The 57671-nt window shown below is 52.9% G+C and carries 47 protein-coding genes (2 of these 47 running past the window's edge); 16 read left to right on the forward strand and 31 right to left on the reverse strand.

The window, feature by feature from the left end:
- Both Pan161_RS00660 and thiS read right to left on the reverse strand, forming a co-directional pair.
- A protein-coding gene (locus tag Pan161_RS00660; RefSeq protein WP_145223692.1) for a thiazole synthase crosses the window boundary here: on the reverse strand, positions 1-194 show its 5' end (the start). 637 nt of this gene lie to the left of the window's left edge; 194 of the gene's 831 nt are visible here — the first part of the coding sequence; the start codon lies at positions 192-194; the stop codon falls past the left edge of the window.
- Positions 195-199: 5 nt separating this feature from the next.
- A complete protein-coding gene (gene thiS / locus Pan161_RS00665; RefSeq protein WP_145223693.1) occupies positions 200-400 on the reverse strand; it encodes a sulfur carrier protein ThiS in 201 nt (66 codons plus the stop codon).
- Between the two features lie 406 nt (positions 401-806).
- Here thiS and Pan161_RS00670 point away from each other — a divergent pair, with 406 nt between their 5' ends.
- Both Pan161_RS00670 and Pan161_RS00675 read left to right on the forward strand, forming a co-directional pair.
- Positions 807-1583 (forward strand): glycerophosphodiester phosphodiesterase, encoded by a 777-nt coding sequence (locus tag Pan161_RS00670; RefSeq protein ID WP_145223694.1) that lies wholly within the window; start codon positions 807-809, stop codon positions 1581-1583.
- Between the two features lie 112 nt (positions 1584-1695).
- Positions 1696-2763 carry a PDZ domain-containing protein gene (locus Pan161_RS00675; RefSeq protein WP_197995621.1) on the forward strand — a complete coding sequence of 356 codons (1068 nt, stop codon included), beginning with the start codon at positions 1696-1698 and terminating at the stop codon, positions 2761-2763.
- 14 nt (positions 2764-2777) lie between these two features.
- Here Pan161_RS00675 and Pan161_RS00680 read toward each other — a convergent pair whose 3' ends face one another.
- From Pan161_RS00680 to acs, 5 genes are all read right to left on the reverse strand, one after another.
- The gene (locus Pan161_RS00680; RefSeq protein WP_197995622.1) at positions 2778-4214 is read right to left on the reverse strand and encodes a neutral/alkaline non-lysosomal ceramidase N-terminal domain-containing protein; all 1437 of its coding nucleotides are present in this window, start codon (positions 4212-4214) and stop codon (positions 2778-2780) included.
- Between the two features lie 121 nt (positions 4215-4335).
- Positions 4336-6195 carry a glycoside hydrolase family 88 protein gene (locus tag Pan161_RS00685; RefSeq protein ID WP_145223697.1) on the reverse strand — a complete coding sequence of 620 codons (1860 nt, stop codon included), beginning with the start codon at positions 6193-6195 and terminating at the stop codon, positions 4336-4338.
- A 101-nt stretch (positions 6196-6296) separates the two neighbouring features.
- Entirely contained in the window at positions 6297-7805 is a 1509-nt protein-coding gene (locus tag Pan161_RS00690) for a PKD domain-containing protein (protein ID WP_145223698.1), read from the reverse strand.
- A gap of 31 nt (positions 7806-7836) precedes the next feature.
- A complete protein-coding gene (gene larB, locus Pan161_RS00695) occupies positions 7837-8619 on the reverse strand; it encodes a nickel pincer cofactor biosynthesis protein LarB (protein ID WP_145223699.1) in 783 nt (260 codons plus the stop codon).
- Positions 8620-8746: 127 nt separating this feature from the next.
- Complete coding sequence (acs, locus tag Pan161_RS00700; protein ID WP_145223700.1) at positions 8747-10702, reverse strand: acetate--CoA ligase; 1956 nt, start codon at positions 10700-10702, stop codon at positions 8747-8749.
- Between the two features lie 51 nt (positions 10703-10753).
- On the opposite strand from acs, the gene Pan161_RS00705 reads away from it, so the two are divergent.
- Positions 10754-11068 carry a hypothetical protein gene (locus tag Pan161_RS00705; protein ID WP_145223701.1) on the forward strand — a complete coding sequence of 105 codons (315 nt, stop codon included), beginning with the start codon at positions 10754-10756 and terminating at the stop codon, positions 11066-11068.
- Positions 11069-11103: 35 nt separating this feature from the next.
- On the opposite strand, the gene Pan161_RS00710 is transcribed toward Pan161_RS00705, so the two are convergent.
- From Pan161_RS00710 to Pan161_RS00730, 5 genes are all read right to left on the reverse strand, one after another.
- A complete protein-coding gene (locus Pan161_RS00710; RefSeq protein WP_145223702.1) occupies positions 11104-11859 on the reverse strand; it encodes a phytanoyl-CoA dioxygenase family protein in 756 nt (251 codons plus the stop codon).
- Positions 11860-12160: 301 nt separating this feature from the next.
- Positions 12161-13138 (reverse strand): cell division protein FtsQ/DivIB, encoded by a 978-nt coding sequence (locus tag Pan161_RS00715; RefSeq protein ID WP_145223703.1) that lies wholly within the window; start codon positions 13136-13138, stop codon positions 12161-12163.
- A gap of 213 nt (positions 13139-13351) precedes the next feature.
- On the reverse strand, positions 13352-14314 hold the full coding sequence (locus Pan161_RS00720) for a D-alanine--D-alanine ligase family protein (protein WP_145223704.1): 963 nt from the start codon (positions 14312-14314) through the stop codon (positions 13352-13354).
- Between the two features lie 174 nt (positions 14315-14488).
- Entirely contained in the window at positions 14489-16702 is a 2214-nt protein-coding gene (locus tag Pan161_RS00725) for a site-2 protease family protein (RefSeq protein ID WP_145223705.1), read from the reverse strand.
- Positions 16703-16735: 33 nt separating this feature from the next.
- Positions 16736-17632 (reverse strand): efflux RND transporter periplasmic adaptor subunit, encoded by an 897-nt coding sequence (locus Pan161_RS00730; RefSeq protein ID WP_145223706.1) that lies wholly within the window; start codon positions 17630-17632, stop codon positions 16736-16738.
- 322 nt (positions 17633-17954) lie between these two features.
- Between Pan161_RS00730 and Pan161_RS00735 the strand changes: the two genes are divergently transcribed.
- Together Pan161_RS00735 and Pan161_RS00740 are read left to right on the forward strand one after the other, a co-directional pair.
- Positions 17955-19034, forward strand: a complete 1080-nt coding sequence (locus Pan161_RS00735) for an NHL repeat-containing protein (RefSeq protein WP_145223707.1) — start codon at positions 17955-17957, stop codon at positions 19032-19034.
- A gap of 61 nt (positions 19035-19095) precedes the next feature.
- Positions 19096-19629 (forward strand): hypothetical protein, encoded by a 534-nt coding sequence (locus tag Pan161_RS00740; RefSeq protein ID WP_145223708.1) that lies wholly within the window; start codon positions 19096-19098, stop codon positions 19627-19629.
- Between the two features lie 16 nt (positions 19630-19645).
- Here Pan161_RS00740 and Pan161_RS00745 read toward each other — a convergent pair whose 3' ends face one another.
- The 8 genes from Pan161_RS00745 to Pan161_RS00780 form a co-directional block, all read right to left on the reverse strand.
- Entirely contained in the window at positions 19646-21217 is a 1572-nt protein-coding gene (locus Pan161_RS00745; protein WP_145223709.1) for a DUF7133 domain-containing protein, read from the reverse strand.
- The gene (locus tag Pan161_RS00750; protein WP_145223710.1) at positions 21211-23628 is read right to left on the reverse strand and encodes a c-type cytochrome; all 2418 of its coding nucleotides are present in this window, start codon (positions 23626-23628) and stop codon (positions 21211-21213) included. Before Pan161_RS00750 ends, Pan161_RS00745 begins: the two co-directional genes overlap by 7 nt.
- A 199-nt stretch (positions 23629-23827) precedes the next feature.
- Entirely contained in the window at positions 23828-25339 is a 1512-nt protein-coding gene (locus Pan161_RS00755; protein WP_197995623.1) for an SGNH/GDSL hydrolase family protein, read from the reverse strand.
- A gap of 200 nt (positions 25340-25539) precedes the next feature.
- Entirely contained in the window at positions 25540-25956 is a 417-nt protein-coding gene (locus tag Pan161_RS00760) for a carboxypeptidase-like regulatory domain-containing protein (protein WP_145223712.1), read from the reverse strand.
- Between the two features lie 27 nt (positions 25957-25983).
- Positions 25984-26922, reverse strand: a complete 939-nt coding sequence (locus Pan161_RS00765) for a DUF1559 domain-containing protein (RefSeq protein ID WP_145223713.1) — start codon at positions 26920-26922, stop codon at positions 25984-25986.
- 360 nt (positions 26923-27282) lie between these two features.
- Complete coding sequence (locus Pan161_RS00770) at positions 27283-28914, reverse strand: DUF1570 domain-containing protein (RefSeq protein ID WP_145223714.1); 1632 nt, start codon at positions 28912-28914, stop codon at positions 27283-27285.
- Positions 28915-29038: 124 nt separating this feature from the next.
- Positions 29039-32185, reverse strand: coding sequence for a hypothetical protein (locus Pan161_RS00775; RefSeq protein WP_145223715.1), 3147 nt, complete (start codon positions 32183-32185; stop codon positions 29039-29041).
- A gap of 66 nt (positions 32186-32251) precedes the next feature.
- Entirely contained in the window at positions 32252-33295 is a 1044-nt protein-coding gene (locus Pan161_RS00780) for a KpsF/GutQ family sugar-phosphate isomerase (RefSeq protein ID WP_145223716.1), read from the reverse strand.
- Between the two features lie 273 nt (positions 33296-33568).
- On the opposite strand from Pan161_RS00780, the gene Pan161_RS00785 reads away from it, so the two are divergent.
- From Pan161_RS00785 to Pan161_RS00800, 4 genes are all read left to right on the forward strand, one after another.
- On the forward strand, positions 33569-33751 hold the full coding sequence (locus tag Pan161_RS00785) for a hypothetical protein (protein WP_145223717.1): 183 nt from the start codon (positions 33569-33571) through the stop codon (positions 33749-33751).
- An 88-nt stretch (positions 33752-33839) separates the two neighbouring features.
- Positions 33840-34841, forward strand: a complete 1002-nt coding sequence (gene obgE / locus Pan161_RS00790) for a GTPase ObgE (RefSeq protein ID WP_145223718.1) — start codon at positions 33840-33842, stop codon at positions 34839-34841.
- A 2-nt stretch (positions 34842-34843) separates the two neighbouring features.
- Positions 34844-35113, forward strand: a complete 270-nt coding sequence (locus tag Pan161_RS00795) for a hypothetical protein (RefSeq protein WP_145223719.1) — start codon at positions 34844-34846, stop codon at positions 35111-35113.
- A 430-nt stretch (positions 35114-35543) separates the two neighbouring features.
- Entirely contained in the window at positions 35544-36746 is a 1203-nt protein-coding gene (locus Pan161_RS00800) for a gluzincin family metallopeptidase (protein WP_145223720.1), read from the forward strand.
- A 62-nt stretch (positions 36747-36808) separates the two neighbouring features.
- Here Pan161_RS00800 and Pan161_RS00805 read toward each other — a convergent pair whose 3' ends face one another.
- From Pan161_RS00805 to Pan161_RS00830, 6 genes are all read right to left on the reverse strand, one after another.
- Positions 36809-37912, reverse strand: coding sequence for a zinc-binding dehydrogenase (locus tag Pan161_RS00805; RefSeq protein WP_145223721.1), 1104 nt, complete (start codon positions 37910-37912; stop codon positions 36809-36811).
- 165 nt (positions 37913-38077) lie between these two features.
- On the reverse strand, positions 38078-39208 hold the full coding sequence (gene phnW, locus Pan161_RS00810; protein WP_145223722.1) for a 2-aminoethylphosphonate--pyruvate transaminase: 1131 nt from the start codon (positions 39206-39208) through the stop codon (positions 38078-38080).
- A gap of 1 nt (position 39209) precedes the next feature.
- Complete coding sequence (gene phnX / locus Pan161_RS00815) at positions 39210-40004, reverse strand: phosphonoacetaldehyde hydrolase (protein WP_232103575.1); 795 nt, start codon at positions 40002-40004, stop codon at positions 39210-39212.
- Positions 40005-40012: 8 nt separating this feature from the next.
- A complete protein-coding gene (locus Pan161_RS00820; RefSeq protein WP_145223724.1) occupies positions 40013-40597 on the reverse strand; it encodes a phosphonate degradation HD-domain oxygenase in 585 nt (194 codons plus the stop codon).
- Positions 40584-41939 (reverse strand): MFS transporter, encoded by a 1356-nt coding sequence (locus Pan161_RS00825; protein WP_145223725.1) that lies wholly within the window; start codon positions 41937-41939, stop codon positions 40584-40586. The genes Pan161_RS00820 and Pan161_RS00825 overlap by 14 nt, the downstream gene beginning before the upstream one ends.
- Positions 41939-43111, reverse strand: coding sequence for a TIGR03364 family FAD-dependent oxidoreductase (locus tag Pan161_RS00830; protein ID WP_145223726.1), 1173 nt, complete (start codon positions 43109-43111; stop codon positions 41939-41941). The genes Pan161_RS00825 and Pan161_RS00830 overlap by 1 nt, the downstream gene beginning before the upstream one ends.
- 15 nt (positions 43112-43126) lie before the next feature.
- Between Pan161_RS00830 and Pan161_RS00835 the strand changes: the two genes are divergently transcribed.
- The 3 genes from Pan161_RS00835 to Pan161_RS00845 all read left to right on the forward strand — a co-directional run bounded on the left by Pan161_RS00835 (position 43127) and on the right by Pan161_RS00845 (position 46152).
- Entirely contained in the window at positions 43127-43348 is a 222-nt protein-coding gene (locus Pan161_RS00835) for a hypothetical protein (protein ID WP_145223727.1), read from the forward strand.
- Between the two features lie 76 nt (positions 43349-43424).
- Positions 43425-44591, forward strand: coding sequence for an AraC family transcriptional regulator (locus Pan161_RS00840; protein ID WP_145223728.1), 1167 nt, complete (start codon positions 43425-43427; stop codon positions 44589-44591).
- A 133-nt stretch (positions 44592-44724) separates the two neighbouring features.
- On the forward strand, positions 44725-46152 hold the full coding sequence (locus Pan161_RS00845) for a N,N-dimethylformamidase beta subunit family domain-containing protein (RefSeq protein WP_145223729.1): 1428 nt from the start codon (positions 44725-44727) through the stop codon (positions 46150-46152).
- Between the two features lie 3 nt (positions 46153-46155).
- On the opposite strand, the gene Pan161_RS00850 is transcribed toward Pan161_RS00845, so the two are convergent.
- Positions 46156-46728, reverse strand: coding sequence for a GNAT family N-acetyltransferase (locus tag Pan161_RS00850; RefSeq protein WP_145223730.1), 573 nt, complete (start codon positions 46726-46728; stop codon positions 46156-46158).
- Between the two features lie 312 nt (positions 46729-47040).
- On the opposite strand from Pan161_RS00850, the gene Pan161_RS00855 reads away from it, so the two are divergent.
- Complete coding sequence (locus tag Pan161_RS00855; protein WP_145223731.1) at positions 47041-50568, forward strand: PVC-type heme-binding CxxCH protein; 3528 nt, start codon at positions 47041-47043, stop codon at positions 50566-50568.
- Between the two features lie 29 nt (positions 50569-50597).
- Here the strand turns inward: Pan161_RS00855 and Pan161_RS00860 are convergent, their stop codons facing one another.
- A complete protein-coding gene (locus Pan161_RS00860; RefSeq protein ID WP_145223732.1) occupies positions 50598-52286 on the reverse strand; it encodes a GH3 auxin-responsive promoter family protein in 1689 nt (562 codons plus the stop codon).
- A gap of 103 nt (positions 52287-52389) precedes the next feature.
- The gene (locus Pan161_RS00865) at positions 52390-52593 is read right to left on the reverse strand and encodes a small basic protein (RefSeq protein ID WP_145223733.1); all 204 of its coding nucleotides are present in this window, start codon (positions 52591-52593) and stop codon (positions 52390-52392) included.
- A gap of 299 nt (positions 52594-52892) precedes the next feature.
- Between Pan161_RS00865 and Pan161_RS00870 the strand changes: the two genes are divergently transcribed.
- The 3 genes from Pan161_RS00870 (at position 52893) to nrdR (ending at position 55348) form a co-directional block, all read left to right on the forward strand.
- Entirely contained in the window at positions 52893-54431 is a 1539-nt protein-coding gene (locus tag Pan161_RS00870) for a sodium:solute symporter family protein (RefSeq protein WP_197995624.1), read from the forward strand.
- Positions 54432-54529: 98 nt separating this feature from the next.
- The gene (locus Pan161_RS00875; protein WP_145223735.1) at positions 54530-54712 is read left to right on the forward strand and encodes a hypothetical protein; all 183 of its coding nucleotides are present in this window, start codon (positions 54530-54532) and stop codon (positions 54710-54712) included.
- 180 nt (positions 54713-54892) lie between these two features.
- Positions 54893-55348 (forward strand): transcriptional regulator NrdR, encoded by a 456-nt coding sequence (nrdR, locus tag Pan161_RS00880; protein WP_002648999.1) that lies wholly within the window; start codon positions 54893-54895, stop codon positions 55346-55348.
- A 14-nt stretch (positions 55349-55362) separates the two neighbouring features.
- On the opposite strand, the gene Pan161_RS00885 is transcribed toward nrdR, so the two are convergent.
- Both Pan161_RS00885 and Pan161_RS00890 read right to left on the reverse strand, forming a co-directional pair.
- Positions 55363-56787: a DUF1501 domain-containing protein gene (locus Pan161_RS00885; RefSeq protein WP_145223736.1), complete on the reverse strand. Its 1425-nt coding sequence runs from the start codon at positions 56785-56787 to the stop codon at positions 55363-55365.
- A 2-nt stretch (positions 56788-56789) separates the two neighbouring features.
- Positions 56790-57671: the end of a DUF1553 domain-containing protein gene (locus tag Pan161_RS00890; RefSeq protein ID WP_197995625.1), read on the reverse strand. It continues 1632 nt past the right edge of the window; 882 of the gene's 2514 nt are visible here — the last part of the coding sequence; its start codon lies beyond the right edge, outside the window; its stop codon occupies positions 56790-56792.

The raw sequence follows: 57671 nt of genomic DNA on the forward strand, positions 1-57671 counted from the left end.
AGAATATTGCGCCCGTCTGAATCGATCAGGCGTTCGCGGCGGACGGCCACGGTAATCACATCGGCGCCACTGACTTCCAGGCTCTCCTGCATCAATTCGTAGGTTGAGTATTTACCCGTACCTACGATCAGACGGGAATTCAGATGATGTGTTCCCAGAATCAGAGACGATTCTGTACTGCCAATTGTTGCCATAATAATCACCCACCGCCTACCAGCGTTACAATTTCCAGACGATCGCCTTCCTGCAGTGCGCAGGCAGCATGTTCTTCGCGTGGAATTAAAATTAAATTTCGTTCTACGGCCAGATATTTTGGCTGCAGTGCCAGTTCCACCAGCAGATCGGCGACTGTGAATTCAGCCGGGACCTCGCGGGTTTCACCGTTCACCTGAATTTTCACCAACCAGGCTCCTTGGAAATGTGCATTAAGCGACCCTGCAAACATCAGAGTACACCGATTGAACTGCTGTCACAGGTGATCTGTGGGACTCTGTCATTTGCAAAAATCGAGTTTAGAAGTGATACTGCCAGTCGTCAAGCAATGGCCGGAAAGCGACGGGACTATTTCCAGCGGTGTTCTCAGATTGTATTCTGAACAGAAGTTGCTACAGGCTTCCCGTGACGCCGATTGACAAATTTCATCGATTCTTTACAAGTCTTTAATATCATTCGATATAACTGACGGATTGATCGATCGGGAAATCAGTGACTTGTCACAGAAAACAGATAGCATTTATCGAGGATGGAATAGAATGTGGGGCAGACGATTTTCGCAGTTTCTTTTTTTGGGGACAATTCTCCTGATCATGATAGCAACCTCTTCGCTTTCCGCCGTCGAAATCATCGGGCATCGCGGGGCCTCTTATGATGCTCCTGAAAATACGCTCGCTTCCGTCAATCTGGCCTGGGAGCGGAACGCGGATGCCGTCGAGATCGATATTTACCTGTCCAAAGACGGGAAAATTGTCGCCTTTCATGACAAAACCACCAAACGCATCGGCGGTCGGGATCAGGAAGTCAAAAACCAGACTTTTGACGAATTACAGACCCTGGATGTGGGTGCCTGGAAAAATGCGAAATTTAAAGCAGAACGCATCCCCACGTTGACCCAGATTCTGGAAACCATTCCAGATCAGAAACGATTGTTTATTGAAATCAAATGCGGCCCCGAAGTTCTGCCTCAACTGAAACAGGACCTGGCTGCCTCGGGAAAAACGGCTGCCCAGACTGCCATCATTGGCTTCGATTACGAGACAATGCAGCAGGCCAAGCAGCTAATGCCCGAACTGGAAGTCATCTGGGTGTTCAAAGTCAAGCAGAACAAAATTACCCGTAAATGGGAACACAAATCCGGTTACTATATTCAGAAAGCCAAAGAGGCCAACCTGGATGGTCTGGACCTGGGCTATAACGGTTTCGTCAACAAGACATTCGTCGAACAGGCAAAAGCAGCCGGGCTGCCCGTTTATGTCTGGACGGTCAACAAGGTGGGTGATGCAAAAAAACTGGCCGAAATGGGTGTCACGGGCATCACCACAGATCGGCCTGGGCTCTTAAATTCTGCATTAAAACAGGAAAAATAGCGTGCTTTCCTCCGTTCCCTGTGGTGTCTCGTATTGATTTACACCCGGGTTTGTTCGAAAATAGAACCATGTCGCTCTGATTCGACAGGATTTTATGAGAGGTACAAACCCGATGAGAACCCGCTTGATTTTGCTGACCGGTTTTGCGCTGTGCATGGCGTCCCTCTTCTGCATCACAGAGGTTAGTGCCAAGGACGAAGCGCAGCCGCTGCCTCAGCAGGCCATCGACTACATTCTGGACCTCGAAAGTGATGACTTCCAGGCCCGTCAGCAGGCCACAAAAAAACTACCCGAATATGGTGCGCAAATTATCGACCCCCTGCTGAAAGTAACCCAGGGAGACAGCCTGGAGGCGGCAGTCCGTGCGATTCTGGTGATCGAACAGGTTTATATTCAGGGGAAGGAGAAATCCGTAAGTCGGGCAGAAGACGCGCTGGAACAGTTGGCCAATGCCAAAAATCCATCGGTAGCCATCCGTGCGGAAGAGGCCATCGATCGCCACGCTGATATTCGCGAGAAACGTGCGGTGCGTGAAATTACAAAAATGGGCGGCAAAGTCACTTTCTGGACGGCTGAAGACATTGCCAGAACACCAGGTGCGAATACGCGGGAACCAGGTCAGGTCCGTTATATTGTGCTGGGTGAGAAGTGGTGGTCGGAGACTGAAAAAACAACAGGAATCACCGCAACAGGCGGAGATAAAAAAGCAGGTGGCGGGGATGAGCAAACAGGTGGAAAAGAAAAAGGAAGTGAAAAGGAAGGCGGAAGGGAACGCGGCCTGCGGTTTATTAAACGGATCAGAAATCTGGATACGCTCTACATGATCAAAGGAAATACGATCCCGGAAGTGGCCATGGATGATTTAATGAGAGCACTTCCCGCGACCCGCTTCCAGACGCGTGACAGTGATGCCATGCTGGGCATCTCTTCGCAGGCGGGAGGAAACGAAAACGGTGGATGTCTGGTCGGAGACGTCAGTGAAGGGCTGGCTGCCGCGAATGCGGGCATCCACTCTGGTGATCTGATCATCAAATTTGGCGAGGATAAAGTGGAAAACTTTAACAGCCTGGTGGATCTTATCGGTAAAAAAGAAGCGGGTAACAAAGTTGAGGTCCTGCTGATTCGAAACGGGAAACCGAAATCAGTCAAGGTCACACTCAGCAGCTGGCTGGATCGATAACAGTTCGAGCGTTCTCAATCATGTAGCTGGTTGAGCAGTTTCAATGCGGTCTGGCGAATGTGAGTTTCCGCATCGATTTCCAGGTAACTGCTGCGGGCCGGCCAGGTTTCATAGCCTCCCAATGCATGCTGCCGGGGAGTCGGCAAATAGCCGCTGGAGCCATTCGCCAGTTCCATGGAGAAGGTTGCCTGGAATGGGCTCTGATCTTTGATGGCCAGTCCGGTTTCCGTAAAGACTTCGCAAGGCAGCCCCACGATCCCCAGCTCACCAATGCGAATCGCCTGGATTTTAATCTTTTCTGTCGGTGGATACTTACTGAGTTCAACCGCTTCGGTTGCGTAAATCTTCGCCCAGCGATGAGCGGTTTTCTGCTGGGGATGCTCCAGAATCTCCCGGGCCCAGGCCAGCCGTGCAGGATCGGGACGACGAATTCCCAGCTCAAGTTCCTGTTCGAGCATTTCAATATTCAGGTCTGATTTGTAATTCAGCTGATTTATGACTTTCAGCGACTGTTCTGCAAACTGTTTGCCTGACTCTTCGATCCACTCAAACGCGGCGTACTTCTTTTTGTCCTGTTTCATCACCGCACCCACATTGCCACTTGTACCGTTAGAGAGCATGCCCACAAACGGGGGGTCGGATTTTTCCGTCGTCAGTTTTTTCGCGAGTTGTCGAGCGTAAGCGCCAAAATAGTCGGCACTGATCTGTCCTTTCTGATAACCGCCGCAATAGTGAATGCTCATGTTACCCAGGACCGCCAGAGGCGTCCCATCTCGATGCTGAACCGAGAGCAGGGAACACTGCGGGTCAATCGGAGCCGCGGGCTGAATGATCGATTTGCTCTGACCGGCGACCGACTTGATCTGTTCTCCCGCTACTCCGAATGGGTTTAAAGAGACACTCCCTTTCTCTGCCAGAAACCGGCGACAGGCTGCGTACTTGCCGGCATCGAAGGAGCCCCAGGCAATTTGCGCGGGAGCCAGGTTCTGTTCGGCCTGGATGATGGCGGCCGCCATCTGCTTGATCAGTTGTTCGTAATAGGCGTCGTCTTGATCACTCGCACGGCCATACGGCACACGTGGTGCGGCATGCGTGTGTGTGCTGGTCATCAGGATGCGATCCACGGGCAGGCCGGTTTTTTCAAAGACGATCTTCTTGGCCCGATCGAAGTAACTCCGCTCGACCATGCACAGATCATTCACGCAAATGGCAATCCGAGTCTTCCCGTCATCGAGCACCAGCGCCCGCGAAAAGATCCGATCATGCACCCCGGTGACCGGACCATTTTTAGAGATGACCCCATCCAGTGAAGTGCCCACAGCCGGTGTGATGTCGACAGCAGCGGCACCTGCCCGCAGTTTTGTGGTCTCCGCTTGTGTTTCGCTGGAAGTCACGGTTTGAAACAGAAAACAGGCAGGCAGGATCAGTGTCAATAATATGCGAGATGACATGCGGGACCTCTCAAAGAATTCAAACATGAAAAGAGCGTCGCTTCCAGCATAACCGATGTAGAAGCAGTTTTTCCAGAATCGAGTCCGGATTTGTTTCTGTCGGGCGGAATTTCAGAGTGGTTTAATCCAGCTTCTGCTGGGCGGCATTGTCACGTTCATTCTGCCACTGTGCCATTTCGTTGGAGACGAGAAACGCCATCGCACCGCCTCGGGTATCGGTACCCAGAATCGCCGTGCGATCCAGATAACCGCGGAGGTCTTTCTGCTTACCGGTTCCCGTACAGACATCAACGAGGGTGCCATCAAAGGCGACGCGGGTTTTGATGGCATACCAGGCGCGTTCGATGATCGGCGTATAGATCTTGGCGTCCAGCCAGCCTGCCCGCACGCCACGAATCATCGAAAATGTGATCATGCAGGTGGATGTCATTTCACGGTAACTTCCCGGATGATCAATCACCTGATGCCACATGCCGTTCGGATCCTGATGGCGACTGAGCGCTTCCAGATGTTTCCGATGTCCGGCAATGAACTGTTCCCGCAACGGAGAGTTCAAAGGGAGTTCTGACAGGACTAATGCCAGCCCCAAAGCCGGAAAGCCGTTACCGCGTCCCCAGGCCGCTATGCTGAGAGGTGAATTCTGGTAGATGCCGTCCGGCCGCTGGTCCATGTTCTGAATGAACCGCCAGTGCTTGAGCGCCATGTCGTAATACTTCGTTTCTCCCGTCAGTCGACCAACGGCTGCCAGGATGGGGCAGGACATGAATACCGCATCGCTCATCTCCACATGGTGCGGCATCGATTCACGCATGTTTCCCTGCTTATCAAATCCGAGGTCAGCCGCCTGTTTCGCCAACTGAAGGTACTCGGGGTTTCCAGTCGCTTTCGCCAGTTCGGAAAACAGCAGATGCCCGGCGATTAGACTGCCGCCGCCTCCCTTGGTAAGGGGCTCTGGATTTTTCTTGAGGTAGGCCTGCGTAATTTGTTCTATCGCTGCCAGACGACTCGGGTCAGCCGTCAGTTCGCCCAGTTTGATCTGACTGATCAGGGAGAGCACAGGAAGATACGAGAGCCGCCCCAGGTCGTTGCCGTATACTTTTGACAGTTGCGTCGCGACCTGTATTGGAGTTCGCTGCAGACGTCGCATTAATTCCAGCCGGGCAGGGGAAGGCCCTTGAAAGGAGATCTGTTCCATCGCGGTCAACAGCTCAGGTAGAAACGCGCGAGGGTTGCTCGCATCCAGTTCCACAGCCAAAGCCGGCACACGACCGACGCCCGACGGTGATTTGAAGGCGAGAGCCGAAACCAGTTCCCAACCGAAAACCGGTTTGATCTGTGGTTGTAATTCTTTCCCCAATGTTTTCGTTGTTGGCAGACTGTCGACGGGGACGACCCATTGAAACTGTTTTCCTTCGCGGATATCAAGTACCAGATCCGGGGCATGCATACCAATCCACCGCCACAGATATTCGGCTTCCGGTTTGGTCGGGCTGAGATACGCGTCTCCCATTGGCGGATAACCGTGCGTCGGATTTCCACCCGAAGCATTTTTCGGGCCCTGTTGCAGCACCCAGCCATCCGGGTTGGCGATGGGAACGGCGGAGAGTGAATATTTATCCCGCAGTGGTGCGGCCTCTTTCGCAGTGTAAAACCATTCGACCGCTTCAATCACCGCATTCACAGAGGCCTGTGAACCGTCCAGTCCGCCAATGAGCAGGATCCGGGTTTTCCCCGTGTTCAGATTCAGGTCCTCTTTGGAATACACACAGGGGATGGGTGTTTCTTTGCGGGTGACACCGATGGCGGAATGAATCAATGCAGGCTGTTTCTGCAGCGACTGTAACTTTTGTTTGACCGCCGACTTGAAATCAACGGTTGCTTCCGGTTTATCTGCATGGACGGGATCTGCAAACACGGAGACAGGTGGAGCAGACAGCAGAGTAACGAGGGTCAGGCAGAGCGTCAGCAGAGGAAATTTCATGGCAGGCAGAATCCAGGCAGTGTCATCAGGAAGAAAGTGAATGAAAACAGTGGTTCACAAATATTGTAAAACTGCCGCAGACCAAATGCCAGCAGTATCAGTTACGGTTCTACCCGCACATGCAGGTGTGTTACCGCTTTCACCCCATCTTCGCGGCTGCGTTCGACTTTCACCAGGTAATCGCCCGGATTCTGATAGGTGTGTTTTGTGATCGCGTAGCCAGCTTCATTCAGAGGTTTCACGTTGCCATCTGATTTGACGCTGACGGTTGGGCTGCCGTCACCGAAATCCCAGAGTTCTTCCCCTGTCGTATTTCCGAACGAGCGGACTTTGAATGTAATCGGTTCGCCGACTTTGTTATTAAGGGAAGGCCAGTAAGAAGCGTGAATGCGTGGCACATACTCTTCCATGTTTTGAGGATCGAGCACGTGGACTTCCGCGAAATCATAATCGACGTTGCCGGCTTTGTCGGTGACTTTCAGAATTTCGCTATAGACGCCGGGCTTGTCATAGGTCCGTTTGATTTCCGCTCCGGTTGCCGTCGTGCCATCGGTGAAAGTCCACTCATAGCTTTGGATGCTGTCGTTAACGCTATAGGATTGCGTTCCCTTCAGAGTGGTTGAATCGCCCGCCTTGATAAAGTGTTTGCGGCGGCTGTTGGCAACCAGTTTGGGTTGGTATTGATTCTTGTATGCTTCCCACAGAAACCCATAGCCAGCCTGCGTGCCCCATTTGCCTGACGGTTGTCGGCTTTTGATTTCGAAGTGCAGATGCGACCAGCCGCCGCTGGCCCCTTTTTTGCCGAGGATGCCAATTTCGTCGCCCTGTTTAATGATACGTCCAGGTTTGATGCGGTCATTGATTTCATGCAGGTGGCTATAGCGGTAATACCAGCCTCGGGAATCGAGGAGGTAGACGACATCATACCGTGGTGCGACCGGCGTATCTTTTTTGTGAGCATCGAGCACTTCATTGCCCGATGAAACCACAATCGCATCGGTAGCAGCGATGACGCGCGTCAGCTTCTCGGCACCGCCGATATCGAGACCGCTGTGATAGTAGATTTTCGGCAGGATTTTCGTACCACCATCGACGGGTTCGTTGTCGTACCATGTTCTTGTGGCAAACCAGCGCTGGTCGACGGGATAGATAAACGATCCTGGTTTGATCAGCGGCGAATCTTTGGGCCACAAACGCAGGCGGGCATCTTTATCGAGCCCCCAGAATGCAGGGGTTCCGTTGGAATTGTATCCGCCGGTAATTGAACAGTCGATCTGTACTTTTCCAATCGTCTGCGGCAGATTGTACATCCCTGATTCCAGCTTGATCCTTTCGCCATCCACTTCGACTGCGACGATGGCACTGCGCACAGCCTGTCGAATGGGATCGCGAGTTTCCTTCAGATCGAGTAATTTCACCTGGACCTGTTCGCCGTTACTGAGTGTCACGGTGGTCGATTCGTCCACATTCAGATCGACGACGCGGACAATCGGAGCGAATTCCGGATCGGTTTCTGATTCCGCAGCAGGGAGATTCGCGGCCAGTGTGTGAACACAGATGACGGTGAAGAGGATGAGACAGTACTTATGACGCAGGGAAGATGTCGGCATGGCAGGGCTCTCTAGGTTGAGTCGGGGCGCATCAGGGGGTTGTCTGTTTCTGGTCAGCAATCAGGCCGGCGATAAAACCGGCTTTGAAGCCTGCATTGATATTAACCACAGTCACATTCGCAGCACAACTGTTAAGCATACCCAGTAACGCTGCCATGCCTCCCAGGCTGGCACCATAGCCGACGCTGGTGGGAACGGCGATGACCGGGCAGGAGACCCAGCCTCCGACAACAGAAGGGAGTGCGCCTTCCATACCGGCGGCGACAACGATGGCCGAGACATTCTGAATCCGCGGCAGTTGCTCCTGCAGACGATGAGGGCCTGCGACACCCACATCGATAATGAAGTCCGGCTCGTAGCCCATCCAGATCAACGTTTCGATGGCTTCTTCTGCAACAGGACGATCACTGGTGCCCGCGGTTAAGACGGTGATTTTGCCTGAGATCAGTTCTTCATCGAAGGCGGCATCTTTTTCTGGAATGCGAATGGTGCGCGCTGTCTGATTGTAGATCGCCTGGGGAAACTGTTTGAGCACGGTTTCCGCCTGTTCTTCTGAGATGCGCGTTCCCAGGCAACGCTGATTTGCTTCCAGCAGCAGTGTGAAAATTTCCACCAGGGAGGCAGAGGTTTTTCCTTCGCAGAATACGACTTCGGGATAGCCACACCGCGTACTGCGATCCAGGTCGATGCTCGCGGAAGCAAGTGCGCCTGTTTTTTGAGGCGCCTGTTCCTGGAACTGTTCGACAGCCTGTTCCACAGACAGCGCCCCCTGACGGACCTGCTCAAACAGTTGAGAAAGCTGGTCATCGGACATCAAAAATACCTCAATTCGACTGCGGTAAACAAACAGCAGGATGGTCGAAAACCGGCCATCCTGCGAAATTTTATGATGAGTGAAAACAGATTACAGTTTCAAGTCGCTGTCTCAGCAACTCAGAAGATCAGTCGTCACTTTTACTCAAATTGGCGATGACGCTGAAATCTTCCAGTGTCGTGGTATCCCCGATACTTTCCCGGCCGGCAGCGATATCACGCAGCAGACGTCGCATGATTTTACCACTGCGGGTTTTAGGTAGTGCGGCGGCGAAGCGGATCTGATCGGGAGTCGCGACGACACCAATCTGGGTCCGCACGTGCTGTTTCAGTTCATCCTTCAATTCGTCCGGGCTGTCATCCGTTTTCAGTGAGACAAAGCAGCAGATGCCTTCCCCTTTGAGTTCATGCGGGTAACCCACGACGGCGGCTTCCGCTACTTTGGGATGCGAGACAAGAGCGCTTTCGACTTCCATCGTACTCAGTCGGTGACCGGAGACATTGATCACATCATCGATGCGGCCCATGATCCAGTAATAACCGTCTTCATCACGACGGGCACTGTCGCCAGCCAGATAACTTCCGGGAATGGTACTGAAGTAGACTTCTTTGAACCGTTCGTGGTCGCCATACAGGGTTCGCAGCATGTGAGGCCAGGGTTGACGCATTACCAGAAGTCCGCCCTGGTTATCGCCGAGGCTTTCTCCGTCTGCTGAGACAATATCCGGAACGACGCCAGGCAGGGGAGTCGTACAACTGCCGGGTTTGGTTGCGGTCACACCGGGCAGGGGACTCATCATGATCCCGCCGGTTTCGGTCTGCCACCACGTATCGACAATCGGGCAGCGCTCCTGACCGATCACGGTGTGATACCACATCCAGGCTTCCGGGTTGATCGGTTCCCCGACGGTTCCCAATAGACGCAGGCTGGACAGATCGTATTTGTTGGGCCATTCATCGCCCCATTTAATGAAGGCGCGAATTGCGGTGGGCGCGGTGTAGAAAATGTTAACCTGATACTTTTCGACGATCTCCCAGAAGCGGCCTTCATCGGGCCAGTTGGGAGCACCTTCATACATCACAGTTGTCGCACCGTTGGCAAGCGGACCATAGACGATGTAGCTATGCCCGGTGATCCAGCCAATGTCCGCGGTACACCAGTAGGTGTCATCTTCTTTCAGATCGAAGACCCACTCGGAGGTCATTTTGGCTCCCAGCAGATAACCGCCGGTGGAGTGTTGCACGCCCTTGGGTTTGCCGGTACTTCCGGAAGTGTAGAGGATGAACAGCGGGTGTTCGCTGTCGAGCTCGACGGGATCACATTCAGGCGAAGCATCATCCATCAGATCGTGCCACCAGTAATCGCGGTCAGGGACCATATCCACTTCACAACCGGTGCGACGGTAAACGACGACCTTTTCGACACTGGGAGATTTTTCCATACTCTGATCGACGGCTTCTTTCAGTGGAATGTTCTTACCACGTCGCCAGCCACCATCGGCGGTGATCACCAGTTTTGCCTGGGCATCATTGTTGCGGTCAGCGATGGCGTCCGCACTGAAACCACCAAAGATGATGGAGTGGGTGGCGCCAATGCGGGAGCAGGCCAGCATGGCAATCGCAAGTTCGGGAACCATAGGCATGTAGAGTGTGACGCGGTCGCCGGTTTCCACGCCCAGTTTTTTCAGGCAATTGGCGAACTTGCAGACTTCGCGATACAGGTCCTGATAACGCAGGACGCGCGTGTCGCCTGGTTCGCCTTCCCAGATAATCGCGGCTTTGTTCTTACGCCAACTGTCCAGATGCCGGTCGATGCAGTTGACCGAAGCATTGATCTTGCCCCCTTTGAACCATGTGGTTTCGGGCATTTCGCCTTCGAGCACGCTCTCATAAGGTTGAGACCATTCGAGGTCTTGAGCCAGATCGCCCCAGAAACCGGCGGGATCATCTTTTGCCCGGTTCCAGAGTTCCTGGTATTCTTCCATGCTGGAGATATTGGCTTGCTCTACAAACTCGGCTGGCGGCGGAAATGATCGAGTTTCCTGAAGAACACTTTCAATGTTTTCGTTAACCTGGTCACTCATCTGTATCATTCCCCTTTGTTTTATTTGGCGAGCGAAATAAGAACCGAAAATGTGGATCAACAACCTGTTCATTTCAGGTCTGCTGACTCGATTCTCTCCCTGTGTCTTTCTAAAGAATTAATAAACAATGCTAAGATAGCGATTTTAGGGCACTGTTTTTTTGAAGTCAACAAACGGACAACCGCTTCCTCAGATAACGGAAAAGCGTTGTTGGATACCTTATCTAAGCGTCAAAACACGGAAAATCAAGCGGGACGGGGTACGCAAGTCACTTTAAATTACCGGAAAGTAACTCTGACTCCCCATTTCTTCGCGAATCGGTCTGTTTTCACCGATATTTTGGCTGTCTCTGATGTGAACACATGACAGTGTCTGAATCGGGGCATTTTTCGGGAAATGCGTTAGCTGGTCCCGGCTTCCATCAATGCCCGGGCTTTCTGGTAAGCAGCTTTCATTTCCGGAGAATCCTGTGTATGTTCGCCACGAAAGACGAGCAATAGCCCCAGGCGGGGGAAATCGCTGACATTCGGTGCGCTGAAATGAATCGTCTGACTGTGATGGATCAGGACATCGCCCGCCTTTAACAGCGCTGCCTTCGCCTGAGTTTCGTCTACCGGCTCTGCCAGTCCGAAGGAGTTGCCTTTGACGCCGGAGGGCACGTGTTCGTGCACACCATTCGTATGAGAACCAGGCAGATAATGCACCGGACCATTCTGGGGAGTCACATCATCCAAAGCGATCCAGACGGTGAGTACATCCGGCGGGGCCTGGCAGAAATAGGCATTGTCCTGATGCGGGGGCACACCCGATCCTACCTTCGCAGGTTTGTTGAAGGTTTCGACACCCATGCAGGTCGGCGTGCCGTTGACCAGTTCTGCAATCAGAGTCTGCAGCCGTTCTTCCGCAGGGAGTCTGGTAAAGAAGGGATCATGCGCCTGCATCCGCCAGCAGTTGCGAATGGCAGTTCCATCGGCTTCAAATACGACATCACTTTCAGGCACCCCCGGCACGACTTCCCGGTTGTAGCGTTCGATGGCCGACCTGATTTCAGCCAGTTCCTCACCTGCATACCAGGCGGGAAGATGGATAAATCCCTGAGAGTGATATTCCGCGACGATTTCCTGCCGGTTCATTGCCGTTCCCTTCTGATGAGTCATTCAGAATGTCTGCTGTTTCGCGCACTGTTTGAGATGATGCAGCATCATCATCAGGAGACATGACGAGCATGTTGCTGACAGGCTGGAGTGCATCACATTTAACCAATAGCGTCTCTCAGTCTATGATACTCGGTCTAAATGGCCTTGGAGACGCTACAGTAAAACTGGACACAGTCTAGCTCGAACGGGAATGCGTTTCAGTAAAAAAGTAGCAGGATTGTCAGGATCTGCCAAAATTTATAAAAGTGCAGGAAGCCGCACTTCAGATGGAGAGTCACCGTTTAAGTCTTCAACTAACGGTTCAGCGGCGCATCAGCGTGCGCTGGTTGCTCTGTTGTTTGAGCGGGCGACGGGAAATTTCCTGCCAGTGGCGAATGTCAATTTCATACGGACCATGTGGGCGATCGAAGCCGCCGTAATCACGGTAGTACTTTTCCAGCTTGCCGATTTTCTGATCGACGCGTAATTCACCTCGACGCTGACTTTTGGGTGATCGTCCCCAGACAATTTCCGAACCGCCGGTTGTGATCAGACGATAGATCAGATCATCCAGAGTGACGTCCGCAGCCACGCGTGGCGGGGCTTCGATGGAGACAATATCCAGTTCTTTCCAGTGTGGTCCCAGTGCTTCTGCCAGCTGGGCGGCGCCGGTCACGGTCGTGTCGCCCCAGGATGTCCCCGCCGGTCCGGCTGGGATCGAACTGACACCTGTGATGATCGGGAAGCGGCGGGCATCGGAGACGGAAAAGTCTTCGGGCGGTAACAGGACTCCCGCATTGTCGACCGGAAACAGCCCCTGTTTCAATTCGACCATGGCAGCGGGTTTGCGGAATAGTATTTCCACTTCCACCGTGTTCGTTTTGCGGACTGATATGACTTTCTGCACCCAGGGATGTTTCTGAAACGCGTCGGCAATTTTAAGCACCAGTCCCTGATCGAGCAGCGAGACCCGCGCGGGTAATTCGCTGCGTTTGATGACCTGGTCGACAATGTCAATCGGGACATAATGCGGGGGTGCCGGCTGCAGAGAGAGTTCTTTGGTTTCGATCTGATATTCTTCGCGCTGGGACAGATCAGGAATCTGCTGCTTCACTTTCTGAAAGAAGAACAGACCGGTCACAGACACTGCCAGAACCAGCAGTACCTTAGGACGAAACAACAGGCGGATCAATGACGAAGGGCTGAACAGGGAAGGCGTTTCTTCCCCCGTTTCCACTTCTTCTTCGACCACTTTGACCTTCTTTTTGGCCGGTCGTTTTTTGCTGGTTTTTCGACTCATGTGCTCTGGTTTAGCGTTGACCTTTGACAAATCATCGGGCTGCGAATCGCAGTGGATCGGGGTAGACTGTATCCAGTCTGACAGGGCACAGTCTGAAGGCATCTGCGCACAGTCTCTGTATTATGATTATCGCAAATTGAAGTGGACTGTGTTGCGACACTCACTGAAAAAGAGGGGATTCCTCAGGGAATCATGCCGACTGGTGAGACTTTATCAATTTTGCGGGCGGGTAGTGACTTTTTTCAGGCAGTTGGCCAACGCCTGCTCACACAGTTCCCCAAAATCGAGACCCGCCTGAGTGGCTGCTTTGGGAACCAGACTGTGATCTGTAAAACCGGGAATCGTATTCACTTCCAGAACCCAGGGCTGCTGGAAACGGTCTACCAGCAGGTCCACCCGCACAATGCCGGTTGTGCCCAGCGCCGTGCAGGCATTCGCACCCGTTTTGATAATAGACTGAATCACATTCGTTGGCAGATCGAATTCAAACAGGTATTGCGTCGAATCTTCAGTGTACTTGGCTTCATAGTCAAAAAATTCGTGAGGTGTCACAATCTGAATCAGAGGCAGCACCTGATCGTCGACAACCGTCACCGTCCACTCGCTCCCTTTAATCGCTGATTCCAGGATCCCGAACGAATCGTAATGGAAGCATCGTGCCAATGCCTGTGGTAACTCTTCGGGAGTTTTCACAATCGTCACACCCAGACTGGAGCCCTGAGCATCAGGTTTGACAACCAGGGGATAACCCATACTGCGGGCATGCTGCTGGATACGCCCGGCGTCGTCAGATTCGTGTATCAGCACATAAGAGGGCGTATTCACATTGTGTTGAATAAACCGTTCTTTCGAAGCTGATTTGCTGAAAGCCAGTTTCGAAGTGGCAGCGTCGCAGCCGGAGTAGGGGATGCCCAGTCGATCGAGCGTCGATTGAATCGTGCCATCTTCGCCATACGTTCCATGTAAAGCGATGAACACCACGTCGCAGCCGGTCCAGTCGAAACTGTCCAGATCTACCAGCGAAGGGTCCACGATCTTGACCTGATGTCCGCGCGATGAAAGAGCTAGTGCGACCGTCTCACCACTTTTGAGGCTGATCTCGCGCTCAGCCGATTCTCCACCTGAAAGAATCACTATGTTAAAAGTCGAAGAAGAATTCGTGTGTGAATCAGTCATCGGGAAGCCTCCTTGCCGCCGTCCGCTGTAAAAAAATGATGCTGTTTTAGTAATCGATCAGCTGACTGTATTTTGAATCGCGGAATTTTAGCAATTCTAACCGAATCTGCAAACGTTGATTCTCTATCTCACCAAAATGTGAAGACGGGCAGTTTGCGAAGTATATGGAGATGCCTATTGGAACAGCCGAATGGTTTTTCTGAGCTGCCGATATGCCTTTTTTCCCAGTGATTCAGGTGGCACTTTGATTTTGGCCTGCCCGGTCGAGTGAATCAAAGGTTGTTCTGCCGGTGTTTGCAGCGTGACCATTGCCAGGTACGACGTACTGCTGAGCTGCTGTTTTCCTGAAGCATTTACTTCGGTGGTGAGTTCTTCGCGGTGTATCAGGTTGGGATGCAAATCATCCAGATCGATTTCCGCAATTTCCTGAACCGTACCCGTTAAGACGTTACCCGGGTATTCATCCAGCAGGATGCGCACGCTCTGGCCGGGTTCGATAAATTCGACATGTTCCTGATCGACAATCAGTCGCGCCTGCAACTGCGCTGGATTGCCGAGCGAACACAGCCAGGTGCCCCGTTCCAGAAAGCAGTACCGGTTATCTGCATCAAAGGGGGAACCGGTCCAGGCGGGCAGATCGGCCTCCTCGTGGTTTGCTGCCTTTCGTGGTGCAGGAATCAATGTTCCTGTGATCGGCGCTTTCAGTGAGAGTCGACGCTGATCGGTTTGCCGCTGTTTCAGCTGGTCTTGGAGGTCAAGCCGTTGTTCCCGCGCTGTGGGGAGTTCCTGCTCTGCTTCCGGATCATCCAGCTGGCGACGTTCGAGGTTGGAAATGCGGAGCTCCTGTTCGTGGATCTGCCCGGTCAGCTTGAGAATGTCCTGCCGAATCTGTTCATTCGACAGCTCTGCGATCAAGGAACCCTGTTCAATCAGGGTTTGTGGCGTGGCCGTGGATTGAAGAAAACCGGGGGCGGTGACGTAGACGTGTTTGGCATTTTTAAGCTCGATCAGAGCAGGAGCCGAAATCCGGTGAGGCAGGGGAATCCACAGCAGGCCCGCCAGAAACAGCAGCACGGCAGCAGAGCGAATGGTAAACCGCCGCCATTGGATCTGGCCCGCATTGGCATAGGTTCGAATTTCAATGGCAGCAGATTTCACAGGCACGATCAACATTCCCATCAGCACAAAGGCTCCCATGACCTGTGCGATAATTTCCAGGCCGTAAGGTTCCAGAACATAATAACAGACGGTCAGAATGGCGAACACAATAAACCAGCGATAAATCGCCGAGGCGATGCCGTACGCAAACAGAAAGCGTCTCAGCCGCCGGGGCTCCTTGAGCAGAGTCTCTGCTTTGTGACCGAAAAACCAGTGATGCAGCCGGTTGGAAACGATCGCCTGTGCCCGCTGTCGCAGGTTGGGTACTTCCAGCAGATCGAGCAGAATATAATAGCCGTCGTAGCGGAGCAGCGGGTTTCCATTCAGCAGCAGCGTATTTACCGAACAGACCACCACGATATTCAGGCAGAGTGAATGAAACAGTCCGGGATAGGAAAACCACCAGAGGAAAACGCAGATGGCCGAGATCAACAGTTCCACAAAGATCCCGGCGGAACTTACGATGATCCGATGCCACTTATCGCGCATCGTCCAGGCATCGCTGACATTCACGTATAGACAGGGAATGAAGGCCAGCAGCATCACGCCCAATTCCCGGCACTCGCCTCCCAGCTGTTTGCAGGCGAGCGCATGCCCCAGTTCATGCACGATTTTGACCAGCGCCAGGCTGCAGGCCAGCAGCACCAGATTCCGCGCTTCGAAGAAGGTCGCGAATTCGGGAAGCTGGGTGATGACCGCGTCCAGATGCGTGCAAATCAATGCAATCGCAGATCCCATCAGCGTTAACGCCGCCAGTAGAAACAGGGGGGTAAAACAGATTGCGGTCCATGGTTGCAGCCAGTTCAGCAGGCGGTGTGGGTCGATGCCTCGAAAGCGGATCGCCAGCGGGTTCATCCAGCGCGCCCGCCTTGACTGCTGCTGTTTCTGCAACTGACGGTCCAGCAGGATTTCCCCCTGACCGAAGGCATCAGCGATGATCAGCCCGGACTGATGCAGCCGCGACAGGAATCCCTGCAGATGGGATGCCTGCAGTTTTTGAGGCAGAAAACGTTGTTCGTATTTTTTTCGAATGACGTCAAAGGAGGCCCGTCCGTCCAGTTGCTGCAGAATGAAATACTCCTCGTCGCGCAACTGATAATACTGCAGGGAGATCGGGTCTTTGATGCCCCAGTATTTTTTTCCACCAAACTGCAGCGGTTGGACGTGCAGGTCGGCCCGCATTCTCAGTCGCAGTGGCTGGTTCGAAAAGTCTTGAGGACCGAACGACATGGTGGCTGGAGTCGCTTTCTGAATCGATCGGGTTTATTTAATGATTAAGGAAGCCCGCATCCCCGGTTTCAGTTTGAGGTCCGGGTTTTCGATCTCGGCCCAGACGCGCGTCTGATTATTAACCGGATTGATTTCGGGACTGACAAAGGAAATTTTTCCCTGGAATTCCATGACCTGTTTCGTACCGGGATTCACGATCAGGGTGACCGGGTGATTCATCAGATCCTGTTCCTGCAGTCGCGAGGCGTTGATCAGCCCTTCCGCCCGCAGTCGGTCGAGCCTGAGAATGCGTAGTACCGTATCACCGGGACGCACCCATTCGCCATCGCGGATCATTATCTGTACCACCATGCCTTTGATCGGGGAGACCACTTTCCGTCGCTGCACTGCCAGATTTGCAATCTGTTCGGCGTTTCGTTTCAGGCTGGCTTCCAGTTGAGTCGTCTTACGTTCTTCGGATGCCTGCTCGATTTCCAGTTCGGATTTTTCCGCAGTCAGCTTCAGGCGATCCAGTTCGGTTTTGGAAATGCTCTTGGGATATTTTTTGATCGAGTCTTCGGCTCGCTGCAGTTCTGCGTTGGCGACTTCATAAGCTTTCCGGGCAAAACGGAGATCGACATCATTGGTGGCTTTGAGTTGCGCCATTTCGTATTCCAGTTTGGCCTGCTGTAACAGGAGCATCGCTTCGGAATCTTCGATCTGGGCCAGCACCGCGCCTTTCTCGACCGTCATGCCTTCTTTGACTTTGATCGTATTGAGCTGGCCGACTTCCCGCGCAGGGACTTCGACTTCTTCAATCAGACTGACCAGTACCGAATCAATCTGCAATTCGGATGAGTCCGTCGATTTGTCGTCGGCAGCGATGAGGGGCTGCTGCAAACACAGTGACACGATGGTGAACAAAACAGGAATCGTGCTGGTGGCATTCATGGTATTCCCTTCCTTCTCAGAGGAAATCAGCAGGAATGGATGAAGTTAAAGTCTGTAACAGTCAGGATAACCGTTAATTTACCGTAGTGAGCCTCTCATACCACATCCGCGTGGGGATGACCATCTTAATTGACGTGTCTCTGGGAGTTGTACGTGAAACGAGGCGGGGATCTACGGAGAACATTGTCAGAATACCCTATTTTTTGGCATCCTCAATTGAGAAGCGGTCAATGTGTGCGTTAAGATCGATCAGAGGATGACTTTCTCTGATGGTTAATACAACAGATTTTCACGAACTTTTTGTTGCCAGGTACCCGTTTTTATGGATCAACGCTCCGCCTTCAACTCACGACAGACCGATTCCCGACGTGCCTTTTTGAAAACCGCCAGTGCGGCTGTCGCAGGCAGTTTTTTTGCGCCTGCCATTCTCGGCGCAGAAGACAAAGCGGGCAGCAAGCCGCCGGTCCTGGGCGAAGGGGCATTTCAATATGAAGCGATCCATAACTGGGGTGACATTCCCAAACATATCCAATGGGGTGAGACGCATGGCGTGTGCGTCGATTCCGCCGGGCTGATTTATATCAAGCATCGTTCGAAAACCAAAACACCCATGGATGCAATTGTGGTCTTTGACCCGGCTGGAAAGTTCGTCCGCTCGTTCGGCAAGGAATATCATGGCGGCGGACACGGGATTGATGTGCGCAAAGAAGGCAGCGACGAATTTTTGTATCTCTCCGATACGAAGCATGGCGTCGTGGCAAAAACCAGTCTGACCGGCGAAGTCGTCTGGACGATCGGGCGACCTGCCGCTCCCGAACATTATAAAGATACAAAGCAGCGTTACAGTCCCACAAATATTGCTTTCGCTCCTGACGGGGGATTTTATGTCGGCGATGGTTATGGTTCTCACTTTATCCACAAGTATACCAAAGAGGGGAAACCCGAATTTTACTGGGGCGGAAGTGGAACCGAACCTGGAAAAATGAAAACGCCGCATGGGATGTGGCTGGATGTACGGGACGGTACACCCAAGATTGCGGTCTGCGACCGGGCCAATCATCGTCTGCAGTATTTCTCGCTCGATGGAAAACATCTGGGTTTTGTCAATACAGTCAGCTTTCCAGCCGATATTGATATTCAGGGTGACATCATGGTCGTCTCCGACCTGCACGCGCGAGTCACTTTGTTTGATAAGCAGAATAAAGTCATCACACATCTGGGATACGATCAGGACTGGACGAACAAAGTCCTGGATGGATTCAAAGTACGTACGCAGCCTGAAACCTGGCAGGCCGGCCGATTCGTCCACCCGCACGATGCCTGCTTCGATCAGGAGGGGAACCTCTTTGTCACCGAATGGGTTTCAGTCGGACGCGTCAGTAAGTTGAAGAAACTGAGCTAATCATCCCGCTGATCAGAATCGTTTTACTCGCCGTATTATTATTCAACCCGTTTGGAACCAGATGAATTTTTCACACGAGTTCGATGAACAGCGTTTCTTCGAAATATGGACCGCGGTACGGATTGAGCGTCCCGTAAATTTTTCCCTGTTTACGTTCGGCGATCAGAAGCTGCCTTATTATCTGGTTTGTGGAGCCGCGGAGAGTGGTTCGACGGTCACGATCCGTAAAGGGGAAGTCAGTATCACCCGCCCGATGATCATTACCCCCGATCGCATGGAGCCGGAGTTTCGCAATTTCTTCGAAGAACAGGAAGAAGCCGACCTGGCCGCCTTTCTGCTATCGCGGACCGCTGGGTTTTCGAATCTGAAATTCGCCAATACCAGCGGCCCCGAGCGAATTGTGAGCGACAGCATTGAAGAAGCGGTCGCCAAACTGAATCGCCAACTGGACGATGAAGAGGAAGAACACGTTGCGATTCTGAGTGCCCCGCCCGGCATGGGAGGCATCGCGGTGATGCGTTATGCGGCGGAGCGGGTCTGGGAAAGTGCACCCGGAAATATCCAGGAATTACGCGAACGTGGTTTTCTGAATTGAACGTAACCGGGGCACATTACTTCGGGATGCGATTCAGAGTGTAGTAAGCGTTCGGATGCAGCAGAGACTGACCATCCTGACTTTTAACCCCTTCTGCGTTGAGTTCATGGACATACAATGCGCGCAAACCTTTGACTTTGAGGTTTGCCTTCAAACCATCATCCGAAATCGTGATGCTCTCAATTTCAAGGTGACGCGGCAGAATTTCATCGCTGCCGTAGGAAGAGTGATACGTGTAGGTGTAGCTCTGCAGCTTGTAAGACTTAGGATCTGCAGCTGTCTTGCGGTCGACCGGTTTGGTGAAGACCAGTTCGAAACCCTCGGGTTGTGCCCGCATCTCCTTGATTTCAAACGGCATTTTTTTCGTCCAGACCAGTCGCTGTAGTCCATAGGAGGCAGTCCCCAGACTGCTCCAGCCCCGATTGGTCAGGCCGACAAACATACTGCCGTCGGTTCCCTGAGCCATCCGAAGTACTGCGGAAGCGAAGCCGCTGCGAAAAGGGAAGCAGGCCCCCTGGTATTCGCCGTCCACTTTTTCCAGAAAGACACGTTGGATAGAAGCCTGTGTAAATTCGCCGACAAAAAACTGACCATCGAAGGGACCGAATTTTCCGCCGCTGTCGTCGAGCATGATGTCGGTTGCCGACTGACCGGCTTTTTTATACGGGAACCAGACAGCAGGTGGCTTGAGTTGTGGCATCCGTTTGAGGGCTTCCGGGAAAGGCAGGCCGTTGGGGATTTCTTTGATGCCCTTCACAGGTGAACCGGGAAGATTCATCGACGCCAGGGCTTCGACGTGGTGGAAGAACGCCCCTTCGCGCATGTGATGCAGTGAGTTGGTGGCGACCCAGTTTCCCTGCTGATCGGTGTAGAACACATCGCCGGCGCGGTTCACACCGAGTCCCGCTGGAGACCGCATGCCAGCACAGACGGGAATCAGTTCGCCTTCCGGAGTACACTTCATGCCCCAGCCGCGCCAGCGGCCTTGTGAAAAGCCCAGTGTCGGATCGGTGACCGCCCGCGATTTGTGTTCTTTCTTCAGCCCCAGTCCGATGTTTAATGTGAGCCACATGTTTCCATCGTGGTCGAGTACGGGGCCGTAAGCATATTCATGGTAATGACCGGTGACCCCCCAGCCTTTGGCGACGGTCAGATATTCATCGGCGATGTCATCGCCGTCAGTATCGCGAATGCGCGTCAGTTCGCTACGTTGGACGGTGTAGAAAGCGCCGTCTTTATAGATCAGCCCCAACGGTTCATGCAAGGCTGTCGCGAAGCGTTTGTAGGTTACGTTTTTGGGAGGCTGTTCATACACGCCGTCCATGATCCAGATTTCCCCCTTGCGGATGGCGACGGCAATGCGATGATCATCGAGCACTGCGATGCCACTGACTTCCAGTACCAGGTCACCGGGGGCCGGCTTCCAGTTGGCGGCCCGCGATTCAGTTTGCGCTCGGGGCGTCATGATCGAAACGAGTCGGTAATAGTCCGCCTCACTCTCTGCAAAAACAGACTGAATGTCGCCAGCGCTGCCGGCCAATGTGATGCAAAGTAATGTCAATGTAAACAGGATCGCGCGTGTTACCATTGGTAGGTCGCCTCAATCGTAGTATTAGCTGTAGCGGGTACGGGGATGATCCAGTCAGACTGGTTGTCGCGCTTGCGAAGAAGACCGGCTTTCGTCAGTTCAGACGAGACCGAAACCTGGAGGCCCGCCTGGTTTTGCATGGTCGTCGGGTTCAGCTGCTTCAGAGTTTTACCGGTCAGGCCGCGAAACCAGAGCGTCTCTGAATCGCTCTGCTGTGGACTGCCTTTGATGGTCAGTCGTCGTTTGAGAGCCTGTTTTTCGGTCGCTTCGAAACGGTCTTCTATGTCGAATTTTCCACAGCGATACAGAAAGGTGGGAATGCCTGCCGCATCGACGCGGTATCCGCGAAATTGCAATTCATTCGCATCTGGGGAATACGTGGGCCAGGGCTGCTGATTGTATTTCAAGAGCGCCACCGGGGCTCCTGCGGGAAACTGGATCGCATTGCTGCCCAGCGGGTCGGCGGGGGGGGCAAAGCGAATGAACCAGGTTCCCTGTGCATCCAGGAACCGGCCTTTCCAGGCGAGCGCGGGTCGGACCTGTTCGGCATCAAAGGCGAAATGAACCTTCTCCGGCAGGCCCACCGCGATGGCATGGGTTCCGGCCTCCTGCATGAAGGTGCGCAGAACAATCGGACGCTTGTCGGGGACGAGTTCGTAGTTTTTAGATTTTGCTACGAGGATTTTTTCAGGCAGAGGCTGTTTGGAACCCGCTTTCAGGTAGCCCCAGAGTGCCGCGATCTGCTGATCCACGTTCCCGTCGAGCAGCCCTTTATTCTGGCTCTGTCCACCTGGGAAAAAAGTGGGCATGCGGGTGCGTGGTTTCAGGGAAGCGGGGTCGAGCAGGAATTCACGGAACCAGTGGGGATGCACGCGATTGGTGACATCACCCAGATCGGTGCCGACCACACCCGGCATACTTTCGCCACGGATGGGATGACACTGGATGCAACCGGTCTCCAGCATGATGCGGCCTGACGATGCCAGTTTGTTGTGGTCGGGGAAAACTTTTGAATCGGGCAACTGCGTTTTACCATCGACTTTCTCAAAAGCGGTGGGCAGGGCAGAGACCTGTTGCTTCGGAAAAACAGGCATGCGGGCCTGCATGTGAAGGCGGATGTCGCCTCTCCCATTCAGGACTTTTGACAGCCATTTTTTCTGCAGTTTAAAGCCAATTCCGGTCAGCGTGGGAGGAATGCGGCCTTCATCACCCAGGTCGACGTGCGCGGCGGTTTCAAAGTAAGGCTTGCGGTTAAAGCCGACGCCCCCCCGTTTGTCTCGTTCATGGCAGGCATAACAGTTGAGCTGCAGCACCTGAAAATCCAGTTGCTGTTTCGGACTGGCAGGGTTCTGGTCGGGTAGACTTGCCAGGGTCTGCTCAATCGCCGTCTGTTGCTGCTGGTCCAGAGGATATGCGGGCATATTTTTCTGAGCAGCGTGCAGGCAACTGGTCGAAGCAGCTGCGTTTAATTTTGCCAATGGTTGAGCAAACAGTTTTGGTTTCAGTTTTTTTGTTTCGTGGCAGTTCACACACTTCAGTTCGACGAACAGTTGCTGACCTTGTGCGATTAAATCTGGCGCAATGGTATTTTTGTCCGCAGTCTGTACTTCGGTCTGTTTCCGAAGCAGATAGGCGGCGATGTCGGCTGCTTCGACCGCCTTGAGTTTGAGTTGCGGCATTCGACCGGCGGGTCGTGTCTGTTCGGGATTGAGCAGAAAAAACGTCAATGATTTTGGTGTGTATTTGGCTGGCAGGTTGCCGTGGGGAACCGAATTGACGGGACGCACAGCAGCGGCCAGTCCCAGTTCCTTAATGTCTTCGGGATCGAGTTGTGCGAGCATTTTATCGGTCGGAGAAATTTTAATCTCGCCTGGTTCATATGTTTCATCGGGTTCGTGGCAGGCGACACAACCGATTTTATGATACAGCTCCTGTCCCTGTTCGACATTGCCTTTTTTCCAGAATTCGTGAGGCACCGGATTGGCGCCGGTCGCTTTGATCTCGGGATAGTCAGACTGCTGTGTGGTGAGAAACGCGGTCAATGCAGTAATGGCTTGCTGCTTTTCTTCAGCGGGTAAACCATGGAGCACATCAGGCATCGTTGTGCCTGCTTTGCTGATTTGCGGCGCGGCGAGAAATTCGCGAATCCATTGCTGCTGCAGATGATTGCCGGCTCCCGTTAAGCGCGGTCCCCGTTTGGGTTGCAGTTCAGCGCGCTGTGATGGATGGCAGGCGACGCAACTCAGTTCGCTGATCAGCAGCTGACCTCCCGCCTGTGGTTGCAGTTCAGCATGCCGTGAAAATCGATCAAAGCCAGCGACAAACGGTGCCGCTTGTGTTTCACTGTGAACCGGCTGCCCGGTGTTCAGGAAGACCAGTCCCAGAAGTGTGAAAATCCAGCGTTGTCTCATCAGGTGTCTCTTTCATGTTGAGCAGCGTCACAGGTCAGATTCAGGGAAGATAAGATCAACGTCAGCGAAACAGACCTTGATCTTCGATCATAGGGCAGCAGCGGACTCGAATCAATCAGAGTATGCGTCAGATTTGTATCCTTTTTCTGCAATAATGAAACAGATTCCCTCAGCGGACGTAATGAGCTTACAACAGGATTTACTGCATGAAACTCTGTGTCGAGGTGGGGGGGATTTTCTGGCTGCGACCCCGGCTCCAGCCTTCGAGCCTTCTGCTGCGCAGCGCACCGCGGAGAAAATATTCCTCTGGCAGAGAATTTAAATGTGCCAGACGCAGTTGATCCCGGTTCGACTGCCAGTCAGCCGGTTGCGGGAGGAGTTGCAAGGTGACCAGTTTTTCATAGAGTGTATCGGCAATCAGCTGATGTCCTTTAATACTGGGATGCACATGGTCAACGAGCCATTCACTGCCGGGAATTCCATCCGGTGTACGCTGCTCAATTAAACTGCGGATATCAACCAGGGGTACATGAAATTCCTGCGCCAGCTCAAGCAGCGAAACATGCATCGGTTCCAGGATCCGCAACGGGCAGACGTCTTCTTCTTTGGCTTTCGTCAGCCAGTTTTTTGCTTCCGGATAAAGCTGCAGAGATTCACAGGTTTTTCCCACGCTGTACAGCAGATCGGCGTGCTGGTGGTCAATGCGAACGGCTTCTTTCCACAACTGCATTTTGCGATCAGCTTCATTCCAGCCACAATCGTTGGCTGCTTTCCAGCAGGCAATCAGTTGATCCTGCTGTGGCTGCGAAAGACCGTTTTGGAATTCACATTTAAACGGGGGACAGTTTTTGAGATTTGATACCGGATTGACCAGCACGAGCGGTACGTCTGCCTGCTTCGCGAGTAAAATCATCTGTCGTACATTGTATTTAAAATGATTCACAATGTCGCGACGATGGTCGAGGTCGCGATGATATCCTTCCAGGCCTTTCTGAAAATCGAGCCGGGCATTCACGTCTGCTGTCAACACGGTTTTGGGAGCGGCCGAAATTTTAGACTGCGTGTCTGGCAGGATGCGTTGCAAAAGAGATGCAATACGCAGATCACGGAGGGATTTCTGCGCGGTGAGATAAATCGGTGAACTCTGTTTGAAATTGCCGTAGGAGCGTTCTTCCAGAAATTCATTATGGCCGGTATAGACAATAAACAGGTCCGGCTGGTACTGCAGTGTTTCACGCAGGATGGGAACCAGGCGATAACTGGCATACGAGACTCCGCCACAGTTGATGACTTCCATGTCGCGCTCTGGCTCCGCTGCCTGCAGATTGATTTTCAGCCAGGTGGTGAATGATGTTTCGACGGCATAAGGTCGGCCCTGAACTGTCGAACCACCCAGTACAAATACGCGAAACGTATCTGCCGGTTTTTTGACGGGGAACGCTTGTGGGCGAAAGAAGTCGATTCGTTCCGGGGCGGTCTGATAACTGGTTCCTGCAGGATCTTTGATAAACAGTGTGGCATCAGAGCTGAAGGAGATGTAGGGGTCCTGACTGTCGGGCAGGGGTTGAACGCCACACAGTCGCAGTGCGATTTCCAGGAGAACCAGCAGAGAGAGTCCCAGCAGGATCGCTGCACCACGAAACAGCAGCGGATGGCGGGCTCGCTGTGTGTTGACTTGCGGATCGGATCTCGGATGACATGCAGGCTGCATCGCGAATATCTCAGTATCACAGGAGAGCAGGGGAGAAGAACGAAGCCTATTCATCCTATCGCGCGGCAGAGGCCGGGTCCAGAAAGAAAGGATTCCAGGCTCTGTCGGAGGGATAGAAAAACAGGCTCTACTCCTGAGAGCAGAACCTGTCCTGCATAGTTTCTGTGATTCACGTCAAACTGAAGTCATGCTGTGAAACGCTACTTGGCTTTCGAATCCAGATCGAAATTCACGGTGTTCTCGCCCGGTTTGACTTCCGCAGTGAGTTTTGAGTTTTGATTAAATTTTGCCGGGACCTGATCTTCTGTGTCATTGGGTGAACCCGGTTCACCCATCTTACTGATGCGTACCGCGTGCTGGCCTGGTATCGCTCCCTGTGTATCAGTGTTGTAAGCCAGTTCATAATGGCCGGTTTCATCAGTCATGCCTACCGAAGGGGCTCCCGACTGAGGTTGAAACGTCACGGAGGCCTGTGTCAGTGGTTGCCCATCTAAAGTGATCGTACCTGAGACCTGTCCCAGATCGGGTGTATCTGCTCCTCCCCCTGCGCAGCCGGCAAGCAGGCAGGCTGTCATCAGGCAGAGTGCATGTAAAAACTTAAGTTGATAAATCCACATTAATATTTCTCACAAATGATTGCTCTGTTAGAAGTCGCCGACCACTTCGCCGCCGTTGATAGTCTGAACTGCTCTGAGTAGATTGATATCGATGTTTTCAGTAACGAACCGCACGGCACCATCACCCATGAGTGCATGACAACCACCCACGTGTTCGCTACCTGGCGATCCCCAGTTTACCAGCTTATTGGTTGCGCTGGTTGGTTGGTTAATCTTTCGATAAGGGGCTGCAATAATCGCGGCGGTGGCCACCCATGTTGCCCAGAATGGACCTCGAATTGCCGAGTCTTTTTGCATCGGGGTCTCCATCATTACCATGGTGTTACTGGTACCATCGCTGAAGTCCCGCATCCTGGCTGCCCCATTGTGTCCAAAGGCCGTTTTGATTCCTGAAATAGATTCATAAGCGACACCCGCTGAATAGGTGAGATAAATAAAAGTGTAACTCGTGCGATAATCCTTTGCCGTCGCATAGGCCAGGTTTGAGGTGTAGGAGTAAGGACCATGTGAGTAGGAGTCACTGGGGCATTCAAAAACCGGGATGGAGTGTGAAGTGGCTGCCGTTTGAATACCTGCGGTGGGACCAGTGCAGACCCCGTTGCCATCACCTAATCCGGTAGCCATTGAGAAGTTGACCTGATTGTAAATATTTGCCTGATCCAGGAAAGGAAGCATGTAGAGCTGACCGGTGTGGTTGCGTGTTTCTTGACTTCCCAGCCAGGCACAATCATAACCACCACCGTTGACATCTCCGGGGGGGAGGATGCGGTGGGAATCGTGGTAGTTGTGCAACGCCAGTCCCTGTTGTTTCAGGTTGTTCTTGCAGGTGGAACGCCGGGCTGCTTCACGTGCCTGCTGGACAGCCGGCAATAACAGGGCAATCAAAATGGCGATAATAGCAATCACCACCAGTAACTCAATGAGGGTAAAACCCTGTTTAGATCGACTTTGGAACTTGAGTGCCATTAGTTCGTTTCCTTTAGATGAGGATGACAGGTTAAGTAAAACTAAATTAAAAAAGATAAATTTGAGGTGAAGCCACTATTCTACGTATATTAAGAAGACTTAAGCAAGAAAATTTAACAGTAAATTTAATTAACGTGTTAGAATGTTAATTAGTATAATTTAATATGCGTGTGCTGCTAGAGTGCGTCACAGATAACCATAGCGTCTCTCAATCTGGTATATTCGGTCCAAATGGCCCTGGAGACACTACAGTAAAACTGGACAGAGTCTTAGTCTGGGAATAAGGTCTGATGACAGTCTCTGAGAGTAAACAGACATCGCAAGCTCGAAACACGTTTTCCGGTTCGAAGCGAGCCTGGTTTACTGGGAGGATTGCAGACTCAACGCGCGTTCGTTGAGGGCTTTCTGCAGGCTCGCCGAGTATTCTCTGTATTGCCGATCGAGATCGGTATAAGAGACGCCCGTTGATTCGGCGAGGGACTGCGGGTTGTTTCGCACACGGGAATTGAGACTGTAGAGCTCCGTCAACTGATTAATGAACGCATCCCGATATTCGCCGCGCGACGCGTGCATGAAGAAATGCGACAGGCCGGATGCCTGGCTGTAATTGGGGCTGATGTTGGGGCTGGTCTGAAAAGCATTGCGGCCCATCGCTGCAAATGTTTCCAGGGGGACATAATAATCATCTTTCAACAGCCGATAGCGGGCGGCGTTGAAGCGGATATGGTTCGGGTTTCCGGCCCGGAATTTTTTTCCGTTCTTTTCAAACGATTCCATGTAGCAGGCAATTCCTTCGATGGCCCAGAAATGATTCTTCTCGCCGACCTGGCGGTTCCTGCCTTGAAAGCTGCTTTCATAAAACAGCTGATGGGTGGCCTCATGGTACAGTGTTCCCAGATCGCCTTCTGCATCGGGACGATGATAGAAGTGGGAGATCCGATCGCCGAACAGATAGATGCCGTGCGTGAGACTGATCTGGGGAATGTCTTTCTGAAGTCGCTGCAGATATTCCTCGCGCGTGCTGTAGTAATGCATCACGTGTTGATCGTTTTTATTGCGACGTTGAAATGGATTGCGGGCTCCTTCAAACAGTTTCTGCATTTGTTGGGGCGTGTTGAAGAATGCTGCGAATGTCTGGTGGAAATAGCGGTAAAAGTCTTCCATTTCGGTAGCCAGCTTCACACCCATTTCCAGGCTGTGGTTGGTTTTGATCAGAAAATGTTCGGTTTTGATTTCCCAGGCGTTGCGGAAATCGCGTCGGATTTCTGCTTCCTGTGCCGCTGATTTCCAGCGTCCGTTGACATAGCGTTCGCCCTGCTCATAACGGGTGATATACGAAGCGGGTAACCAGCCGAACTGGGGATGCCATTGCTGTTTGCGATCGTGCATCTCTTTTTCAAAAGGGGTAGCCCATTCGTCGCCGTTCCGTACGTAGCCCAGAATCTGCCGTACTGATCGATGATCGGGATTATGATACGCGGTTTCCAGTATCAGATCGTAAGCGTAACTCGGAAAGCCCTCATGCAACACTTTGCGGGAGAACACGAACAGATCATTGGCCTGTTCCTCCTGCAGGTTCCGCAACTTCAACCGCCAGTTGCGTTCAGCGGCAGGCAGACTGAGAGGCAGATCCGGACGGACTTCACGCGGTAGAGGGTTGGCCTGGGGATCGAAATCCTGCACGTCTTTAATGATTCCGGTGATGGTCTGCACGCCCGCCTGCTGTTGGTCGCGCTGACAATTCTGTGCCAGTTGGATCAGTTTGTCCCGAAACGCGCTTTGCAGAATACTGTACTGTTTCTGATAGGTCGACAGCGCACGTGAGTCCTGTGCGAGTACGTGATCGGACGGGGCCAACAGCAGTACTGTCAGGGTCAGCAGCCAGAACCCGCGAGAGAATTTGCAATCCCAGCCTGCCCATGCAAATGGTTTACGTTTTGTGGAACCAGAGCTATAAGCAAATTGATTGGTTTGCTGCTGCGTGACAGGCATGTTCACTGTTGTTCCTTGCTTGAAATCCAGTAGAGACGTTTTTTGCAGGCAAGCTTCTTATTCGATTGTAGGGGAGTTCGTGAGGGGAAAAAAGAAATAATCTCTCATTTCCAGCGGAATTGGCTTAAGGCAGCCCCTGTATTTCGGTTACCCCGTGTAATGTGACCCGGTCATGGGACGGAGAGAACTCAATCTGTTGTGAAACGCTTCGGGTGGGAGACTGCCTGAGTGGGGAAAATCGGTGGAGTGTTGCTTTGCGGTTTCCAAATGAGCGGAGTGTGTACTGGTCCTTCGACTGATCGAAGCTGATCGTGTCAGCGCTGGCACTGAACTCCTGGCTGGTGGGAGTCTGTTTGCTTTTAATCAGAGTATTTCCTTCCACTTCGGCGTTTCCTTTGGCCAGCATGGAAATGAATTTCTTTTTCTGTCCTTCGATTTCATGTTGAATCAGTTTCAGGCTGTTGCTCCGCATCGATCCGGCACCGGGGGGCATTTTATCGGGATCAATGGTATCCAGAGGTCGCTTCACACCGCCGTAGGTAATCTGCACACGATCATCAAAAGTTGTGCTCCGCTGTGAAACATTGCCGGCCATTTTTCCATTGAAGTCGATGCGGGTGTAATTCCAGCTGTCACTCTCGGTTTTTTGAGGCAGGTTGGCCTGGGAGGTTTTGGATGGCGAAGTGGTTTTTTCAGGATTTTCCCGTCGCCACAAAACCAGCCAGCCAGGACCACGGGCCTCGGCGTTTCCGGTTTGCTGGTCCACGTTCATCTGCCAGAAACTGGCGCGACGAATGCCGACCAGGCGGTTGTCCAGGTATTCATTACTTTCCACTTCGACGCCATCGCGACAGGTAATGTAATGCACGTCCGGTTTTTGTTCGCTGGGATTTTTTTCCGTAAAGGAGACCCGCTCAGACAGGATGACTTCCATCTCCTGGCAGCGCAGCCGGTTGTCACCCAGATTGGTTCTGACTTTCCCAAAGAAGTTCGCAGTCAACCCGTCAAAGATCATTTCCTGATCCCAGTGAATTTCCAGGAGATTGTCCTGGCTGTCTGCATCTGAGGCCAGGGGAGACGCGAGGCTGTTTTCTTTTGTGATCCCTTCTGCTCCGGAGAGTAAACCACCGGCCGCTTTTTGTCCCCCGCGCACCGGGAGCAGCAGTAAGCCTTTACCCTGGACTTCTGCCCGATTTGCCAGGCGGTACAGGTAAATGTGTTCGCCTTCAATGTGGGAGCCTTGAGCATTGATTTTGGCGGGGTTACCGATCACGTGTAAGACCTGATCATTGCTGCCTTTGTTTTGAATATGCAGCTGATTGCCCGTGATATGCAGCGGCTCTTCCTGCAGAGCATCAAACTGTTCGACGCTCACATTTCCTTCGGTCCAGACTTCTGAGACTTCGTCTTTACCTTCGTCATTTTTCTGGAGGCGAATTTTCATCAGCTCTGCAACCACGATAATCGGTTCGGGCGTGTCCTCTTTATTTCCAGGGAGCAGCGAGTTCTTACGTGCAGGAACGTTCGCGCGACCGGCGGGGTCCACAGCGGTTCGTTGTCGCTGTTCAGGCAGAGTGTCTTCCACAGCAAACGCCGCATGTTTAACGGGAGAAAGCGTCTGCGGCGTCATTTCTCCGATGGGCGCATTCGGTGCTGATTGAGGTTTTGTTTCTTCATCGAACCAGACTTCGAGCCGTTTGGTTTTTCCCCGGAGTTGCGGGCTGTAAATCGCCACGTCCCGTTCTGCGATCATTTTATATGGATTGAGTTTGTTCTTCATCGTCTGGGAATCTTCGCTGGCAGACGGATTTCCCGGTAGCTTTGCCTTCTGTTGCTGCTTGACTGAAGGGAGTTCTCCTTTGAGCCACAGGCGAATTTTATGCGCGGCAAGTGCAAATTCCGCATCCGGTTTTCTGACGAGGCACTCTTTCTCCAGCTCTATCATTTCCAGTTTGGTTTCCGGATCAATTGACTTTTTCATATACTCAACCCAGTCTGCTGCCATCATGAGCTTTCTGCTATCCGGATCGTAATGCTTAACGGAGCCCACACCTTTGCAGAGCACGGTTTCCAGTCGCCCTTCCTGGTCCTGATGGATGGTGATGTCGGGGCATTTGAGTTCCGATGCTTGCTGGGAAATCCGCACGGTCTGCTGGTCCTGCATCACGATCATCTTTTTCGCTTCGTTATATAACAGCCGGGTCATCGTTCCGGTAAACTGGTTTTCTTCTGAATGCAGGATGACATTTCTGCCCGTCGCGATGAGTTCCTCGAAAGCCAGTTTGCCACTGGAGTGGGCAGTTTGAGGCGTGGCGTCGCTGATGGTGTTACCCTGTTCGTCTTTCCGCACGAACTGCAATTGGAGGGTATCACATTCCAGTGTGTCTGCATGCTGCGGACTGGTTGGATGATAAACTCGTACATCGTCTTTAAACGTGCCCTGGTTCGTTTCCAGGTCAAAAGTAAAACTGCCTGAACTCTTTACCCTTGCGAAACGGGAGGCTGCGTACTCTGTCGGTTGAGTGCTTTTCTTGATCGCCAGTGTCATTTCCACGTCGTGGCGTAACACGATTTCTCGAATGCCCTCCACGGCGGGCTTGAGTTCCTGGAGTTTCGTTGTTGCCGGGATCAGCTTCATTTCGATGCCGCGCGCCTTGCCGCGATGATCTTCATAGGCAAACTGGACTTCACTCGCACTATAAATATTCATCGACGCTTCATCGTAGAAGAAATTGCGGCCCCAGATGATCAGTCCATTCGGGCCTGTAATTTTTACACGCCCGTCCAGAGAACCGGCTATCATCCGGCCCGGATCGGTGTGTTTGATGCCGAAGGGATATTCAAAACGGACCAGAGCTTTTTCACTTACCAGTGCGATGGGTGCTTCGGTTTCCCCTTTTTTCCGGTCGAACATCAACATGGCGAAGGGGGTGAGCCGCACCGCTCTCTGGTTTTCTTTCTGCTCCCACTGCTCGGTGTAGACGTAGACATTTTCATCTTTGAACTGATAGCGTGCATCGGCGGCCCAGTCATGTTCGGGCAAAAACGCTTTCGCTTTCTCATTATTTCCCGAGGCATAGGCGGGAGACGTAAAGACTTCTTCGGGAAACTCCTGGCGGATGACCTGTTCTGTAATTAAAGTACGCATGCCCTGCGCGTACAGCAGGTAGATACCGGACAGCGCTGCTGTTGTGAACCAGGTCAGCAACAGGCGGTTGGCTATCAGGCGATCGAAAAATCCATTCCTGTGATGGTGAATGGCTTCGGTCATGTGAATCGAATAACGTTTCTAATAGTGGAAGTGAAAGGGCGGTAAGAAATGAAAAGGGAAACCAGGTTAACCCGATTGCTGGCTGACGCTGGCGGATTCCACTCCGGGCTGCCAGCCTATCACGTCAGTAATATCAATCAGTCCCACCAGATGCTGTCCTCGATCTACGACGGGTAGCTCGCTTAATTTGCGGGCTTTCAATAAATCGATGGCTGTTTCCAGGGAAGCATCATCCTGAATGGTGGCGGGTTTTCTGGTCATGACTTGAGAAATAGGTTGATCCAGTTGTTCGTCCCGGCGCTCTTCCAGCAGCCTGGCGAGATCACTGTCTGTGAAAATACCCGTGACCCGGTTGGCATCGTCAATGATGATCACAGCCCCGCTGCGTCGTCCCGGCAGGCTCAGTCGGACGAAGGCATCACGGATGGAAGTTGTTTCTTCGGTGACACGCACTTCCGTCCGGGGCCGCATGACTTCATTAATTTTTGTTAAACGACGCCCCAGGCTGCCACCCGGATGAAACGTGGCAAACTGTAATGGCGAAAAGCCGCGTGCCTTGCTGATGACCAGTGACAACGCATCACCCATCGCCAGCATGGCTGTGGTAGTGGTCGAAGGCGCGAGTTGATGTGAGCCCGCTTCTTTCAGGTCGCCCAGACACAAGACCACCTGGCAGGCTGCGCCCAATGTACTCGTCGTGCGTGCTGTAATTCCAATGATTGGCAGCTTCATTTTCTGAATCAGTGGCAGCAGGCGGCGTAACTCTTCCGTTTCTCCGCTGTTGGACAAAGCGAGAATGGTATCCTCGGCGTGCAGGCAACCCAGGTCGCCATGAATGGCTTCCGCGGGATGCAGAAAATGCGAGCGGGTTCCCGTTGAGGAGAGCGTGGCGCAGATCTTCTGGCCGATCAGTCCTGCTTTCCCCATGCCCGTTAAAATGACCGCGCCGTTGCGCGACATGATTAAATCAACCGCGTCGCAAAGCTCCGTCCCGAGTGCACGTCCCATCTGGCGCAAAGCGTCTGCTTCGCTGAAGATGATTTCACGCGCATCTCGTAATTGATCAAACTGAGAAAACTCTATAACCGACCTTGCAGGCAGGGAACTCATCACGCCAGTCCTTTATCGCATCCATGCGGGCATGTTCAGGGTGCGGGAGTATAAAGAGATCCCGAATACGGGTCAATGCGAATCTGAAGTGTGGATCGTTCTGTAAGGTGTTGTGTTTAAAGTGTTTGCGATGTGTTTGGCTTCGGGGCTGCCTTGTAAATTCCCGCCGAGTGATTGAGGTAGAAGTGTGATGAAGCGGGGGATTGTCCAAGAATGAATCAAAGGGCACTCGTATTTTCATCCTAAGAATCTACAATAAGGAGACCGGCGGCAATGGGGCAGCTGGTCGTCTCATCTGGGCTCACTGCGATTTTCCAGTCGAAACAGCAGGAAAATATTTCTACCAGCCGCAGCGTGCGTGCCGTAGAATCAGCGCAGAAATCAAGGTCCATAATTTCACAACATCCTGATGTCAAACGGGATGCAGGCGATGCTGCCAGTCAGCGTTGGAGTTGATACAAAGGGACTCCTGTGGTTGTGTATCGTTTCCCCACAGGAACCGAGTCGAAAAACTTAGCAGAGTAGAAACAGTAGTCGGAATATCATGTTTGTAGATCGCGTCGATATCTATTGTAAAGCCGGTGATGGCGGAGATGGTTGTGCCAGCTTCCGCAGGGAAGCCCACGTACCCCGGGGCGGTCCGAATGGGGGCGACGGTGGCAAAGGGGGTGATGTAGTTGTCATCGCCGATGAAAATGTCAGCAGCCTGGGAAATATTATCGGTCACAAACACTGGAATGCCGAACGCGGCGGTCACGGGTCGAGCAGTTTGAAGACCGGAAAGTGCGGCGAAGATGCCATCATCATGGTTCCGCCGGGCACACTGGTGATTGACAGTAAACGCGGGAATCTGCTGCGAGATATGAAACAGAGTGGCGACAGGGTCGTGATCGCCAAAGGGGGCAGAGGGGGCCGTGGTAACCGCCATTTTGCGACTCCCACCCACCAGGTGCCGCGCGAATTTGAAAAAGGGGGGCTCGGCGAACAGAGAGATATTTCACTGGAACTCAAGCTCATCGCCGATGTCGGGCTGGTTGGTAAGCCCAACGCAGGCAAATCGACTTTACTGAGCCGACTTTCGAAAGCCCATCCGGAAATTGCTGCTTACCCGTTTACTACCAAGTATCCCAATCTGGGGCTGGTTCGTGTCGGCTTTGACCATCAGTTTGTGATGGCGGATATTCCCGGTCTCATCGAAGGAGCGCATGCGGGTGTTGGCCTGGGGCACGAATTTCTCAGGCATGTGGAACGCACGCGGGTCCTGGTGCATCTGGTTGAACCTTCGCCTATGGATCAGACTGATCCCATTCAGAACTACCGCCAGATCCGGGAAGAGATGCGACTGTATGATGCCAGCCTGATGGACCGTCCGGAAATCATCGTTGTGACCAAAAGTGAACTTCCCGATGCAGAACCAGTTGCTGAACTGCTGGGAGAAGAACTGGGAAGTCCCGTCATGCAGATTTCTTCTGCGACCGGTTCCAATCTGGATAAACTGGTGCGCATGATCATTGACGAACTTCAGGAACTGGAAATGGAGGCATAAGCGTGGAATCGGAGCCCCCTGCTGAAACAGAAGAAAACAGACAGCAGCCAGCCGTTCCTGTTCCTCAACCGCCTGGTGCGCGGGAAAGTACCCCCGGCGAAGTCCGGGTGCGGTTTGGCCTGTACGGTGCAGGCTTGATGATGGTGCTCTGCTTCCTGATCCAGGCCGTTTTCAATCTCACACCCAACCAGACCCAGCGGATTACCGAGTTGGGAATCCTGATGGGAATCGGCTTTGTGCTGGGCTGGGGTTTTGCCCGAATTCGCTTCTGATGCCCACCCGGCTCGAGAGAAGACGAATTGTAATAATTGCATCTCACCCGTTTTTCTAACCGGATTTGCAATATCTACAACCTGTTGAGAAGCCGTTTCTGGCATCAAAATCTCAGGAATTATATATTGTAAGTCTATGTTGAAATAAGACTTACAGTTGATCCTGGTTGATGTACACATAGTGGAACCAGAAATTTCTCTTCTCATTGGCCCTGCGTTTGCAATACACTTCCCGTACTTGAAACGACCCCCGCGTGTGAATGGAATTCACCGACGTTCAATTCAAGTCACAGGAACTTCAGGTTCCACCACGATCAAATCTCAAACCCCAAATTCGAGTGATCGACCCAACTATCCCGTTACAACCAATCGCTGAGTTTGTCAGCCACAGACCCGCATCTGTGGCTGCAACAAAAAGGATCAAGAGGGCATGGAAGCTCAACTTAGTCGCTGTCTCGTATTATTCCTGGCTTCATTCATCTCGCTGGGTGCTTCTTACAAAACTCCTAACTTCGTAACACATGCCCCGACCGCGGAAGTCGCGAAACAGGTAGGCGACGCTGCTGAGATCTATCGGAAGGAACTGGCCATTACCTGGCTGGGACACGAACTTCCCAACTGGTTTGCCCCCTGTCCGATCAAAGTCAAAGTCGGTAACTATGGTGCCGGCGGTGCGACCACCTTCTCCTTTGATGGCGGCGAAGTGTTTGGCTGGAACATGGAGATCCAGGGTTCTCTGGAACGCATCCTGGATTCCGTCCTGCCCCACGAAGTCAATCATACGATCTTTGCCTGTCACTTTCGTCGGCCACTGCCTCGCTGGGCCGATGAAGGGGCAGCAACGATTGTGGAACACGAATCAGAAAAACGACGTCAACGCCTGCTGAATCGCCAGGTGATGGGAACCAATAAACGGATTCCTCTCAGGAACCTGCTCTCGATGACCGAATACCCTTCAGAAATGCAACAGGTACTGACTTTGTATGCGGAAGGCTACTCTCTGGCAGATTACCTGCTGCAGACTGGTGGCAAAAAACGCTACCTGATGTTTCTGGAAGATGCTCACAAAAATGGCTGGGACGAAGCGATTGCGAAAATGTACAAAATCAAAAACGTCGAAGCGCTGGAGCAACGCTGGGGCAGCTGGATTATGGCAGGCAGCCCGGCTTTGAATCTGCCAGCCGGTCAGCAGCTGGCTGCAGTAGAACCAAAACAGCCATCAGCGGTTGATAATAAAGATTTTGTAATTCGCTCACAGAGCCCCGATCAGGGTGAAACCGACTTTGCCACCGAGATGCCCGGGCAGACCGAACTGGCCAGTGTGGAACCAACTGAAGAAATGCAGCGAGAATCACGGCCTCTGCCGATCGAATCACGCATTCCCTTCAGCGGTCGAGCACCAGAAAAAAGACGCGTGCAGGAGTCCGTTGCCTTCGTACCGGAAGCGAAACGATTGCCTCGCACCTCACTGCATCAGGATTCAGCATCTGCTTCCCCGTCCCGGACTCAACCAGCGTCCCGGCCTGCACAGCAAATGCGATCTCAACAGCGACCGGCGAGCCGTTATCACCGCGGAGCGAGTCCTGCCCGAGGCGGAATTGATCTGGGTCAGTCTGCCGAGATCGACTTCTGAAATCCTGTGTATCAATTCCGATAGCTGCAATGACGGAATACTGACGTTCAACCTGTTGCATCTCAGCCAGTCTGATCAGGCAGGACAGCGACACGATACGAGCGACGGTTAGCCGATTCTTCAAAAGCCGCCTTAATTTCACTCAGCTGAAAAGTCTGCTCGCAGAGTCGGGAAAAGGGATACTGGTTCTGGAACCGCTCCAGGAAATTCAGGGCATTGGCCAGATCCAGATCCACGTAATTATGAATGCCTTCGATACGCAGTAATCTGCGGACAATCGTCTCTGCAGAAAGCTGGACCGGACGAGCCGGATAAACGGATCCCACGAGTATCATGGCTCCTCCAATTGCCATCGCTTGCAGGCCACTCTCGATGACATCGGGAGCCCCCGTCATATCGAACACGAGATCCACACCGCGTCCTTCGGTCAGATGCAGTATTTCCTGATGTAGTGGCTGTTCTTTTTTTCCCAGCAATGCATGCCGGGCACCGAACTCCAGACTGCGTCGGACGCGTTCCGGGTCAATATCGGTCACAAAGATCGTACCAGCGTTTTTCGCATGGGCGACCGCAGAGGCAGTCACTCCCAGCATACCCGCTCCCAGAATTAAGACGGTTTTTTCCTGAATGTCACCTGCCAGGCGGAATGCTGCCATGACAGTCGCAGTGGCACAGTTCGCCGGACTGGCAATCAGATCGGGCAATGACCCGGGGACTTTAAAAATAGTCGTGCCTTTGACAAGATGGCAGTGACTGGCCAGTCCGCCACTCAGATAATTCTGCTCGTCCAACCGCTGATGACCGTATTTGAAGAGCCGCGTACATTTCTGTGTCAGCCCACGTTTACAGAATTCACATTTTTTGCAGGAGACCGCGACCGACCAGGTGATCCGGTCGTCCAGTTCCACCGGACGCTCCAGAAAATCTTTGACCTGATATTCCGGATGCATATCGACCACGCGTCCGACCATCTCATGCCCCAGGATGGTCGGGCAGGGCGTAGAGCGTGTACCTTCAAAGGTATGCAGGTCGCTTCCACAGATGGTACAACACAATATTTCAACCAGTACTTCACCCGGTTTCAATTGGGGTCGGTCGACTCGGGTATATTCTAACTTTCGGTCATCATCTTGCAGGATGACAGAAGTGCATTGATCACTCATCATAAGACACTAAGACTGTTGGCAGATAACCCTATCTGAATGAACTGCTTTTCAGATAGTTAAATTATTGAGACAAACACATTTGTTGGACATGGCGGATAGGAATTTTATGTTTTTTATAAACGGCAAACCGGTAAACGGAAAGTGAACGAGTTGTTTTTTTCGGAGCTAATGAATTGAGGGATTTTCTACGCGTACACCCATTCCATTGAGCGTCTGTTCAATTTGTTCTACCAGATCGATGATGTCTGCCGGGTAGACATGACCGATATTGCCGATGCGGAATGTATCCGCCTGACTGATTTTGCCCGGATAAATCACGTAACGCCTCTGTTTTAATTCATCATAAAACTGGTTGAACTGGAATGCGGGACACTCGGGATAATAAAACGACGTAATGATCGGCGACTGCAGTTCCCGAGGCAGCAGGGGCTGCAGACCCCGTTTCTGCATTTCTGTCACCAGCGTCGACTGATTTTCCAGATACCGTGCATGCCTCGCAGAAACACCACCTTCCTCATCCAGTTCCTCCAGCGCCTGCAGGAAGGCATTGACCACATGCGTGGGTGATGTGTAACGCCATTTGCCACCCTTGTGTTCCATTTCGTACCACTGGTCATACAGATCCAGACTCAGAGAACGCGCCAGGCCTTTGGTCTGCTCCAGTTTCTGCTGATTTGCGATCACAAATCCAAAACCGGGTACACCCTGGATACATTTATTGGCCGAGGAAATCAGGTAATCCACGTGAAAGTCTTCCATGGAAATTGGAATACCCCCAAAGGAAGACATGGCATCCAGGATGTAATCCTTCCCGGCGGCGTGTGCCAGTTTGCCGACTTCCTGAGCGGCGTTGATCATGCCGGTCGTGGTTTCGCAGTGCACCATCGCCACATGCGTGATGTCTGAATCAGCGCCCAGCGTTGCACGGATCTGTAGCAGATCGGGTGGCTCGGTTTCTGAAAAAGAGAGTTCCTGCAGGGGGATCTTCAGACAGCGGGCGATCTGAGCGATCCGGCTGCCATACGCACCGTTGGAAATGACCAGCAGTTTTCCGTCCGGCGGGATGACCGATCCGATCGTCGCTTCGACAGAAAATGTGCCGCTGCCCTGCATCAGGACAGCCGTGTAATCGTCGGAGTCCGTCGCCAGTCGTACCAGGCGTTCGCGGATTTCCATCACGCGCTGATTGTAATCCACGTCCCAGGTCGAGTAGTCGGCCAGCATGGCTTCGCGCACACTGCGGGTCGTGGTCAAGGGGCCAGGAGTCAATAACAGGTAGGGAATATCCGCGTCCATTTCAATTTTCTCCTGCGTTTAGTTGCTCAATGATGTCAGGCAGTCCTTCCAGTGTGGGAATCACGAAATGCGCCCCGGCGTTTTTGAGTTTGGTTTCTGCGATTGCTAATCGATCTGCTTTCTGTTCATCGCTTAAGGCTGCAAATTCAGCAACTGTCAGGCCGACTTCGCTGCCCGTCTGTGTCAGGCCGACGGTCCATGTGCCCGCGTTCAACCCGGCTTCGATATCGGGAAGCGTATCACCCACCTTGACGACTGCCGAGGGGGGAAAGACGCCCAGCGCTTCCATGTTGCGATAGATCATCCAGGGAGCGGGGCGCCCTGCGGGAACTTCGTCAGCACACATGCTGAAATCGGGCGAGTAGCCTTGTGCCCGTGCTGCCTCCAGAACCGGATCCGCCACAATGCGCGGGTAACCGGTGGTCGAACCGATTTTGATTCCCTGATCTCGCAATCGCGAAATGGTTTCACACAGGTGGGGAACAATTTCGGTAAACAGTTTTGCTTCCTCGACCTGTAGAGGCATGAAGGTTTCGTAGATGTGTTTCACATCGTTTTCTGTCCAGGCGCGTTGCTGGAGTGCTTCCCATTGCGCGGCGATCTCATCCAGTTGAAACAGGCTGCGAATGTGATCCTGCTTATGCAGGCCCATCGGGCCGCGCGCCTGCTGTGGTGTCAGGTCTACGCCACATGCTTTGAAGGCTTTGATAAAGGCAGAGATCGGCGCAAAGCAGCCATGGTCAATCGTCGTGCCGGCCCAGTCGAAGATGACCAGTTTGATTGTTTCAGGTTTCATAATTTCCTTCATTCATCAGTATCCGGAGTCTGCTGCTGCAGGACTCTCTGGACGTAAGTTAAAAAATATTCAAGTTCGGGGGTTTCGAAGTCCGGTACTTTGGCGGCTTCATCCCAGTTGCGCAGACGAAGCGCCTCCTGCGACCAGGGACTGTGTTCGAACTCCATCTGTTCTGCGGAGTCAAAGGGGCCTCCCTGTAACTGCAGGCTGAGCACCGAAGCGGGTGACAGTCGAGACGCATATTCGGCATCGGTGGCACAGCGATAGCGTTTCGCAGCGACGTGTAGTCGAATGGGTTCGGTCACATCTTTCGGGAAATAACGCACCAGCCATTGAGCGCCGATGCGTTCATGCAGATCATCAATGCCCTGCGTCACGCAGTCTTCATCGTGTTTGTGCAGCAGGTGGCCGATGTCGTGCAGTAACGCAGCCACGATCAGCTCTGCCGACTCCCCAGCCTGTTCGGCTGCAAATGCTGCCTGTAAAGCGTGCTCTGTCTGCGAGATCGCTTCGCCAGCATACATGTCGGTGCCTTTTTCCTGAAAGCGTTGCCTGATTTCAACAACGATCTTAGCCGGATCATTGTGAGACATCGGGACCCTCCTTTTCAGGTTCCGAGAGCAAGAGTTGCGCCAGGTTCATCTGCCGTTCCTGAATCCGCCAGTAGATCACTCCGGCAATGACGGCGGTGCAGCAGATTCCCGCCAGCCCGCCGAATGCCATCCTCCAGCCGTAGTATTCTGCAATCATTCCGACCGTGTGACCAGAAAGTATCGCACCCAGGTAACCGGCGGAATCGACGAGGCCAGCGACGGTCGAACAGCCCCGCTTTCCGCCAAGGTCAATCGCCATCACTCCCGAGAGAAACGAATAAGGGGCCATCAGAAAAAAGGCGACCAGGGACAACAGTGTCAGCGCCAGATACGGCTTGCCCGAGACGTCTATGGTGGTTAATAATATCAGTGACAGGACCAACAGGATCAGGCTGGGCAATACGACACGGCCGTGTCTTCCTTTGAGGCGATCCGAGGTGACTCCCGCCAGCAGAGCCGAACAGCCTCCGACCAGTGGAAACAGCATGCTGCCCACAGCGGCCTGGCCGATATCAAACTTTGCAACTTCATTCAGGAAAGTGGGGGTCCAGAAGTTAAACGTTTCGCGGACCAGGGTCAGGCTGAAATTCATAATACAGATCAGCCAGAACAGCGGACTGGCGAACAGCGGTATGAGTACCTCTTTGATGGAAATTCGCTGTGCATGATTTCCTTCCGCCCCATATACGTTCAGCGGGTTCGCTTCCGGTTCTTCCAGGCCGACATCCATCGGGCTGGATTTCAAGCTGAAATAAACAAAAACAGTAATCAATCCCAGTGTGCCGGCGGCGATGAAAAAGATGCTACGCCAGTCTGCCAGAAAACTGAATGAGGTATCGCGTTCTCCGAGCATGATCAGGCTGCCGAGATAGACGCGGGCAAACGCATCGCCGAACAGAAACGAAAGTGAGAGGACAGCCATCACGGTCGCATGCCATTGTACGGGAAACCAGCGCGAGGCCGTTTTTACCAGAGCCACCCAGCCCATCGACTGAAAAAAGCGATTACAGGCCCAGATGAGAATGAACAACGTTAAGCCACCAGCCAGACCAAACCAGATCGAACACAGGACAGATGCGATCATCCCGGTCAGGAACATCAGCCGACCGCCGAGAAAATCAGCCAGGTAGCCGTTCATGATTTTTCCGAGGGCATACAACATGACCCCGACGGAAGCCACGGTACCGATGTCGGTTTTGGTGATACCGGCTTCCGCGTACTCTTTGAGCAGCAGCGGCGTTGCGACGGCCAGGTTCGAGCGGCAGATGTAATAGCCGACATAACCCAGAAACAGACTCAACAGAGTCATGATTTGCCAGTTACGATTCGGATGCTTCGACATTATATGCGACTTTTTGAAAGAGAGAGCTGGCTGAGATTTTCTCTGGCGAGCCCCGGGCCCGTCGTCATTCCCTTGCTTCCAATCCCCGTGATTAAATGGATGCTTTCATCCAGCGTCTGCTGAAACAGTCCTGTGGACTGTTCTTCAGTATAAATACCACACCAGCGGTCAAGTACCTGAAAGTCGAGTTTAACGAACATCTTTCGCGCATAATTAATCATCTGCGCTTCCACCTCGGCTGACAAAAATTCGGTAGGCGGGTCGGTCGAGTAAGCGTGTGAATCGCCAAGAATGAATTCGTTATTCTGATTTTGAGTGATCCAGATCTGAATGCCCAGCTCCTCAAGAACCGGGTCGGGCGCAGGCAGGGACACGCCCTGTAGAAATTGTGCATTCAGAAACGCGGGATAACGCGTGAGTGCGATGGGCGATGCGATGCTTGTTCCCAGCGTACGGTTTTCGGGATTGGAGAGTTTCAGCATCTGCAGTTTGCAGTACTGCAGGTTCCGTGTGGAATAGACATCAGGAAACAGGGTCTGCAAGTCGGCTCCAGAACAGACAAAAACATGGTACGCCTGAAATTCTCTGCCTGATGATGTTTTGACGCGGTTGTGGCTGCCCTGTGATTCCACGGAGATCGCCGTGGTGTTCGGTAGATAATCACAGTCTGAAGTACACGCAATCCAGTTGATCAAGGCACGAAAAAACTGGTCGGGATCCAGCTGCAGATCCTGTGGGAAAAACAGACTGCCTTGGCAAAATTCCGGATTCAGACAGCAACTGGAACGAATGGTTTCTTCTGCGGTATAGAATTCCACCGGACATAAGGAGTCTTCAGAGGAGAGTGCCATCTGTCTCAGGAAGTCGGCTTCTGCTTCCGTGTGCGCCAGATACTGAGTCCCCATGCGTTGCAGCGGAACACCGAGTAACTCAGAGAGTTCAGAATAGATCTCGCAGGAAGCGATTGCCCGGTCGCGCCAGCGGCCAGCAGGCATGGCGCTGGGAATAATCAACCCGAAATTGCGGGCAGACGCCTGTTGGGGAAAGACATTGCGTTCGATCAGTAGCGTCTTGAAACCCTGACGCATGGCGAAGTAGGCATGGAAGGCTCCCAGTACGCCGCCGCCAATCACAATGACATCGTATTCGCTGGAGTAAGTTTGAGTCGACATGGTTTCAGGAGCAGGGTGAGTGTTTGGATAACGGGGGCAGGTCTGACACGCGGTCGCCTGGAAACAGAATTCAAACCCGCGGACGGTCTGGCGGAAAAACAGGAGAAACTTACCGCCAGACCTGTCGCAAGCTTCATTGCACAGGGAAAGTATCGAGGAATTTTTTCAAAATACAATGACAAAATACGCAGTATAATTGATAATATTTACATCGTCTTCATCGCATCTTTAACATAGGCAAACCGACGGGAGCTATGATTCAGGCATAAAATGACTGGCTCCCTTTGATTTCCTCAGACAGAAACGAACTCCCTTGAGATTCCCCGAACGACGCAAAATCGCCTTACTCGTACAGACTTCCAGCGACTGGAGTCGCCAGATCATTCAGGGGATCGCTGACTATGCCCTCGAGCAGGGGGGCTGGGACTTCTGGATTGAGTTCCGCGGACTGCAGGAACAATTGAGATTGCCTGCGTCCTGGAACGGGCATGGCACGATTTGTCGTCTGACCGATGCCCGCATTCAGCAGTCGATTCTGCGGCGGAAGTTGCCTGCGGTCAATGTGTCGTGGCTGGGTAAGCATACCGCAAAAATTCCCAAAGTGGTTTCTGACGAGCGGGCCTGTGCCCGACTGGCAGCGGACTTCTTTCTGCAAAAAGGATTTCGTTCCTACGGGTATATCGGCCCTGATCCGACGTTGAAGTATCTACCGACGATCGAGAATGAGTTTCAGGAAATCATAGCGCAGGGGGAAGGGGTCTGCTTTCATTTTCCTTATTATGAACTGACGAAAGAAGACGACTATGAGAAACAGCAGAAACGTTTAAAGGAGTGGTTGCGGGAACTGCCGAAGCCGGTGGCGCTATTGGTCTGGTCGAGCAAGGTGGGGCGTGAAGTCGCGACGGTGTGTGTGAACCATCATCTGGAAATTCCCGATCAGGTGGCGATTCTCAGCATCGAGCATGATCCGCTGATGTCGGCGCTGTCTCCCGTGCCTCTCTCCTGTATCAATCAGGCACCACATGTGGTGGGTTACGAAGCGGCGCAACTGCTGGACCAGCTGATTCAGGGAGAGTCGCCGCCGGTGGAACCGATTCTGGTGCCTCCCCTGTCAATCGAAGAACGTGCTTCGACCGATACGCTGTTTGCCGATGATGATCTGGTCCGCGAAGCCATTCAGTTCATCCGCCAACACGCGCAGGAAGCATTGCAGGTTTCCGATCTCACCGATCAGTTGAATGTCTCGCGTCGAATACTGGAGCATCGTTTTCAGAAAGCCCTGCATCGTTCCCCGGCGGCAGAAATTCGCCAGGAAAAATTGAAACGAATTCTCAAGCTGCTGCAGGAAACGAATCTGACGATCTCGCAAATAGCGACTCGCTGTGGATTTCAGCATCAGGAAGCGATGATCCGCATGTTCGGTCGTGTGATGGGGATGTCGCCCCGTGAATTTCGGCAGCAGAATCACAGCCGTCAATAATTCTGAACGTCTGCTTTATCGTGTGCCTGTGATTTCTCTGCGCCGGAATAGCAAGCATTTCCCGGTCTTGTTAGGATTAACAGAACCGAATCCACTGATTTACAGCCGGCACAACTGATAGAGGAAGACGACGATGATTTCTTGCTGCTTGAGACTGTTTCTGATGTTGCTGATCGCAGGCATGTGGACGGCTCCGCGCGCCGCTGCCAACGACGATGCCGGCTCGATCTTTATTGAAGGTTATACCAGTCAGCTGAGTTATCAACCTGGTGAGAAGGTCGCCTTTCATCTTTCCAGTTCGGAGCCGCAGTACACCGTCGCAATCACTCGTCTGGGACCGGAGAATAAAACCGTTTTCAAAGAGACCCGTAAGAACGGCGCTGCCTACCCCGTTCCCGAAAATGCTTCGTCGCATGGTTGTCAGTGGCCAGTCGCTTTTGAGTTGACCGTACCCGATTCCTGGCAGAGCGGATATTACAATGTTCGGTTATCGGTCGCAGATCGGGGCGGGAAGTTCATTCAGCGAAATTCTCGAACCGCGGAATCAAATCTGTTTTTCATCGTGCGCGCAAAAAAGCCGGGCAGCCAGACAAAGATTCTGATTCAGCTGAGTACAAATACATACAACGCTTATAACAACTGGGGCGGCTCCAGTCTTTACAGCTATCACGGTCGGGCCAATCTGCAGGGGCATCGTGTATCGTTCAATCGTCCCCTGGCAGGACAGTTTGCCAACTGGGAACTGCCGTTTATTATCTGGGCAGAAAGTAACGGCTATCAGCTGGATTACATCGCCAACAGTGATCTGGAATTTCATCCGGAATTACTGCAGCATTATCGCCTGGTTTTAAGCGTCGGCCATGATGAATACTGGTCAGCTCCGATGCGCGATCACCTGGAACAGTTTATCAGCCAGGGCGGGAACGTAGCGTTCTTCAGTGGCAACTCGGTCTGCTGGCAGGTGCGCAGTGAGGACGACGGACGGGCGCTGACCTGCTGGAAACAAGGGTATAACCAGGACCCGCTGTTCCCGGACGGCGATCACCGTCTGCTGTCCACGCTCTGGAGCCATCATCTGGTGAACCGGCCTGAAAATCAGTTAACGGGTGTTGGCTTTCTGTATGGCGGATATCACAAGAGCCACGGGCAGTTTATGGATGGCTCGGGCGCTTATAAAGTACATCGTCCCGCACACTGGGTGTTTGAGAAGACCAGCATCAAACAAGGCGACGAATTCGGCGGCAAAGACAGCATTGTGGGTTACGAATGTGATGGCTGTCAGTTTGAGATGAAAGAGGGTCTGCCCGTCCCGACCTTCAAGGATGGGACGCCCCGTACGTTTGAAATTCTGGCTTCCTGTCCGGCGAAATGGGCACCCGGCGATAGCCTGTGGTATGACCGGTTTGAAAAAGATCGCGTGGGGGCTGCGATCTTGGGAATGTATACCAACGGGGGTACAGTCTTCACGGTCGGCAGCACCGACTGGGCACATGGACTGCGCGGAAAAGACCCGGTCGTACAGCAGGTGACAAAAAATATTCTCGACCGTCTCTCGAAGTAAGCATCAAGCTGCCTCTAGCGCGTCCCGTTCTTCTTTGGTAATCCGATACAGGACATGACGGGAGAGCGGGTCATCGCCAGGAATCGCAGGGTGATCGAAGTTATCGATGTAGCTCATCCCAATTTTTTCCATCACGCGTCGCGAAGCGACATTGGCCGGGACGGTAAAAGAAACAATCTCTTTCAGATTACAATTATTGAATCCAAAATCCAGCGCTGCCTGTGCTCCCTCTGTCGCATAGCCCTGGTTCCAGTGTGGAGCCGCCAGTCGCCAGCCGATCTCAACACAGGGGGTGAAATAAGCGGTAAACTGCGGCACTGCCAGCCCAATAAAGCCAGCGAACGTGGACTGATCTTTAATCTCAACCGCCCAGAGACCAAAGCCGTACTCATCAAAATGCTGTTGATACCGTTCGACCAGTTGTGCACTCTCTTCGTAAGAGAGTGTCTCAGGAAAATATTGCATGACCTTCCGGTCTGCATTCATCTCTGCGAAAGGGGCGACATCCTCTTTGCGCCACTGTCTCAGAATAAGTCGAGAAGTTTCCAATGTCTGTTTCTCCAGGGTGTTTCGCATCGCTATGGTTCTCTGTTTTTTTATTGTTGGGTTTCACTACGAACCTAACGTAAAATTACTGAAAATATTTCAAGGAAAATTAATCTATTCCCAAATCAACAGGCGAGGCACCGTTTACACCTCTCATAATCCGTACGCTCGGTACTGAACGGGTTACAGTGAAATCTCCTGACATCACCGGAATTCAAACGTAATCCTTTGAAACAACGTTGAATTCTGCTGCCTGCTCTGATCAAATATATTAAGAACCTTAATTTTCTCAAGTCTTGATAGAATAACACCTATACTGTGCGTTTTCCGGGAGTTTCTTAGATGAAAGTCTGTCGCTTCACAGTCCTGTTTCTCATTGTCTGTTTGAATTCTGTCGGAAATCTGCCTGCTGCCGAATCCGATTCCCCACCTGAGTTAGTACAGGTTCCCGGCGATTGGGAGGAGCAGCTGGATGGCAAGTATGCTGATTACGATGGCTTCGCCTGGTACCGCTGTTACGTCAAGGTCCCGGATAACTGGGCGGATCTCAATGCACGTCCCCTGTGGCGGGATTCGGTAACGCTGTCGATTGAAAAGCTGGCAGACGCGCATGAGCTGTACATTAATGGGACCCGCATCGGGCAGATTGGCAGCTTCCCTCCCCAATATGAAAGCGGGTTTGACAAGTACCAGCGCTACAAGGTTCCGCCGGGAACTCTGAAACTGGGAAAGTACAACACGATTGCTGTACGCGTTTATAATGCAGAGGGCCCGGGTGGTTTTCGGGGCGTACCTCCGATTCTGGCAGGTTACTTTCTGGAATGTGTCTTGAAAGGGGAGTGGGAGTTCCTGGTCGGCGACAATCCGAAGTGGGCGCTCGCTGCGGTTGCAGACAAACCGAAGCATGCGGCCTACGACCAGTTTGCCCCCGCGACTTCTACACTCAAACGCTCCAGCAAGCTTTCGCCAGGTCGCAGACTGCCTCCCGAAAAATCAATGGAACTCTTTGAACTGGACCCCGACATGCGGGTTGAGCAGTTACTGACAGAACCGCTCATCGGGCAACCATTGTTTATGAGTTTTGATGAACGGGGCCGCATGTGGGTCGTGCAGTATCGCCAGTATCCGTATCCCGCGGGACTGAAGGTCCTAAGTCGCAATAAATATTATCGCATGGAATTCGATCAGGTTCCGCCACCACCTCCGCATCATTTTCCCGGCAATGACCGGATTACGATTCACGAAGACACCAATGGTGACGGTAAATATGACGATCATAAAGTCTTCGCCGGCGATCTGAACATCGCAACTTCGGTTGTCAAAGGGCGCGGCGGCGTCTGGGTCCTCAACCCACCTTACCTGATGTTTTATCCCGACAAAAATAACGACGACATTCCCGACGCCGATCCCGAAGTGCATCTGCGGGGCTTTGGAATTTCGGATACACACTCTGCTCCCAACAGTCTGCAATGGGGACCAGATGGCTGGTTGTACATGGTGCAGGGAAGTAACGTCGTTTCACATCTGAAAAACAGTGACAAAGCCGATGCGCCGGCAATCTACTGTGAAGGTCCTGCGGTCTGGCGGTATCATCCGGAAACAAAACGCTACGAACTGTTCGCCGAAGGAGGTGGGAATGCTTTTGGCCTGGAAGTGGATGGCGACGGCCGCGTCTATTCTGGACATAACGGGGGCGGCACACGTGGTTTCTATTATGTGCAGGGGGGGTATTACGAAAAAGGGACCGAGCGCAAGTACGGCGATGTCAGTAATCCTTATGCTTTTGGCTTACTGCCATTCATGAAACATGCCGCCACGCCTCGCTTCAGTCATGCACTGGTGAAATATGAGGGGGATACGCTGCCGGAAAAATATCGGGGCAATCTGTTGTCAGTCGATCCGCTACATCAATATCTGGTCTATTCCTCAATCAAACCCCTGGGCTCTACGTTTGAAACAGAAGATCTCAGCTTCCCGCTCCGCAGTACTGACCTGGGATTTCGACCGATTGATATCAAGGTCGGCCCGGATGGGGGCGTGTATGTCGCTGATTTCTATGAAGAGTTCATCGCCCACGGACAACACTATCAGGGACAGGTCGATCCCAACTCCGGTCGCATTTATCGTTTCCAGGCAAAAGAGGCAAAGCCACGTAAGCTCGATGATCTCAGCAGGAAAACAACACCCGAGTTGCTGGAGCTGCTCAAGCATCCCAATGAATGGCAGCGACGGACGGCGTTACGGCTGCTCGGTGATCGCAAAGATCCAGCGGCGATCCCTACACTCAAGAAGTGGATCAAAGAACATGACGACCACCCGGCGCTGGAAGCCTTCTGGGCGTTGAATCTTTGTCAGGGGTTCGATGAGACGGTCGCAGAGCAAACGTTGAAACATCCGAATCCCATGGTTCGCTTTTGGACGGTGCGTCTGCTGGGGGATGATAAAGTGGTCTCCACCCATCTGGGTCAGGCCCTGATCGCGCTGGCACAAGACGAACCGAACGCCGAAGTACGCGGCCAGTTGGCAGCCACCGCGCGACGTTTACCCGCGGATGTCTGCCTGCCAATCGTGGCAGCGCTTGCGAACTATGCAGAAGATGTCGACGACCGGCATCAGCCGTTGATGGTCTGGTGGGCGCTGGAATCCAAAGTAGACTCCGATCGCGAACAGGTGCTCGCGCTGTTCAAAAATTCCGAATTGTGGAATCGTCCGTTGATCAAAACGGCCATTCTGGAACGTTTGATGCGCCGCTATGCCACCGCCGGCAGCCGCACGGATCTGATTTCCTGTGCGAAGCTGTTCGAACTGGCTCCCGATGATGTCTCGAAGAAAATATTGATGACGGGTTTCGAGAATTCGTTTAAAGGTCGTTCACTGGCTGGTTTGCCGGAAACGCTGGTGAAAGCACTTGCGGATGCGGGGGGTGGCTCTACCACGTTACAAATGCGGCTGGGCAATGCACGTGCGATTCAGCTGGCATTGGAGGCGATCAAGTCACCTGGTAAAAATCAGGCACAGCTTATCGAATATATCCAGGTACTGGGTGAGTTGCAGGAGCCCCAGGCTCTGCCCGCGCTGCAGAAGCTGTTGAGTACCAGCAAAGTACCCGACATACAGACCGGCCTGCTGGTGGCATTACAGAAATATAATGAACCTCAAGTCGCTGAGACAATTTTAAAACGCTACTCTGCTTTCAACGAACCGGTGCGTGAAGTGGCGCTGTCAACGCTGGTCAGCCGCAAAGCGTGGACGCGTCAATTTTTGGCTGCCATTGATGCCGGCGAAATTAAAGCCGACACAATTCCCGATGACCTGGTCAGGAAGATGACCATTCATCAGGATCAACAGATCGCTGATCTGGTCAGCAAACACTGGAAGACCATCAAGGGAGCATCGAACCAGCAGATGCAGGATCAGATCGCCCGCGTCTCCAAACTGCTGGGAACGGAGTCCAGTGATGTGTATCATGGGAAAGAACTCTATCAGCAGAATTGTGCGAAGTGTCACATTCTGTTTGGTGAGGGAAAACGTGTGGGTCCGGAACTGACACAATATAAACGGGATGATTCACTGCGGATGCTGATGCACGTGGTCAATCCCAGTGCGGAGATCAGGGAAGGTTATGAAACGTATCTGGTGATCACCGTGGATGGTCTGGTGGTATCCGGGTTCCTGTTTGACCAGGATCAGCAGATTGTGGTCATCCGGGGTGCAGACGGACAGAACGTGACAATCAAACGTGAAAACATCGATGAAATGATCAAGCAGCCCAAGTCGCTGATGCCGGAAGGACTGCTTGATAAACTCAGTGAACAGGAACTGCGCGATCTGTTCGGATTTCTGCGGAGTAGTCAGCCCGTATTCAAATAACGGCTGCATTGGCGTGTCTGACAGCAAGGTTAATCGGAAAAGCGTCGCAGGATCTGCTGGGCGTAATCGAGTTCGGGGATCAGGCAGGGGTGTTTGTACTGTTCGATGCTACCGCCCAGTTTCTGCTGTCGCTCCGCGGCAAACCGCTGCCAGGTGCCTGGGGTCAGTTCACATGACATGGGGGCCGCCAGGCGACCGGACTGACGTTTCTCTGCATATTCACAGTTGGTTTCCTGCAAACGCTGGTCAAGTGACTCCAGCAGAATCGGGAGTTGATCGGTCGACGGCAGAGCGGACGCTTCAAACAGCAGTTGATAGCGGGGAGGCTCTCCCCATTGCGGGATCAGGGTGTACTGCCCGATTTCCAGTGAAGTGAATTCGACGGCACCGCGAACTGCGGCCACGACCTGCGATTCGGTAATCTTTTCGCCAGTCAGATTGGAGATATGCGCGCCCTTATGCAGAAACTCCAGCAGTGGGGTTTGGCTGTGAAACCCGGTACAGCGGACGACATCACAGATATGGTAACGGTACAGACCTGAGGGAGTCGTCAGCAGGATGAAATAGTTGTGCCCTACTTCCAGTTGATCGGCGGTGAGAATATTCGCTGTCGTCAGTGGGTCTTCGTCTTCAGGGACAAACTCAAAGAAGTGGGATGTGATATCCAGCACGCCGGTGGAACTACCCGATTCGAGGGGGATGGTCATGCGCCCTTCGCTGGCGGAAAGTCCATGATCGCGGACAGGTGGGGTGCCATAATAGGGAGCCAGTTGCGACAGATACGCACCCGCCGATCCCCCCATCCAGACTGCCAGCAGAGACAGTCCCGGCCAGAAGTCGCGGGGATAGAGGTGCCCCGTACGTTCAACGATGCGCTCCAGTTCGCGGGCCCGTGCGCGGTTTTTGCGTTTGAGTTTTGACTGCAGCGTCTTCAGAATCGCGGGCTCCATGTGTGCAGCACCGGTGAGTCGACCGTCTGCGATATCGCGGATTAGTGATTCACGATGTTGATCTGCGAACTGTGCCAGATGCAGCAGGGTGCTCGGGTTGGCGGTCGTGATCATGCCGACTTCGCGATCGGCGATTGCCAGCCGCAGGGCGGTAAAGTATTTGAGGTGTGGATCTTCAATCTGAGACACTGCGGCGGGCAAAGTGTAGAGTAGTTTGACAGCGGGGCTCTGCATGGAAGTCACCAGCCCGCTGATATTGCCGCAGGGGGTTCCGCCGGGGGTCCGAAACTTGTCAAAATTACTCGTGAGCTGAACGATATTCTGATACTTGAGCCGGGGAAAATCGTCGTAGGTCAGAATGCCCCAGTTCTGCCAGCCCTGACGATAGTCTTTCAGAAAGGGTTCCGTGATGGGAATGAATTTGGAATCCGCGGTCGTGCCACTGCTGAGGGTAAACATCAACAGTCGGTTGGCGGCTCCCAGCAGGGCTGTCGTTTCACCGTTCTTAACGCGATCAATCCAGGGGCGAAAGCGTTCGTAATCGGAGACAGGAAAGCGGGCCTGGAAATCTTCGATTGTACAGGAACCATCCAGCTGCCATTCGCGGCTGAAATCACTGTCGGCGTTCAACTGCAGGATGCGCTGCAGTGTCGCTTGCTGAACTTCGCGGCAGCGTGAGGTGTGGTCAAGAAACGAATGGGCGGCGCGACGATAGCGTCGTCGTGTAAAAGTGCCGCCGGCAGCCCGTAGCAAATTCAGGGCATGCATTCCTTGCTCCCCGGTCGATAATTGCTGCGCTTCAGAACAGGGGATCTGCGGAGGAGAGTCTGAAAACAGAAAGGGCTCTCCTCCCCCCTACAGTGACAGACGATTAATCTTCGTCTTCGTCTTTCTTCTTTTTCTTCTTCTTACCAATCGAAATCTTTTCGACGCGTACTTTGGGTAAACCGAGGGCACCCTGGCCTTCGACCCAGCGGTCTTCGAATTTCAACTTTTCAATACGTTCCGCCCGCTTTAACACGTTACGTGCACGGACCAGCGTACTTTTGCTCTTTAAACTTTTGTCGAGTGACACGGTGTCATCCCCTTTGTTAGATGTTATTTCGAAGACAGCCATTTACTATGGAAATTGACTGTCAAAACTGGCATAGTGGTGTATCGTTCGCAAGAAGCGCTGTGATCAGCGGGCTGGTCAAACGGATTCTGGACCCGTGACGATTTGCGAAGCGACATATGGTAAATGGAATGGTCATTGATTGCAACCGCTGGTAAATGATTCCTTTCCGCTGTTTTTCGTGAAATTCCGATTTTCGTCGCGCAAACGAGAGTCGAGGGGGCCCCGCCATTTCTCTTTACGATACAAATTTCACCTTATTGGACTGGTCGATCGTCGCCTGCTATCTGCTGTCTTCGATCGTAATTGGTTTGTGGGCCAATCGTTACGTCGGAAACCTGTCTGATTATCTGGTCGCAGGCCGTAAACTTCGTATCCGGCTGGCTCTGGCGACGATGACCGGGACCGAACTGGGGCTGGTGACCGTCATGTATATGGCGGAGCTCGGTTTTATCCAGCAATATGCGTCGCTGTACCTGGCGTTTCTGGAAGCAGGTACTGTTCTGGTGATTGGATTGACCGGTTTTGTCGTGTATCGGCTGCGGGATTCCTCAATCATGACGATCCCTGAATACTACGAAAAACGCTATTCACAGTCCGTCCGCGTGGTGGGGGCCAGCGTGATGGTGGTTTCCGGCGTCCTCAATATGGGGCTGTTCCTGAAAGCGGGGTCCCAGTTTCTGACCGCGATATCCGGCCTGCAGGATGAGATGTATCTCAAGCTGATCATGACCGGACTGTTATTGCTGGTACTGTTTTATACGGTGCTGGGAGGCATGGTCTCGGTGGTGATCACCGATCTGATCCAGTTTCTGATACTGGGAACCGGCATGGTGATCGTGACGGGCGTGGTCTTCTGGTCAATCGGCTGGGACGGGTTTTCTGCAATCGTGACCGAGCAGAACGGGTATTTTGATCCCACGAATCCTGAAAATCCGTCCGGAAAAGGGGGCGGGATTGGCTGGTTGCAAATTATCCAGATGACGGTGGTGATTGGTTCCGCCGCCATGTTGTGGCCCACCAGTGCCGCTCGCACGCTCTCCTGCCAGAGTGCGGCGGTCGCGAAGAGACTCTATACACTAAGTTCGATCTCTTTTCTGGCGCGGCGAGCACTACCCGTCTTCTGGGGGATTGGTACTTTTGCGTTCTTCGCGTCTCAACCCGAACTGTTTGCTGAGTTTGAAGAAGCCGTAAAGACCAATAGCTCAATCACCTCACTGTCGGCAATGCCTCTGTTCCTGGCGAAAGTCGTGCCCACCGGATTACTGGGGCTGGTGACCGCAGGCATGATCGCCGCGTTTATGTCAACGCATGATAGCTATCTGCTCTGCTGGAGTGGTGTGATCACCCAGGATATTGTCGCCCCCCTGGCAGGGCCGATGAGTCAGCGAGCGCGGATTTTAGTGACCCGCATTGCGATCTTTGTGATTGGGGCGATGCTGTTGATCTGGGGTCTGTGGTACGAGGTCAGCAGTGATTTATGGGGTTATCTGGCAGTGACGGGCACGGTTTACCTGGCAGGCGCGATCCCCACGGTGGTCGGAGGTTTATACTGGAAGCGGGGGAGTCAGGCCGGGGCGCTGGCGGCGATTCTGGGAGGCCTGCTGGGGCTGTCCGCCATGGGACCCTGCGTGGAAACGATCAATGGCTGGTTCTCCTCGAACCTCAATGGAACTCATTTGACGTTGATTACATTTACCTTTTCCGCCGTCGTGTATGTATTGGGTTCGCTGCTCTTTCCGGATCAGCCTCGTGAGGCGAATGCTGAATCTGTCAATCCTAGAGCGCGTCACATTTAACCATAGCGTCTCTCAATCTAATATACTCGGTCCAAATGGACCTGGGAACGCTACAGTAAAACTGGACACAGTCTAAAGCAGAAGTGTGAGAAATTATCATGTATATGTGGATGACAATCTGGACGTTACTGCTGCTGATCAGTGGCGTGGCATTTCTGGTGGTACTGGTCTTTGTTTCTGTGGGTGTCAAAGCCGAATTGCGAGATACCCTGAATGATCTGAAAGCCGACGTGAACGAATCACAGGCACACGAGGAAATTCTGGATCGCCCTGTTGAATAACCGTTTGTGCGATGAATTGTGTGAAAAGCCACGCGTCGTAAACCCGTAAAAGTTGGGGATTTCGGAACAATAGACTGGTGCCGCAGTTTCGATCATGCTATTTTTAAATATCAGTCTGCAGAAAATCTCTGAATGTGAAGAGACCGTTCTGTTGTTATAAGTACAGGAGTCGCGTCGTTCATGATGTGCCCTTTTTGTCGTGATGGTGAGACGAAAGTAATTGATTCACGTTTGAGTCAACCTTTCAGTGTGCGCCGACGACGAGAGTGTCTGGCCTGTGGCAAACGCTATACGACTTACGAAAAAATCGAAGAGTCACCTCTCAAAGTCATCAAGAAAGATGGCGCGCGGGTTCCCTTTGACCGTATGAAAATGGTCACCGGTATTGAGACCGCCTGCTACAAACGCCCGGTCAGCCCTGATCAGATTGAATCGATTGTTGCGCAGATTGAAGCAGAAATCTACGAGAATTTCGATCGGGAAGTCCCCTCGCGATTTATCGGCGAACGGGTTTCCACGGTTTTGAAAGACGTCGATCAGGTCGCTTTCGTGCGGTTCGCGTCAGTCTATCGCAACTTCACCGATGCGAATGACTTCGTCACCGAAATCCAGCCGATGCTGCGAACCGACGACTGAAATCGCCGCGGTACTCAGGCGATGATCTCCGGCACTACATTGCCGGCGACTCCGGTGACCCGCATGTCGAGCCCCTGGAATTTGAACGTGAGCCGTTCGTGGTCCATGCCCAGCAGATGCAGCAGTGTCGCGTGGAAATCGTTGACGTGCATCGGATTTTCGGCCACATTGAAACCGATGTCATCGGTTTTTCCATAAGTGAAGCCGCGCTTCACACCGCCGCCCGCCATCCAGACGGTATAAGCGTCTTTATGGTGATCGCGACCGGGGGCTTTGCGATCTCCCTGCACCATGGGTGTTCTGCCGAACTCCGCGCCCCAGACGACCAGCGTATCATCCAGTAAGCCGCGCTGTCTGAGGTCTCTGATGAGCGCGGCGATCGGTTGATCGACCTGTCGGCATTTGTTCTTCAGACTTTTCACGATGCTGCCATGATGATCCCAGCCCTGGTCGAACAATTGCACGAACCGCACACCCCGTTCCACCAGTCGTCGCGCCAGCAGGCAGTTGTTGGCGAAGCTGGCTTTGCCCGGCAGTGTGCCATACTGCTCGTGAATGTGTTTTGGTTCGTTGGAAATATCCATCAGCTCGGGCACCGCAGACTGCATGCGATATGCCATCTCGTACTGATTGATGCGTGTGGCAATTTCCGGATCACCTACGTCGGCCAGCTGAACTTGATTGAGATGATTGACACTGTCGATAATCCGCTTGCGGTCTTCGCCTGTCATTCCCTTGGGATTGGACAGAAACAGAACCGGGTCTCCCGACGAACGGAATTCAACGCCCTGATAAATACTGGGTAGAAAGCCACTACCCCACAGGCTGTTTCCGGCTCCCGCGACATTGCCGGTAATCAGTACGACGAAGCCGGGCAGGTTACTGTTTGCGGAACCCAGGCCATAGTTGACCCACGAACCCAGCGAAGGGCGTCCGAAGCGTGAGAAGCCGGTCTGGAAAAAGAGCTGGGCGGGTGCGTGGTTGAAGTGATCGGTTTTCAGGGAATGAATCATACAGAGTTCATCGGAGACCGAACCCAGGTGAGGCATCAGTTCCGAGATGGGGAGGCCCGCTTCTCCCTGCTGCTGAAAGGCGAACGGGCTGCCCATCAGTTTGGGCTGTTCGCGAATGAACGCCAGCCGCAGTCCTTCCCAGAGCTTGTCGGGTACGAGTTCGCCGTCCAGTTCCTGCAGTTTAGGTTTCGCATCGTACAAGTCGAGGTGAGACGGCGCGCCGACCATGTGCAGGAAGATCACATTTTTGGCTTTGGGAGTGAAATGTGATTCGCGGGCCGCCATCGGGTTGGCGGCTGTGGGGAGTGCCGCCTGTAAGTCATTGGCCAGCAGCGTGGTGAGCGCCGCGCCTCCGACCCCCATGCCGGCCCGCTGGAAGAATTCACGTCGGGTATAATTTAACAGTTGTTGCAGATGCGCGTTCATGATTATCCCTTCGTGATGGTTTCATCTAAATTCAACAGGATGTTGGCAACATACAGCCACGCCGCCATGCGAGAGGCACCGACCCCTTCCGGTCGGTCGTCCGCTGCAATCAGCTTCTGGGCTGCCTGGGGATGATCCTGGAAATATTTCAGTTCCTGTTCAAAGACTTTGGTTAAATGATCCACTTCGATTGGCTTCGCTTCGCGGGCGACACACAGGCGGAATGCATACTTGATGCGTTCGCGGTCCGTCATGTCGGAATCCAGGCCTTTCGTCGCCAGCCGTTTTGCCAGACCGACGCCGATTTCCACGTACGCGGGATCGTTGAGCAGTGTCAGAGCCTGCAGGGGTGTATTGGTGCGCGAACGATTGATCACACAGGCACCCCGGTCCGGGGCATCGAAATTCGTAAAGCTCGGATACGGTGCGCTGCGTCTCCAGATCACATACACGCCGCGACGGTAACGGTCTTCGGAAGTAGAAGTCAGATACTTGGGCGCGTTGCGGCCCACGTGTCTCCAGAGTCCCTTTGGCTGGGGTGGATAAACGGGCGGGCCTCCCATTTTGGTCGAGAGCAGACCACTGATGGTCAGCGCGTTATCACGAATCGTTTCGGCTGAAAGACGCAGCCGGGGACCACGGGTATACAGCTTGTTGTAAGGATCCACTTCGAGCAGTTCTGGCGTGATGCGGGCCGACTGCTGATAGGTGGCCGACATCACGATTAGTTTATGAACCTGTTTCATCGACCAGTTGTGGTCCATGAATTCCACCGCCAGCCAGTCGAGTAATTCGGGATGCGTGGGGGCATCTCCCTGGCTGCCGAAATCTTCCTGGGTGGCGACAATGCCATGACCGAAAAACTGTGCCCACCAGCGATTGAC

Origin of the sequence: Gimesia algae, from assembly GCF_007746795.1 — a bacterium.
Taxonomy (GTDB): Bacteria; Planctomycetota; Planctomycetia; order Planctomycetales; family Planctomycetaceae; genus Gimesia; species Gimesia algae.

What these genes read in the sequence shown, in the direction of transcription:
- obgE (WP_145223718.1), top strand. Translation starts at nt 33,840, where the DNA reads ATGTTTGTAGATCGCGTCGATATCTATTGTAAAGCCGGTGATGGCGGA.
- acs (WP_145223700.1), bottom strand. Translation starts at nt 10,702, where the DNA reads ATGAGTGACCAGGTTAACGAAAACATTGAAAGTGTTCTTCAGGAAACT.
- Pan161_RS00850 (WP_145223730.1), bottom strand. Translation starts at nt 46,728, where the DNA reads ATGCGAAACACCCTGGAGAAACAGACATTGGAAACTTCTCGACTTATT.
- Pan161_RS00845 (WP_145223729.1), top strand. Translation starts at nt 44,725, where the DNA reads ATGATTTCTTGCTGCTTGAGACTGTTTCTGATGTTGCTGATCGCAGGC.
- Pan161_RS00770 (WP_145223714.1), bottom strand. Translation starts at nt 28,914, where the DNA reads ATGCCTGTCACGCAGCAGCAAACCAATCAATTTGCTTATAGCTCTGGT.
- Pan161_RS00855 (WP_145223731.1), top strand. Translation starts at nt 47,041, where the DNA reads ATGAAAGTCTGTCGCTTCACAGTCCTGTTTCTCATTGTCTGTTTGAAT.
- nrdR (WP_002648999.1), top strand. Translation starts at nt 54,893, where the DNA reads ATGATGTGCCCTTTTTGTCGTGATGGTGAGACGAAAGTAATTGATTCA.
- Pan161_RS00690 (WP_145223698.1), bottom strand. Translation starts at nt 7,805, where the DNA reads ATGCCGACATCTTCCCTGCGTCATAAGTACTGTCTCATCCTCTTCACC.
- Pan161_RS00715 (WP_145223703.1), bottom strand. Translation starts at nt 13,138, where the DNA reads ATGAGTCGAAAAACCAGCAAAAAACGACCGGCCAAAAAGAAGGTCAAA.
- Pan161_RS00710 (WP_145223702.1), bottom strand. Translation starts at nt 11,859, where the DNA reads ATGACTCATCAGAAGGGAACGGCAATGAACCGGCAGGAAATCGTCGCG.
- Pan161_RS00670 (WP_145223694.1), top strand. Translation starts at nt 807, where the DNA reads ATGATAGCAACCTCTTCGCTTTCCGCCGTCGAAATCATCGGGCATCGC.
- Pan161_RS00820 (WP_145223724.1), bottom strand. Translation starts at nt 40,597, where the DNA reads ATGTCTCACAATGATCCGGCTAAGATCGTTGTTGAAATCAGGCAACGC.
- Pan161_RS00830 (WP_145223726.1), bottom strand. Translation starts at nt 43,111, where the DNA reads ATGTCGACTCAAACTTACTCCAGCGAATACGATGTCATTGTGATTGGC.
- phnX (WP_232103575.1), bottom strand. Translation starts at nt 40,004, where the DNA reads ATGAAACCTGAAACAATCAAACTGGTCATCTTCGACTGGGCCGGCACG.
- Pan161_RS00745 (WP_145223709.1), bottom strand. Translation starts at nt 21,217, where the DNA reads ATGGTAACACGCGCGATCCTGTTTACATTGACATTACTTTGCATCACA.
- Pan161_RS00685 (WP_145223697.1), bottom strand. Translation starts at nt 6,195, where the DNA reads ATGAAATTTCCTCTGCTGACGCTCTGCCTGACCCTCGTTACTCTGCTG.
- Pan161_RS00675 (WP_197995621.1), top strand. Translation starts at nt 1,696, where the DNA reads ATGAGAACCCGCTTGATTTTGCTGACCGGTTTTGCGCTGTGCATGGCG.
- Pan161_RS00740 (WP_145223708.1), top strand. Translation starts at nt 19,096, where the DNA reads ATGAATTTTTCACACGAGTTCGATGAACAGCGTTTCTTCGAAATATGG.
- Pan161_RS00785 (WP_145223717.1), top strand. Translation starts at nt 33,569, where the DNA reads ATGGGGCAGCTGGTCGTCTCATCTGGGCTCACTGCGATTTTCCAGTCG.
- Pan161_RS00680 (WP_197995622.1), bottom strand. Translation starts at nt 4,214, where the DNA reads ATGTCATCTCGCATATTATTGACACTGATCCTGCCTGCCTGTTTTCTG.
- Pan161_RS00720 (WP_145223704.1), bottom strand. Translation starts at nt 14,314, where the DNA reads ATGACTGATTCACACACGAATTCTTCTTCGACTTTTAACATAGTGATT.
- Pan161_RS00860 (WP_145223732.1), bottom strand. Translation starts at nt 52,286, where the DNA reads ATGCATGCCCTGAATTTGCTACGGGCTGCCGGCGGCACTTTTACACGA.
- Pan161_RS00755 (WP_197995623.1), bottom strand. Translation starts at nt 25,339, where the DNA reads ATGCAGCCTGCATGTCATCCGAGATCCGATCCGCAAGTCAACACACAG.
- phnW (WP_145223722.1), bottom strand. Translation starts at nt 39,208, where the DNA reads ATGGACGCGGATATTCCCTACCTGTTATTGACTCCTGGCCCCTTGACC.
- Pan161_RS00875 (WP_145223735.1), top strand. Translation starts at nt 54,530, where the DNA reads ATGTATATGTGGATGACAATCTGGACGTTACTGCTGCTGATCAGTGGC.
- larB (WP_145223699.1), bottom strand. Translation starts at nt 8,619, where the DNA reads ATGTCCGATGACCAGCTTTCTCAACTGTTTGAGCAGGTCCGTCAGGGG.
- Pan161_RS00760 (WP_145223712.1), bottom strand. Translation starts at nt 25,956, where the DNA reads ATGTGGATTTATCAACTTAAGTTTTTACATGCACTCTGCCTGATGACA.
- Pan161_RS00730 (WP_145223706.1), bottom strand. Translation starts at nt 17,632, where the DNA reads ATGAATGCCACCAGCACGATTCCTGTTTTGTTCACCATCGTGTCACTG.
- Pan161_RS00725 (WP_145223705.1), bottom strand. Translation starts at nt 16,702, where the DNA reads ATGTCGTTCGGTCCTCAAGACTTTTCGAACCAGCCACTGCGACTGAGA.
- Pan161_RS00800 (WP_145223720.1), top strand. Translation starts at nt 35,544, where the DNA reads ATGGAAGCTCAACTTAGTCGCTGTCTCGTATTATTCCTGGCTTCATTC.
- Pan161_RS00805 (WP_145223721.1), bottom strand. Translation starts at nt 37,912, where the DNA reads ATGATGAGTGATCAATGCACTTCTGTCATCCTGCAAGATGATGACCGA.
- Pan161_RS00765 (WP_145223713.1), bottom strand. Translation starts at nt 26,922, where the DNA reads ATGGCACTCAAGTTCCAAAGTCGATCTAAACAGGGTTTTACCCTCATT.
- Pan161_RS00775 (WP_145223715.1), bottom strand. Translation starts at nt 32,185, where the DNA reads ATGACCGAAGCCATTCACCATCACAGGAATGGATTTTTCGATCGCCTG.
- Pan161_RS00780 (WP_145223716.1), bottom strand. Translation starts at nt 33,295, where the DNA reads ATGAGTTCCCTGCCTGCAAGGTCGGTTATAGAGTTTTCTCAGTTTGAT.
- Pan161_RS00735 (WP_145223707.1), top strand. Translation starts at nt 17,955, where the DNA reads ATGGATCAACGCTCCGCCTTCAACTCACGACAGACCGATTCCCGACGT.
- Pan161_RS00825 (WP_145223725.1), bottom strand. Translation starts at nt 41,939, where the DNA reads ATGTCGAAGCATCCGAATCGTAACTGGCAAATCATGACTCTGTTGAGT.
- Pan161_RS00885 (WP_145223736.1), bottom strand. Translation starts at nt 56,787, where the DNA reads ATGAACGCGCATCTGCAACAACTGTTAAATTATACCCGACGTGAATTC.
- Pan161_RS00750 (WP_145223710.1), bottom strand. Translation starts at nt 23,628, where the DNA reads ATGAGACAACGCTGGATTTTCACACTTCTGGGACTGGTCTTCCTGAAC.